This window comes from Amycolatopsis sp. (genome assembly GCF_025464955.1).
Taxonomy (GTDB): domain Bacteria; phylum Actinomycetota; class Actinomycetes; order Mycobacteriales; family Pseudonocardiaceae; genus Amycolatopsis.
Window position 1 is genome coordinate 1 of record NZ_JAODNM010000124.1, and the last position, 54,462, is coordinate 54,462.

Consider the following 54,462-nt stretch of genomic DNA (forward strand, 5'->3'; position numbering starts at 1 on the left):
GCGCATTCGCCATGACCGCCTGGGACCTGGCCTTCGACCCCTCCAGCTCGACCATCAAGCAAACCTGGATCTGGGAACACGCCGGCGGGTTCTTCGGCGTTCCCCTGGTCAACTACCTCGGCTGGACGCTCACCGTCTACCTCTTCATGCAGGTCTTCGCCCTCTACCTGCGCCGACGCGGCCCGCTGCCGGCCGCACAGCCAGACCGGGCCGTGGCCACCGATCTGCAGGCCGTGGTGCTCTACGCGGCGACGACGTTCTCGTTCTTCGTCACGTTCTTCACCGGTGCGCGCAAGACGGTCACCGATGCCGTCGGCACGGTCTGGCAGACCGGGGACATCTACGAGACACAGGTGCTGCTCACCGTCTACGGGATGTTCTTCCTTTCGCTCCGCATCGCCCAGCGACGAACCCGGGAACCCGCGCCGACCGCAGTGCCCGAGGCCGCCGATCTCCAGGCGCCGAGCCTGACGCACCTGCCCGAATAGCCCGAATCCACCAGTGGTTCCCCGTATCGCACCTCGGAGGTTGTCCCAGTGTTCTCCTCACGCTCCCGCCGACTCACCGAGATCGGTACACCGCTGCCCCCGACCGGCACCGAGGTGATCATGCGGCGCGCGGTCGTCTTGGGCGCCAGCGTCGCCGGTTTGCTGGCCGCCCGGGTGCTCAGCGACCACGCCGACGAAGTGGTCATCATCGAACGTGACGAGACGGACGGCACGCTGCCGCGGCCGGGAGTGCCGCAGGGAACGCAGGTCCACGCGGTGCTCAAAGGCGGTGAACTGCAGCTGGTCCGGTGGTTCCCCGGCTTCCTGGACGACGCGGCCGCACTGGGCATGGTGCTGCCCGCCCCGGACACCCCGGTCTCGGTCACCATCAACGGCGTGAAAATGCCCGCCACGGCGATGCGGCCGACGGTGCTGGCCACCCGCCCGTTCCTGGAGTCACTGATCCGCACCAGGACACTGGCGGTGGACAACATCAGGCTGGTCACCGGTCGTGCCGTCGGTTTGGAGTTCGACGGCGACCGGGTCAGCGGTGCGCGCTATGTACCGCACAACGGTGCGGACGCGGTGACCGAACGCGCCGACTTCGTCGTGGACGCGATGGGCCGGTCGAGCAGGCTGGCCGACTGGCTGGCCGACAGCGGCTGGCCACGGCCCGAGCTGGTACGGATGCCCATCAAACTGAACTACGCGACCTGCCTGTTCGAGCAGGACGACCAGGTCAGCGAGGCCGTCATGGCACTCGCCCAGTGCGAGACCGACGGACTCCGCCGCGGCGCGGTGGTCAACCGGGTGGAAGGCAACCGGTGGATCATGATGGTGTCCGGCTACGACCAGGACCGTCCCGGTCGTACCGTCGAGGAGCTCGCCGCCTTCTGCCGGCAGAACTTTCCCCCGGTGTTCGCTGACATCGCCGAGCGCGCGCGGCCGGTCGGCGAGGTCGTCACCTACCGGCAGGCCGACAGCAGGCGGCGCGAGTTCCATGCGGTGGAACGCTTTCCCGCGGGTCTGGCAGCGGCGGGCGACACCGTGGCCTCGTTCAATCCCGTGTACGGGCAGGGCATGACCTCGGCGACGCTGCACGCGTCCTGCCTGTCGTCCTATCTACGGTCCGGACCGGACCTCGACCGGCCGGCGAAAGAGTACTTCGATTTGGTCCGGGTTGTCGTCGACGCCGCGTGGCAAACCTCGACCTTCGCAGACCTGGAACTCCCGCACGTCGACGGCCCCTACCCGAGGGGCTACCACCTCACGAAACGGATGAGCGGCCTGCTGTTCAAAGCGTCGATGTCGGATCGGACGATCAGGGAGCAGCTGAGCCACGTCCGCGGCCTGCTGGCGCACCCTGACTCGCTGTCGCGACCCGGGATGCTCCTTCGAGTGCTGTGGCGCTCACTGGTGACGGCGACCCGCTGAGGGAGGCCGGCGCACTCAGGGCTGACCGAAGGCTTCGACAGACACCGCCTGCCACTTATTCCAGGTTGCGAGTCGTGCCTCGTAGCCCCGGGGTCACCGAGTCCAACTGCGACTCGTTGCCTGTGAGTCATCAGGGCATGCTTGAGCCGGTTGCCTGGAAAGCGGGCATGACCGGTTCGGAGGGGGCGGGGGACGCGGTAACGCGTCCCCCGCTACCCGACGAGGCTCACTTCGGGCCGTTCGAACCAACCGAACCACACGGTCGCGACCCGCGCCCCTGCAGGCCAGCTTGCGATGGCGCAACACCAACGCCCGCCATCCTGATGTTCTTGCTGCCCAGCATCGTGAGCGGGCACGCCACCGCAGCGAACGTCGGCATCGCTGGGGGCGCGCACCTCACGCGGCCATGAAGTAGTTGGGCTGTCTGGGACTATCCGCAATGCTCGCTCCGCGAATTGCGCGCACCGAGGCGCGTCCGCGACTCGGCGTCCCCGCGCCGCGGGTAGCGTCTCCAGACAACCAGTCGAAAGATCGCTCTTCTGGTGGGGGCGTATATCGCAGATCCTGACACGAAGCGGGGACAACTCCGTCGGGCAGCGGCTCGGCTTCCAGGCATGATCGAAAGCCGCTCCGACCTCATCGCGGTCGGAGCGGCTTTCGTCGTCAGTGTGGGCTCCCGGTGCCGTTCAGGTGGCCGTGTCGACGCCGCGACCGACCCGTGCGCCCAGTGTGTCGACTCCAGGACCGCTCAAGCGTGGCAGAACGGCACTTCGGCCCGTCATCGCCATCACGAGTTCGAGGATCGGGCCGGTGACCTCCGGACCGGAGCCGACCGTCCACTCGACGTCGGTCGCGCGCAGGGTCAGGCCGGCGACACGCGACTTCGAACCGATCAGTGCGTTGGACTTCGAGTAGAAATCGGCGATCCGCATGACATCGGCATCGGAGAACCGATGGTCGATCCCCAGTGCCAGGCGGATGTCGCTGCCATGCACGATGATCTCGCCCAGCCAGGAGTCGACCGGCCCGGGCGGCGCGGTCGACGTGTTCGCCTGGCCCCTGAAGTGCTCGAGGGTCTGCTCCGGGGTGGCCGCGGTCTCGTAGGCGACACCTCTGTCCACCATGACGTCGAAGCGGAATCCAGCGCCGGCGAACTTGGCCCCGAACCGGGCAGGAGTCATCTTCGCTGTGGCGACCAGATGCCCGAGCACCTGATGGACCGTCCACTCCGGACACAACGACGGCGACGACCACGAGTCGGACGGCAGGTCGGCAAGATCGTCCGCGAGCGCGGCCCGCTCGCGGTGGATGACCGGCCACGGGCTGTGATTGGACATTTCCTGTCCCCTCGCGTAATTTCCGGAAAATTGTATCCACGATCTGCTGACCGCGTTCTCGCCGAGCATACACCTTGAAGTTCCACTATCGAGCCGAAAAAATAGCTTCCCCGGCGCTATCAATTCCCTTGTCGCCGACTCGGTTCGTCATTCACGTGTGCCGCGTGGGTCCGGTTGTCGCCGTTTCACTACGCGACAAAGATCGAGGAATTCACATCCGCCGGGATCCTTTACGCCCGAACGAATTCCCGCGACCACAGCTCGCCGGTCGCCAGTGTCGCGTGATCGGAGTTCGTCTTACGTTTACCAGAAAACAGAATCACACAACACTAGGTCGCGGAACGACCGGCACGAGGCTTGACCCTTGCGCGGACGTGCTGGTTACGGTTTGTCCTTATTCGCTCCTCAGATGGTTTTTCCACCCGCCCTACGGGCCATCGCAAGAACTCCACGCTGATCGCGCCTTCGCAGTTGATCCAGACGCCCGATCCGCCGGCAGTGCCACCCTGGCGGGGCCGCTGTTTAAGATCGGTGCGGCCCCGCGCACTTACGCGATCACGAACCTCGGGGCGTTCGCGGTGGTGCGCGCTCGCCGACTACCGCTGCCTGATCAGCCGGCAGCCCGCGCTCGCCGTCAGCCTCGTCGGCTGCCTGCTCGGGCTGGTCGGCACCCCGCCAACCGGGGGTCTTCATCGGGAAGCTGACGATCTTCACCGTGGCATTCGACGGCGGTTTCGGCTGGCTCGTCGTGGTCGGCGCGGTCAACACGGTGGCGAGCCGGTTCTACTACCTGCACTGGATCGCACCCGCCCTGCTCCCCAGCTTGGAGCCGCTCACCGAGCTGGAGCCGGGTCGCTCGGCCTACGGCGCCACGTTCCTGTCTTTGGCCATCGGACCGCTGGCAAGCCCGCTACCAGCGACCGTCTCAGGACAGTTCCTCCGCGCCGAACGAGCACAGTTCGCCGCCGCGGGGTAAACGCGTCCCGTGTGGGCTTCGTATCGGCCGGAAATTCAAGCGTCACAAGTAAAGTAGCAACGATTCGTGCCGCGCCTGACCGGGTCTCCCGGGCTCTCGGCCTCTCGGAGGAGGGGCGGCAAGACCGCGAAAAGACCGCAAGCACCTGCAGCTCCAGTGCTGGATCGGCGCTCTCGGGCGTCGATCCAGCGCAGAACCACCGACCATGCTCATTCCGTACTCGGCTTGGACCGGAAGGACGGGGAGCCAAATATTCTCAGATCATGCACGCGCGTGCGACTGCGGTGGTTGGCGGTGCCCTGGCAATGTTGAGTCCTCGCCGCCCGCTTCTCGGGCTAGGAGGCGCCGGCGCTGTTGGCGACCTTGCGGAGACGGAAGGCCAGCACCAGTAACGTGACGCCGTACAGCAGGGCGTAGATGCCGACCAGCAGCGCGATGCCGAACACCCCCGCAATGGGGTTGATCACGATCAGGATCCCGGCCAGGAGCGAGATCGCCCCGGCGACGATGAGGAACGCCTCACCTTCGATCTGCTTACGCAGCCGGATCGCTGCGACGATCTCGGCGATCCCGCTCACGATCGCCCACAGGCCGACCAGTGTCGCCAGCAGGAGCACCGTGATGCCCGGCCAGGCCAGGACGAGGACGCCGAAGACGATGCCGAGCACGCCTAGCAACGCGTAGGCGGCGCGATGTGTGGCGTCGCCGGGACGGAAGGCCTGCATCAGGCCGCCGACGCCGTCGACGATGGCATAGACGCCATACAGGATCGCCAGTACCAGCACCGTCGCGCCAGGCCAGATCAGCGCGAACAGGCCGAGTACCAGTGCCAACCCGCCGCGGATCGCGGCCAGCGGCCAGGCTTGACGGGGTTCGATGGCGGTGAAGCCGAGAACGGACATGCGGCCAGTATCGGAGGTCCGGCGGAAAATGGCGCCCGGAGCCACCCGTTCGGGCCACCGTGCCGCCAGTAGTTCACGGACAGCTCATGCGACAACCCCGCCAGCGCCACACGTCAGCTGAAGTCGCTCAAGGGGCGGGATATTCGTCTTGACCGCTCACCTGGGAGCCATCTCAAGAAAACTCCGATAGACCAAGTCCAGCAACGCAGCCTACGCATGCTGGTTAGATGCAAAATTCCCTGGAGCAATGCGAGCACGTCAACTGGCGCCGGCTCATAGATCCCACGCTCGACAAATCGGATTACCGTCGTAACGTACTCGTCGGCCTCCGCCAGATCGCTATGCGCCGAAATGAGACCCCCACTTGTCCCACCCGGAGGAAACGGTAAGCAGCGCCACAAGGTGTAGGAGTCTATGAAACTCAGTATAAATTGCACTTCCCGTCCCTGGCGCACCGTTCGGGCGCTACGCTCGTCGGCGCTACATGCCTGGCTCCCCTATCGCCAGTCAGGTTCGTCAACGGCGAGAGCGCAGTTATGCTGGCGCGATGAGGAGCACCAGGCGCGGCGCATGGCCAAGGTTACTGCTGACGACCATGTGCGTCGGCCTGCCGGCGGTGGCCGCATTGGTGGGATGCACCGTGTCGGTGTCGGTTCATTCCGTCGACGACAACCAGTACAAGACTACGTGGACGAGCGGTTGGGAGGCAACGATCAATGACGCAGTTCCGTGGAATTCCACCGGGTCGACCACTGGCGTGTGTGACAAAGGTGGCAAGAAACAGGGATGTTTCGACACCGACCAGAAGGTGACACCGGATCTGCAGAGCCTTCTTGACGGTCTCGCGGTAGCCAAGGTGCCGAGCGATTTTTCCGAGGCCACCACAACGCTGAGGCAAGCCATCACCCTCAACATCCAGGGACTGAAAGATCGAGACGCGGCGATCGCCGGCAACGATGACACGCTGTTCTCCCAAGGGGCTGATGAGCTGGCGCGAGCAAGCCGCCTCTTCGCATTGGGATACAGCCAATTCCCGGACTACGATAGGCCGACGCCCCCGCCCTTTGGCGGCGAGGGACACCAGTCAAGCTGACAGGCGCAAGGCGAGCTGCCCAGCAACTGGGGACCTACTTCGCGCTCATGGAAGCCGTCAGCCTGCTCCAGCACGGCGTCGAACAGCAGCTACGCGCCGAAGGCGACATCAGCTACGTGCAATTCCAGCTACTGGCCCGGCTCGCCAACAGCCACGGCCAACTGACCATGACGCAGCTGGCCGACGGCGTCGTCTACAGCCGCAGCGGCCTGACCTACCAGGCCGGCCTGCTGGAAAAGGCCGGCCTCATCACCCGCGTACCCAGTCCCGACGACGATCGCGCCACTCTGGTCACCATCACCGTGGCCGGACTGGCCCTCGTCGACCGTGTCCTGCCCGGCCACGTCCAAGTCGTCCATCACCTGCTGGTCGCTCCTCTGCCCGAAGGCGACCTGCACCGCCTCGGCGACATCATGACCCGCGTCCGCGACCACATGCGCGCCCAGCCGCCCCGCTCCGCCGCCCCCCGCAAACGCCACCCCGGCAGGCGCCAGGAATCGGCCACTGAGAAGGAACCCGAGGACGGACAGCTCAACCCTGGCCGGTCATTCAGACGGGCAAGCCGATCGCGCAGACACTGATCGGCGTCGCGTGCGCCGGGTCCAGTGCGTTGCCGACGAGGTGCCAGACGTTGCGATCGGAAGCCTCGCCGACGTGGCCGACCAGGTCCAGCGGGCACGAGTCCTGGACCCATTCGTTGGTGACCCCGGGTTCGTTCACGAACGACGTCGGACCCGGCGGCGTCACAATTTCGTCGAACCGCGAAGTGATCACGGTATAAGCGATCCCCGGCTGCGCGATCGGGCCGCTGTTGAGCGCGGTCATCGCCGAACCGCCGGGGAGCGTGTCGGCCAGCACCGGCAGCCCGACCGTGGACAGGATCTTGTCCAGTGTGGACCGTCCACCGGGCAGCAGCAGCTCGGCCAGTGTGAAGACGCTGGCACTGTCGGCACCATGGGAGGGCGGGGCGATCGCCACCACGCGGTTGATCTCGCTCGCGATGCCCTGCATCTTCGCGAGATAGAGCGAGAGGAAACCCCCTTCGGAGTGTCCGACGACGTCGACCTTCGCTGCGCCAGTCGCGGCCCGGACCTGCTCGACGAACGCCGCAATCTGCGCGGAAGAGTGCGCTATCGGGCCAAGTCCGCCGATGAGGGGTAGTTCCGGATAGGCGCCGTAGGTCAGGGAAAAGGTGCAATACCCCTGGGTCGCGAGGTCGGCCTGGAGGTGGCTGAGGTCCAACTGGTTGTTGGCGAACGCGCCATGCAGCAGCACCACGGGATCGGGATGTGCCGAGGTCGGGCGGCAGGAGAAGTCATTGTTTCCACCGGCGGTCGCCGGTGCGGCTTGGGCAGGCGCCGCCACCCCCAGCGCGCCAGCCAGCAGTGCCGCCGACAGCATTGTCCGCACGAGCCATCGCTTCATGTCGTCTCCTGTGTGTTGTCGGACGCTTGGCCCAGCATGCACCAAGAAGCCGTGGCGTTACTCGCGCCAGCCGGCGAGTTCGACACCCTTCGCGACGTCTACGCGGAAGGCCAAAGTCACCGTCGCCGCTTTGCCGGCCGGGATGGCGAGTTGCCAGGTTAGCTCACCGAGTTCGTCGGAGTGCGTCGGTTCCGGCGTGGTCCGGACCTCACGGACGACCACGGCGTCGTCGCGGGAAACCGGAACCTGGTCGAGCACGGTGACCGAGGCTTCGCGCGGACTGTGGTTGGTGACCGTGGTGCGGTATTCGGCTTCGCGCCGTTTGGTGCCGGACAGCGTCGCCTTGCCGGCCGTCCTGCGGACCAACTCCCGCTCGACACGGATCCGGTCGTCGACCCCCAGCGCGAGTTCGACCTCTTCGCCCGGTGCCCAGGCTTTCAGCCTGGTGGTCCCGACGAATTCGGCGCCGTGGAACACCGCGGCGTTGCCGGGGCGCAGCATGTGGTCGGAGGCGTTGACGACGGTCGCGCGCAGGTGGGCGTCCTCGGCGAGCACCGGGGCGGTGACGTAGCCGAGCGTCGCCGTCCAGTCGAACTGCGCGAGCGTGGTGCGGTGCCCCTGCGCCCCGGACGGAACCGCGATCGCCCGTCCTGGCCGGTAGGTCGCCGCCGCCGCGCCTTGGTCCATTTCGGCAGGTTTGAACGCGAGGTTCCGCATCGGCTGCGCTGATTCGAAGGAAGCGGCGGCGGGCACGCTTCCCAAGCTGCCTGCCATCATGCGCACGGGAGCGGGCTGCACACGGTCGAGGTACCACGGTTCCAGTTCCGGAATGTCCACAGTGGTCGCCGGACGCGCGGTCGACAGCGCGAGTTCACACTCTGGCCAGTCCTCGCCGGTGTGCTGGGTGACCAACCCGTGCCAGGTCACTTGGACCTGGTCGTCGCGCAGCCGGACGTCGTAACCGGATTCCCACCGCGCTTCGGGGACCACATAGGACAGTTCCAGCTCAAGCTCTGCCTCCGCGGCGGCCCCTGGTAGTGCCTCCACGTCTACGGTCACCGTGGTGCTGTCCTTTTCGGACTGACCTTGGTGTGCCTGGATTTCCCGGTCCAGCGCGGCAAGGTTCTCGGCCAGTCTGACGCGCTCGTTCATCAGCTCGCGCCGGTTCTTGAGCGCGACGGCGAGCTGGACCGAGAGCGCATCTGTCACCTCGGCCACCCTGGCGGGCTCGGCGGTGCCGGCCGCCAGCGCTTTTGCGAAACCGCCTCCGCTGCGCCGCGCCAGGCTGGTGAGCAGATCCACCTTCGTGGTCTCGGCGGTCTCCGTGTCGACGGCCTCGTCGAGCACCGCCTGCTCCGCCCGCCGCCGGTCGACCAGCGCCCGCAGCGCGGGGTCGGCCGGATTCTCGTGCCGCCTGATGACGACGTCGACCCCGGTGATCATCGCGGGCCCGCTGCCGGTGACCCGGACCGAGTCGGTCGCCAGCCTGGCCGGCAGTCCTTCGATGGCGAACCGGGTTCCCGTGCCGAGTGTGGCGCCGCCCCGGCGGGTGATCCTGGCGTGCTGCGGATAGACGGTGACGGCGACGATCGGCGCTTCCATGACCACGACGTTAGTCTCTTGACCGGGGTTCGTGGGGCGACGCGGACACCACTTTCCCATGCCAAGTGCTTCGCCTCCCTGCCCTCGGGATCAGAGCGAGAAAACCGTTACGTACTCGGCATCCCGGACTACGAGTCCTTCCCGAGGTCCTGCACCATCAGCCCGAGGCGCGGGTTCCGCGCGAACCTCCAGGTCGATCGCGTTGCCCGGACCGCGACCAGTCAGCACGTGCCGCCCACGACAGCGTTCACATACCTGCCGCTTGACTAAGCGGAACCTTGTTCCGTATTCTTCCGGAACAAGGTTCCGCTTGATCGACGGTAGCCCGCCCCACCCGGCGCCGCCAGTGCTGAAAGGACCAACGACCTCATGTCGCAACCAACCCGTTTCGGAATCATGACCGCCCCTTCGCAGGTCGACTACCAAGACATCCTGCGGGTCTGGCGCGAGGCGGACACGATCCCGGAAATCGAGCACGCGTGGCTGTTCGACCACCTCATGCCGATCTTCGGCGACCCGAACGGGCCTACCCACGAAGGCTGGACGCTGCTCTCGGCCCTCGCCGCGCAAACCGAACGGCTGCGCCTGGGGCTGCTCGTGACCAGCAACCGCTTCCGGCCGCCGGCGATGCTGGCCAAGATCGCCGCGACGGTCGACATCGTCTCCGGCGGGCGACTCGACTTCGGCATCGGTGCGGGCTCACGCCCCAGTCTCCCGATGGCCCGGCGCGAGTACGACGCACACGGCCTGCCCTACAACGACGCCGCCCACGCCGTCGGTGACCTCGCCGAAGCGTGCACGGTTGTCCGGCGGCTGTGGACCGAGGACGAACCGTTCGACTTCCACGGCACCTACGTCAACCTCACCGGGGCGTTCTGCAGCCCCAAACCCGTCCAACGCCCCGGCCCGCCGATCCTCATCGGCGGACGCGCGGCCGCGACGCTGCGCGTGGTCGCCGAGCACGCCGACCTGTGGAACATCCCCGGCGGCGACATCGCCGACGCCGTCAGTCGCGGCGCACTACTGGACCACTACTGCACCGAGATCGGCCGTGACCCCGCCGCGATCATCAGGTCGATCCACCTGCAAGTCTCCTACGACCAGCCCGGCAGCACCCGGGACACGATCAGCAAAGCGATCGACGCCGGCTTCCGGCACATCGTGCTCGGACTGTCGGCGCCCTATCCCGCCGACGTCGCCCGCTGGGTCACCGACGAACTCATCAGCCCCTCCCAGGGGTGAAAGGGACGCTCCTTGCATCCACCGCAAGTAACGTCCCTTTCGCGCACCCGGCCGCACGGTGGCAATTATCGCCTCGCCAGAAATGGAAGGTCGGGTTAGTTTGCGATTAGGTGATAGCCGCCGACGGCGGCTGGGGTCAGCAGTCCGCCCTCGCATTTCGCCACCGACGGACCGAAGTCGTACGGCACAAAAGTTCCCAAGGAGTACCAGAAAGTGGAGCCGGTGGTGCAATGGGCGACTACTCGATAGCCGACTCCCTCACCGGATCCGCAGCTCACCGCGATTGCCGAACCGAAGACGACGGTATAGGCCTGGGCGAAACATCCTTCCCGGCTTGGCGTCGCGTTCGTCGCGGACGCCGGAGTTATACCCAGGCCGAGCAGAAAAAGAACGGTCGCAGCCAGTATCGCCGTTTTTCGTCGCATGACTACTCCTCAACCGCGGAGAATGGGACATGTTGAGCGTAGAAGCCGTGGAGAATTACTGGCAATTCATCGGGCAAGTGAAATGTCCGCAGCGGAAAGTCACTGCGTTGCTCCATCCAGGCTAGTCCGCAACCCAGGGTGATTACGTAACCGGATCGTGTCGGGCCGCTATATCACGTGAAGAAGATGTCGCCGTTTACGAACGGCTCAGCGCGGTGGCGAACGCCGGGGCGATGGAGGCGAACAGCTTGCTCGTCTGCGCGATACTGCCCTTTTCGGTGCCCCCTTGACTGAAGACGGTGGCCTTGTCTCCACTGGACAGGAGCAGGTAGCAGTGGCTGAGGTTGACGCCGTGGGGAACTTTGCCGCAGAACGCATACTGGTTGTCCGCACCGGCTACCTTGGGCAGCGGCACTTCTCCCGCGAGCGTGAACGACAGGTCGTCCGAGGTCACGGTTCCGCAGCTCAGGGCCTTCTTGATGCCGGTGACCACGTCAGCGCCCGAGATCCCTTCGTAGCGGGCGATGAACTGCTTCGCCCGGTCTCCGTGGCCAGGTAACCAGAACGCGTGGAGCCCCTCCTTCGCCTGAAGGTCCCACGGGTGCTGCCCGTCGCAGGCCATGACCAAGACGAGCGGCGAGTTTTCACTGATGAGGTAGGGAACCGGTGTGCCGTCGGACTGCACGCCCAAAGCCGAAAGCTCCGCGTCGGTGGGCAGCAGGGTGCTCAGGTCCTTCCGCGGCGCAACGCTCGGCACAGCACTCGACGTCGGACTCGGCGGGGCCGCCACAGGCGAGGGAGCAGCGGGCTGTTGGGCAGCCGCGCCGCAGCCGGCGAGCACCAGGACCAGGCCGAACAGCAGGTATTTGCGCACGAACACCTTTCGTCCCCTGACCCGATCTTGTTACACGCCGCCCCTGCCGACCCGATCATGGGCCGGTAAGGTCCGCCACGGTGCGCCGGACATCCGGTGCCGCCACCGCCCGCGCGGAGGAGGAGCGTCGTGTCCAATCGGCAGCAGGTGACGTCGGACGGACCCGCGCCGGGGTCCCCGGCCGGCCACGGCTCGGGCGTGCGCGACTCGGTGCGGCTGGCCGTGGTGATCGGCGCGCTCGGCGTCGTGTTCGGCGATATCGGGACCAGCCCGATCTACACCCTGCAGACGGTGTTCAGCCCGACCGACCCGCATCCCGTCCCGGTCAGCACGGCCAACGTGTTCGGCGTGGTGTCGCTGGTGTTCTGGTCGGTGATGGTCATCGTGACCGTCACCTACGTCTTGCTGGCCATGCGCGCCGACAACGACGGCGAGGGCGGCATCATGGCGCTGATCACGTTGCTCCGGCGGTGGAGCACGCAGCGGGGGCGGCGGGCCGCGGTCGCGCTGGCCTCGCTGGGCATCTTCGGCGCCGCGCTGTTCTTCGGGGACAGCATGATCACCCCGGCGATCTCGGTGCTGTCCGCGGTCGAAGGCCTCAAAGTCGTCCAGCCGTCGCTGGAAAATCTCATCGTCCCGATCACCGTGGTGATCATCGTGGCCCTGTTCCTGGTGCAGCGCCGGGGAACCGCGGCCATCGGCCGGGTGTTCGGCCCGGTGATGATCGCCTGGTTCACGGCTATCGGCGCTTGTGGCGTGGTCGGGATCGCCGGTCACCCGGGGATCCTGAAGGCACTGTCGCCGACCTACGCGCTGGACTTCATGTTCAACCACTTCGGCACCGCGTTCTTCGCGCTGGCCGCGGTGGTACTCGCGGTCACCGGAGCCGAGGCGCTGTACGCCGACATGGGGCACTTCGGCCGCCGGTCGATCACCCGGGGCTGGCTGTTCCTCGTGTTCCCCGCGTGTGTGCTGAGCTATCTCGGCCAGGGTGCGCTGATCCTCGAGAACCCGGACAACGTCAGCAGCCCGTTCTTCCTCCTCGTGCCCGGCTGGGGCCGAATCCCGATGGTGCTGCTGGCCACGGCGGCGACGGTGATCGCGTCGCAGGCCGTGATCACCGGCGCGTACTCGGTCGCGTCGCAGGCCGCCCAGCTCGGTTACTTGCCCAGGCTGCGGGTCGCGCATACCTCGGAATCCAGCGTCGGCCAGATCTACGTCCCCTGGGTCAACTGGCTGCTGTTGGTCTCGGTGCTCACCTTGGTCTTCGCCTTCCGCAGCTCCGCGGCACTGGCCTTCGCGTTCGGCATGGCGGTCACGGGGACGATCACCATCACGACCCTGCTGTTCTTCTACGTCGCCCGCGCGAAATGGGGAACGCCACGGTGGCTCATCGGCATCGGCGGCGGCGTGCTGCTGCTGGTGGACCTGTTGTTCGTCGCGGCCAACATGACCAAGCTGATCCACGGCGCCTGGCTGCCGCTCCTGATCGGCCTCACCGCGTTCACCGTGATGACGACCTGGCAACGGGGCCGGAAGATCGTCACGGCGGAACGCGAACGTCAAGAGGGGTCGCTGCGCGAGTTCATCGGCGAACTGCAGAACAAGACGCCGCCGACCCAAAAGGTCCCGGGGACGGCAGTTTTCCTCAACCGCGGCAACGAGACCGCACCGCTGGCCATGCGCGCCAACGCCAAGCACAACCATGTGCGGCACGAGCACGTCGTGATCGTGTCGATCGAGATCGAGCCGGTGCCCCGCGTTCCGGCGGACGAGCGGATCACCGTCGACGACCTCGGCTACACCAACGACGGAATCACCCACGTCAGCGCCCGGTTCGGCTACATGGAAACGCCTGACGTGCCCAGCGTGCTGGGGATGCTCGACCCGGCCACGACCGAGGGGCAGCTACAGCTCGACCAGGCGTCCTACTTCCTGTCGAAAATCGAGCTGCGGCGCGGGACCGAACCGACGATGGCGGCCTGGCGCAAACGGCTGTTCGTGGCCACCTCCTACATCACCACCGACGCCGCCGAGTACTTCGGACTGCCACGCGACCGCACGGTCATCATGGGCTCACACATCGACGTGTAGCCGGCGCACATTCATACCGCGGCGACCTTCGTGCCCCAGCGAATGGTCCCAGCCGGCAGGGAATCGACCAGGATGCGCTTGAGCGCACTGCGGCCGATCTCCGGACGCGTTCCCCCGGAATTCTCCGTCGTCGAACAGGCCGGCTTCGGTCAGCGCCAGTTGGCCGGACTCCTCTTGCATGTCCAGCGTGCCGCCCTGATCCCGGGCGGTCGACGACGTGTCGAGCTCGTAGATCGTCGATGCGATCCCTCGGGTATGCAGGACCCTGGCGAGCATCAATCCACCGAGGCCACCGCCGACTATTGTCACGTTTTGGTGGCAGACATGGTAGTTCTCCTGATTCTTAGGGTGGCGGGCTCACAGCGATCCCAGCACCCGAATGCGGTCGGCGCGCGCTCACAGACCCAGGTCCGAGTCGTAAGCGAAGGTCTCGAACTCGTGCGGCACCCCGGGACGCAGGTGGAACTCGACGTCCACGCCGCCGCGGCTCAACTGCTTGGCGTAGGCGAGTTCCTCGTCGCGAAAGATGTCGAGCTGGACTGCTTCGAGGTACGTCGTGGGCAGGCCCGCGGTGTCGGTCACCCGGGACGGCGCGGCGTACACGGGGACGTCGGCACCGCCTGCGGCCTCGCCGAGCAACGCGTTCCAGGCGGTGATGTTGTCGTCGTAGGTCCACACCGCGAACGGCGCGAGTTCGGGGTCCACGACGGTGTTGCGGTCGTCGAGCATCGGGTAGATCAGGATCTGGCGGGCCACCGCTGGACCACCGCGATCTCTGGCCAACAGCGCGACCCCGGCCGCGAGTCCCCCACCCGCGCTGTCTCCCATGACGGCGATTCGGGCCGGGTCTACGCCCAACTCGGCCGCGTGCTCGTGAAGCCAGCGCAGTCCGGCGTAGGCATCCTCGACCGGGATGGGATGCGGGTGCTCAGGAGCCAGCCGGTAATCGACCGCCAGCATGGAAACGCCGCTGTCCGAGACATACCGCGCGATCGGACCGTCGTAGAGGTCGACGCTGCCCATGATCATGCCGCCGCCGTGGAGGTAGACCGCGGCGGGCCCGGCCGGGGCGCCTTCCTTGACATACCAACGTAACAGGATCTCCGCGCCGTCCTCGGTGGACAGCGTGAAGTCGGTCATCGTGACGTCGTCAGGCATCGGCTGCAGAGAAGCCGTGTATGCCATGACTTTCTCGGTGACCTCGCGGCGCGCGGCCACATCGCCGACCGGGATCGGCTCCGCGTCGGCCATGGCCGCGGCCATCGGCTCCATAGCCGTGAGGAACTGCGGGTCAAAGGTGAAAGGCAACGAAGACTCCTTGGTACGACTGGAAAACGACCCTCGCCGTCAGCGCGGTGGACCCATGATCACTTGGCCGAACTTGTCGGACGCTTCAGCCAGCCGCTCGGGCAGGATCTCGAACCCGTCCGGCCTCGGCGTCGCCAGATCGCGCCCGGCATAGCGGAACATGCCCTCGATGCCGGCGGGCGTGCAGATCATCAGCAGGTCCGCCTTCTTGGACGTGATCCGGTAGGCGTGCGGAACGTTGCGCGGGAGGTAAACGATCCCGCCTTCCTTGAGCTCGTGCTCCTCTTCGCCGGACCACACCAGCGCGCTTCCCTTGAGCAGCAGGAAGACCTCGTCCTCTCTGGTGTGCAGATGGAACGGCGGCGCTTCGCCCTCGCTGACGTCGAAACGACCGACGGTGAGCTGGCCGTCGGTCGCCGCTCCGTCCAGGAGCATTCCCAGCACTCCGCCGTCGAGCCATTCAAGTTTCTGCTGCTGATCGGGCTGGGCCAGGTAGGCCATGCTCACGACGGTCATCCTCCATCGCATAAGCGGACGAATTCGTCCGGTACGGGCAGCGTAACGCAGGATTGGCGTCCGGCGGTACCCTTAATCGGAGCTTTTTCTCCGCTTAAGGAGGGCGCGTGACCGATCAGGGGCCGGAGCGGGCACATCGTCGTCCCCGCCGCGACGCCGAACTGAACCGTGAGCGCATCCTGGCCGCGGCCGCTTCCGTGATGCTGCGCGACGGCCGACACGCCCCGCTGGCGACCATCGCGGCCGAGGCCGGCGTCGGCGTCGGGACGCTGTATCGCAGCTACGCCGACCGCGAAGCCCTGCTCCACGCCCTCGAATACCGCGCTTACGGCCTGCTCAACCGGATCCTCGACGAGATCGAGGGCAGGGACATGTCCGGGCTGGACGCGATCGGCTGGTTCCTGTCCGGCACGCTGACCGTCGGCGACCAGCTGATCCTGCCCCTGCATGGCGCTCCGCCGCTGGTCACGCCAGAGGCGGTGCAGGCACGGCGGGAGATCAACCGCCGTGTCGACCTCTTCATCGAACGCGGCCACGCCGACCACACCATCCGCGCGGAGATCAACGCGACCGACGTCGTCGTCTTCAGCGCGCTCACCACCCAACCGCTGCTGCATGGCGCCGACTGGGAGCTGATCGCCGTCCGTCAACTGACGCTCTTCCTGAACGGCATCGCCGCCGACGGCCCGCTCGACCTACCAGGTCCCGCACAGACCCGCCAGGACATCGAGACGGCCTTCTCCCGCCGCGCGAGCGCCGGTCAGTAGGCGCTCCTGACCAGTTCGTGATCGCGTCGGGGCAGCAGGAGCGGGGTGGCCAGCATCAGGACACCGGCGATCGCGATCGCCGCGCGGGGGCCGGTGAAGCCGGCCAGCAGGCCCCACAGCGCGGTAAAGGTCGCGATGGAGGCCTTGCCGGCGATCGACCATGCGGACAGGGTGCGCGCGACACGGTCCGTCGGGATCTGGTCGAGCCGGTAGGTCGCGAGCACCGGGTTGAACACACCCATACACGTGATCAGCCCGAGCTCGACGGCCATGACGAGCACCAGCCCGGAAACGCCGGGATGGATGAAGGCCAACCCGATCGACCAGCACGCGCGCAGGACGCCGGTGACGTACATGACCTGGTGCCGGCCGAACCGCGTGACGAGGCCGCGAGCGAGGCGTGAGCCGATAAGACCGCCGACGCAAGGGACCGCGAACGCGAGTCCGTACTGCCAGGGCGCGAACCCGAGACGGCCGAGCATGAGGACGACGAGCAGCGGCGCGGTCGCCATGATCAGGCCGTTGACCAGCAGTGTGTTGAAGAACAGCGGGCGCAGCGCCGGGTGGCCCAGAATGCACCGCCACCCTTCGAGCAGGTCGCCGGCGCGGAGCCACCGGACGTCGGTTCGCGCGGGTCGCGGCTCCTTCCCACCGATCGCGCTGATCCCCGCGGCGGAGAGCAGGTAGCTGACGGCGTCGGCCACCACGGTCACCACCGGGCCGAACAGCCCGATCGCGGCTCCGCCGAGCGGCGGTCCGAGCATGGTGGCGGTCCAGGTCGTGGACTCGAACCGCCCGTTCGCGGCGAGCAGGTCTTCCGGGCGCACGAGCGCTTTCAGGGACGCGCCGCTGGCCGCGGTGAACGTGATGTCGGCCGCGGCGACGATGACCGACACAACCAGGAGCTGGGCGAAGGTCAGCCAGCCGAGCGCGTACACGGCGGGGACGCTCAGCAACATCGCGAACCGGATCAGGTCCATCGCCACCATCACCGGCCGTTTGCGCCGAAACTCGACCCAAGGGCCGAGCGGCACCGCGACGACCGCACCCATGGCGAGCCCCGCGGCGGCGAGGAGGGAAACCTCGGTCGAGCCGGCGTGCAGGACCAGCACCGCGACCAGGGGGAACGCGTCGAACGCGAGCCACGTGCCGAACGTGCTGGCCGCGTACGCCGTCCACAGCCACCTGAACTGCCGCCCCAGTGCCATGTCCAATGTCCCCTCGCCGTCGCGCCTGACCCCGCGAGAGCAAAGCAAGTGACAGACCCGCGAAGCAAACAACCGCACCGTCGGCGAGCCACAACCACCCGTTGTACTCCACGAAAGTGGCTCCTGTGTCGTGTCTGTGGGTCTCTCCCCCGCAACTCGCCGTCGAGTTGCGGTACTTAGCGTCTGCAACGATCGCAACTCGCCGTCGGGTTGCGATCAGGACGGGGCGCTTTTGTACTGGCCTTCGCATCTGCGGAGCGGGCCGATTCGGACGATGATGGCGAGCCCAGGCCGTTGTCCGGACGGCCCGGAAAGGAGGAACCGCCATGAGCACAGTGGAAAGCGGGTCCACGAGCGTTTTGGACGAGCGGCTGCGGCTCGGCACGGGCTTCGGGCTGGACGACCGGCCGTGGGTGGTCAAGGCCCTGGCGGGGCTCGTGCCGCATCTCAGCGGCTGGCGCAGCGAAAAGGTCGACTTGGAGATCTCTGTCAAGGAACGTGATGGCCGCGACCAGCGAATCACCCTCGAAGCGTTCCTCGGCGGCTGGTCGCCGCTGGTCGCGACGGCCTCGGACAACGACCTCGACCACGCGATCGCCGACGTCCGCAAGGAGCTGATCCGGCAGATCGAGGACGAGAAGTCCAGGCGCGATCCCAGTCACCACCGGGCCTCTGTCAAGCATCCGACCCCCTGACCTGCACTGATCGCGCGGCGGCCGCCTCATCGCGGCCGCCGCGCCGGGGCGCTACCCGCGACAACACATGCAGACATGCGCATGTGTTAATGTATCAGTGAACGAACGGAGGGGTGATGGCGAGCGAGGGACACGGGCACGGCACCAAGGGATCCAGCACGGAGGTGCAGAGCGGCCACGGACATGGGGTGGCCACGGACGCCGACAGTCGCTGGCTGGGCATCGCGCTGGGCCTCATCACCGCGTTCATGGCCGTAGAAGTGGTCATCGGGGTGGTGGCCCAGTCGCTGGCATTGATCTCCGACGCCGCGCACATGCTCACCGACGCCGCCTCGATCGTCCTCGCGCTGGTGGCGATGCGGCTGGCCGCGCGTCCCGCGCGAGGGATCTTCACCTACGGGCTCAAACGTACCGAAATCCTTTCCGCGCAAGCAAACGGGCTGACGCTGCTGCTGCTGTCGGTGTGGCTGACCTACGAGGCAATCCGGCGGCTGATCGACCCGCCGGAGGTCGCCGGTGGGCTGGTCGTGATCACCGCCGCGGTCGGCATCGTGGTCAACCTGGTCGCCGCGTGGTCGATCAGCAAAGCGAACCGGTCCAGCCTCAACGTCGAAGGCGCGTTCCAGCACATCCTGACTGACCTGTTCGGCTTCATCGCGACGGCCGTCGCCGGTGTCGTCGTGCTGACCACGGGATTCACCCGCGCCGACTCGATCGCGTCACTGGTGGTGGTCGTGCTGATGGTCAAGGCGGGGACCGGGCTGGTGCGCGACTCCGGCCGCATCTTCCTCGAAGCCGCTCCCGCCGGGGTCGACCCCGACACCCTCGGCGACCGGCTGGTGGCGCTGCCGCGGGTCAACGAGGTCCACGACCTGCACGTCTGGCAGATCACCTCGGGCCAGACCGCGCTGTCCGCGCACGTTCTCGTCGACCCGGGCAGCGACTGTCACCTGCTGCGCCGCGACCTCGAACACGTCCTGACCGAGGACTACGGGATCACGCACACCACGCTCCAGGTCGACCACGCCGACCTAAAAGCTATGTCCCCGGCGGTTTCGCTACCGCTGCTCGCGACACACTGCGACGACACCCACGGCCCGGTCCACCGCCAGGAACCGCACACGCACTAAGCGTCGCGTGGGTGACGACCAACGCTGCAACGGTGGCCTTCTTCGCCTTGAAACGCATGGCGTTCCCACTTCCCTGGAGTCCATTGTGGATAGACGCTCATTCGGCGAGCAGGGCCGCCTTCGCGCGGCCCACGTAGTCCCACAGTTCCTTGGTCAGTCCGGTATCGCGCTGCTCGTTCAGCTCCTCGCGGCGTTCGGTCAGGAGGTTCTGCAGTGATTGCCCGATGCCGGGGTCACCCCCGGTGAACATGTCCACCAATTCGAACCACCGGCGGGTCAGCCCTTGGACTTCTGGGTCGTCGACCGGCGTACCGGCCTGCTGGTGTTCGGTCATCTTCGCGATCAGCGGCGGCCATTCGGCCTCCGCCGCGGCGATGGTTTCCTTACCGAGCTCTTCGGCACGCTTGTCCAGATACGCGAGCTGGTCTTCGGTGTAGTACTCGTTGATCATCGTCATGTTCTCCAATAGCTTGAGGATTTCCTCGGGATTCGGAGCCACGGAACCGTCGAGCCGGTCCAAGATGCGGCTGATCTGGTTGCGGAGCACGTCAAGCCGTCGCGCCTGCTGGTCCAGCTGGCCGAGCTGGTTGGCCAACATGTCGCGCAGCGCGTCGTGGTCCTCGCGGGTGCCCAGTGCCTGGCCGACGTCGGTCAGCGACAACCCCAGCGAACGCAACGTGCGGATCCGGTAGAGCCGCCGCAAATCGGGCTCGGTGTACTTGCGGTGGCCCGAAGACGTGCGCTCACTGGGCCGCAGCAAGCCGATTTCGTCGTAGTGGTGCAACGTCCGGACGGTCAGCCCGGCGGCTTTGGCCAGCGCCCCGACACTCCATCGCGGCTGGTTCGACTCCTCGGTTCCGGGCATGACCACGACGATAGGACCTCCCCCTACGTAAGGTTCAACCCCGATTTCAGCGCGTCTGGGGCGAGTTGGTGCACGCGCTGTCGTAAAGGCCACCTTCACGGCGTCAGGCGCACTCAACTAGGCCTTCACAACGTCCCTCCCCGCAGAAACTGCCTTCAGGAGTCCAAAGCAAACGCCGGCCGCCAGTTACTTCAGGGCCCGGATGACGTCGTGGGCGGTCATGGCTGCGGTGAGGCGGCGGGCGTCGGCGGGGCGGGTGGCGTCGTAGCCGGTCAGGAGTTGGATGCGGCTGAGCCGGTAGGTGAGGGTGTTGCGGTGGATGCTGAGCGCCGTCGCCGCCTCGCCGCGGTTGTACCCGTTGGCGACGAACGAGCGCAGCGCGTCGATGAGGTGCGGGTGGCTTTCCAACGGACTCAGCGTCGCGGCGAGGGCGGCGCGGGCCGGGCTTGGTTGCGCGAGTTGGTACTCGATCGCGAGGTCGGCCAGCCAGTAGACGCCGGGCGGCCGGCCCAGCTGTTCGGCGAGGGTGAGGACATCGGCGGCTTCGTTGTGGGCGTCGGGGATGCCGGCGTGGCCGTTCGCGGTGGCCGCGGCTGCGGTGCACCGGACGTGGGACGCCTTGTCGATACGGGTCAGCAGTTGTGCGACGTGACTACGTGAGTCGCTGCCGGCCGTCGGGACGAGCAGGACCCCGCCGTCGCCTTTGAACGTCGCCAGCACCTCCGGCCGCGAGTCGAGGTCGGCCTGGATCGCGCGGAAAAGGTCCGTCGTCACGCGCGTGCTGGTGTCCGCGGGCGCCGCGGGCAGGTGGAACACGACGACGTCGTAGCGCTCGGCCAGTGTCCGCCCGTAGCGTTCGGCGGCGCGCTGCGCGGGACGTCCGGCCAGGAGGCTGCCTGCCAGGTTCTGCCGGTGTTCGCGCTGCTCCCAGTCGAGGTCCTCGCGTTCACGCAGGTACGCCGCCGCGACCCGGGGCATGACCTCGGCGAGGAAGCTGAGCAGGTGCCCGACCAGCGCGAGCAGGTCGGGAGCGTCCAGGATTTCCACGACCAGCCGCCACGCTTCCTGCGCGGCGACCGGGTAGATCTTGAGCACGGCGGCGAGCGGGAGACCGTCCCGCGCGCGCTCGGCACCCCAGGCGATCGGGAGCGCGAGTTCCTCCTCGGTCGGCGTCCGGCCCTCGGCGACAGTCGTGAGGAAGAGCTCGAAAACGGCCATGCCGTTGGCCACGAGGTCGCCTTCCATCACGCTCGCGGGCAGCAGCCGGTACTCCGGGATCTCCTCCGCGCACCGGGCGATCATGGTCGCGGCGATCTCGCCGACCCGGGGGAACAGCGCCGCCACGGCGGACTCGGCTTCCATCCTCGTATTGTCACCGTGCACAAACGGTCAAGGCAACTTTCTGCGCGTCCTGCCAACAGACATCAAGGTCGCCAAGGGGCAGTCTGATCAGCACCACAGGAAGAAGGAGAGTTCGCATGCGGAATTCGAGGGTGTCGCGAACGAAACGCTGGCTCGCCCGTGCCGGCCTGGCCTTGGCCGTCACAATCAGCGCGGTCGCCGTGGCCGCGCCCGCCCAAGCCGCCACCGGCGGTGGCAACAACGACTTCGCCTGCCGCCCCAGCGCGGCCCATCCCGACCCGGTCGTGCTGCTCCACGGAACCTTCGCGACCTACTACGAGGACCTCAACTTCCTCCAGGCCGACCTCGCGGCCAAGGGTTACTGCACGTTCTCGCTGACCTACGGCGCCTACCCGCAGTTCCCGCTCGTCGGCGGCCTCAAGCCCGTCGCCGAGTCGTCAGTCGAGATCAAGAACTACGTCGAGAAGGTCCGCGCGGCGACCGGCGCGGCGAAGGTCGACGTCGTCGGCCATTCCGAAGGCGGGCTGCAGTCGTTGTACCTCGCCAAAATGCAGGGCATCTCGAGTGAGATCGGCCGGGTCGTCGCGCTCGCGCCGCCGACCAAGGGCACCGACGCCTCCGGGCTCATCACGCTCGCCGACCTGATCCTGCCCGGCGGCCAGGCGACCTTCAACAAGATCGCGTCGACGCTCGGCATCCAGGTCCTCGCCGACGAAGTCCCCGGCGGACCGGCGATCCAGGCGCTGAACAACGGCCCGATCGCGCAGCCCGGGATCGCGTACACGGTCATCACGTCGAAGTTCGACGAGCTCGTCACGCCGACGGCGAGCGCGTTCGTGCGCGAACCGGGCGTCACCAACGAATACGTGCAGGACTTCTGCCCGTTCGATCCGGTGGGCCATATCGGCGAGGCGTACGACCTGAACGTCTGGCACCTTATTGGTAACGCGCTCGACCCGACACACGCGACGCCCATCGCGTTTTGCGCGGTCGGTTCGCCGGGCTGAGCCGTTATCCACTCGACGAGCACGGATCGGAGTCCCCGCCCATGAGCGCGACCACTCGGTTGACGGACTGGCCTGTTTACGACCGCCCGGAAGACCTGCCGGCTGTCGAGGCCGTGCCGCTGAGCGATCGCGACCTCCCGTCGAGCACGTACGAACTGCTCGTCCGGGCCGGTACGCAGTGGCCGGACCGCCGCGCGCTGACGGTGCTGCCGTCGGCCGCGCGGTGGGCCGATCCGGACGAGTGGTCGTTCTCGGACCTGCTGACCAGGGTCCACCGGATCGCCAACGCGCTGACCGGACTGGGCGTGGGACGATCCGACGCGGTGGCGGTGCTTTCGCCGAACACCGGTGACGTGCTGGCGGCGACGCTCGCGGCGGAGACCGTGGGCATCGCCGCGCCGATCAACCCGGGCCTGACCGGGCAGCAGATCGAGGACCTGCTGCGCGCGTCCGACGCGAAGGTGCTCATCGCCGCTGGTCCGAACCTCGCGCCGACAATCTGGGAGACCGCCCGCACGCTGGCCCGGGAACTCGGTCTCGCCGCTGTACTCGCGGTGCGGCCGGACGGCGTCGATGCCGAAAAGCCGGCGCTGGAGCCGATCGACGGGGTGGTCGTCGGCTGGCTCGACGACGTCGCCGCGGCAGCCGAGGCCGACAAACTGCTCTCGACGCCGCCGGCCGCCACGGACACCGCCGGGTACTTCCACACCGGCGGCAGCACCGGCACCCCGAAGATCGCCGTGCACACCCACGCCAACGAAGTCACGATGGCGTGGATCCTGGCCGCGTGCACCTCAGGCGACCTCGTGATGCTCGCCGCGTTGCCGCTGTTCCACGTCAACGCGTTGATGGTCACCGGGATCGCGCCGCTGTTCAAGGGCCAGCACGTGGTGTGGGCGGGCCCGCTCGGCTATCGCGACCCGGACCTGTACCCGGTGTTCTGGAAGATCATCGAGCGCTACCGCGTCGGCGCGATGTCCGCCGTGCCGACGGTGTACGCGGTGCTCGGGCAGGTCCCGATCGACGCCGACATCTCCAGCCTCACCTGGCCGATCGTCGGCGCCGCGCCGCTGCCGGACGCCGTGCGACGGCAGTTCCACGCCCACACCGGCGTCGAGCTGTGCGAGGGCTACGGGCTCACCGAAGGCACCTGCGCGTGCGCGCGGTCGTTCCCCGGGGCCATCCGGCCGGACACGGTCGGCCAGCGGATGCCGTACCAGGGCGTCAAAGCCGTGCACATCGACGAGGTCACCGGGGTGTGGACGGACCTGCCGACCGGGGAGACCGGAGTGCTGGTCATGAGCGGGCCGACGGTGTTCCCCGGGTACCTCCGCCGAGGCGAGGACGGCCTGGTGCCGGATCCGAGCGGGAAGATCGTCGACGGCTGGCTGGACACCGGCGACCTCGGCAGCATCGACGCCGACGAGTTCGTGCACCTCACCGGCCGGGCGAAGGACCTGATCATCCGGGGCGGCCACAACATCGACCCCGCGGGCATCGAGGACACGTTGCTGGCCCACCCGGCGGTTTCCGGTGCCGCGGCCGTCGGACGGCCCGACCGGCACGCCGGTGAGGTCCCGGTCGTTTACGTGACCCTGCGGCCCGGCACCAGGGCGGACAACCTCGTCGAGTGGGCGGCCGAACGGGTTCCCGAACGCGCCGCCGCGCCGAAAGACGTCTACGTCATCGATGAGATCCCGCTGACGCTGGTCGGCAAGGTGTACAAGCCCGCATTGCGGCAGGACGCGCTGCGCCGGGTGGTCGACGACGAGATCGCCGCGCGGGGCCTCGACGGCGTCAGCGCGTCCGTCACCCTGGAGCTGGACCAGCCGATCGTCGAGGTCTCCCCCGGCGGGCGGTCGGACCTCGACGACCTCACCGCTGCCCTCGACGCCTACGCCTTCCGCTGGCGCTACACGTCCTAGCGGCGTCACCCTAGCAGCGCTAGTTCCGCTGTCGTTGCTCGTTCCGTTGTCAAGCCAGTTCGACGAGGACAGTGCCCCGGTGGGTACCGGCGAGCAGGGCGTCGAGGGTGGCTGCTGCGACGTCGAGTCCGCCAGGGACCAGCGTGTGCGGGTAAACGACAGAGCCGTCCGCCAGCCAGTGGCTGTAGTGGCTGCTCCACGCCTCCAGCTGCTCAGGCGTGTGCATCGTGCGGAACGGCTTGAGCACGATCTCGGCGTTGATCGCGGTCATGATGTCGAGCCGCGGATGCGCCCCCACGCTGTCGTCCAGCTGACCGGCCAGCGCACCGCACAGCGCGAAGCGGGCACCCTCCGCGGCGACCTGGACGGCCGCCTCGAACTGCGTCCCGCCGACGGTGTCGAAGAAGACGTCGATGCCGTCGGGCGCAACGGTTTTGAGCGCGGCGACCAGGTCGCCGTCGCGGTAGTCGAGCGCGGCGTCGTAGCCGAGTTCCTCGGTCAGGTAAACGAGTTTCGCGGCGCTGCCGGCGGACCCGATCACCTTCTTCGCGCCACGAGCCTTGGCGATCTGACCCGCCAGCGAACCGACACCGCCGGCCGCGCCGGACACGAACACGACGTCGCCTTCGGACACCTCCGCAACGTCGACCATGCCGTGGTACGCCGTCACGCCCTGGTTCAGCGCGAAGTACGGCTCGGGCAGCGCCGGGTCGACCGGGAACGCTTCCCACGGGCCCGCGATGACGTGGGACTGCAGGCCTTTCCGGTGCGCGACAGCGGTTCCGACGGCCAGGCCGCCTTCACCGGCCGCGATGACTTCGCCGACCGCGCCGGCCCACAACGGCTCACCGGGCTTGTAGCCGGCCATGGGCAGGTTCGGGTTCTCCCGCATCAGGTCGGCCAGGACGGCGGCGAGCTGGACGTGGGTCGTGCGGATCAGGACCTCGCCGGGGCCGGGGTCGGGCAGCGTGATCTCGTCGAGCGCGACGAGCTTGGCCGCGGCCTCGGTGCCGGTGCGGTACTGGTCCAGGATCACGCGGCGTGCGGTGGTCATGTGCGCCTCCTCGGGTTCGGTATGAGACAGACGTTAGGCAGCATTGCGGCCAGAACTTGTCCGCATCTTGTGCGAGGATCGAGTGATGTGGGACACGCCAGGACGGCTCCTTCGAGTACTCGAGCTGTTCCAGCTCCGACGCGACTGGGGCTCGGCCGAGCTCGCCGAACGGCTCGGCGTCTCCACCCGGACCGTGCGCCGCGACGTCGACAGGCTGCGCGCGATCGGCTACCCCGTGGACGCCCGCCCCGGCATCGACGGCGGTTACCGCCTCGCGCCGGGGACCAGCCTGCCGCCGCTGATGTTCGACGCCGAGGAGGCCGTCGCAGCCGTATTGGCGCTACAGACCGGCAGCCTCACCGGAAACGAGCTGGTCTCGGGCAGTGCGCTGCGGGCGTTGACGAAGCTCACCACGGTCATGCCGACGCGGCTCCGAAGGCAGGTGGACGCGCTGACGTCCAGCACAAGCCACACTCCGCACGGGACGATCAAGGGCCAACTGCCGACAGCGGTGGACGTGAACATCCTCATCGCCGGCGCGCTGGCCTGCCGGGAGCACCTCCAGGTCGACGCCGAGTACAAGGCGACGGAACGCACCCTCGAACCGCTGCACCTCGTCCAGGCCGGCGGCCGGTGGTACCTGGTCGCTTGGGACCTGACCCGGCACGACTGGCGCACCTTCCGCGTCGACCGGTTCACCCGCTTCGAGCTCACGACCAAGGCCGCCACGCAGCGCACCCCGCCGAGCGAGGACCCCGAGGCTTACGTCATCGCGCATGTCGGCGTCGGTATCCAGCAGCAGCGCGCGATCGTACGGGTGCACGCGCCACGCGCCTCGATCCAGCACTGGATCGACCCCGCCTGGGGCCACATCGAGGACGACGGCGACGAATGTGTGCTCCACGTCGGCGCCGACACCCTGGCCGGCGTCGCCCGCTGGCTCCTGCTGCTGGACGCCGAACTGACCGTCGTCGAACCGCCCGCCCTCTCGGACGAGTTCGCCGCGCTGGCCGCACGAGCGAATCGGACAGCAAGCAGTAAGAACGCGTAGGCTCGACCTTCTACCCAGCCGCGGTGAAGGGCAAAGCCATGCACTGGTCGGCCGATGGCTGAGGTCGAGGTGTTGCGCGCGGGCGTGCAGGCCGCGCTCGACCAGGGCGGAGCCGACGCCGGGGTCGACGCGGTGGGGCGGGTCTGCCGGGCGTGCGTGCGGTTGCTTCCAGTGGGCGGGGCGGCGGTGTCGATCATGACCGACCAGGGGCACCGGGAAATCGTCTACGCCAGCGACCCGGTGAGCATGGCGCTGGCAGAACTGCAGTTTTCACTGGGCGAAGGCCCGTGCTTCGAGGCTCACACCACCGGCGGCCCGGTGCTGGTGCCGGACCTCGCGGTCGGTCTCGCACCGGCGTGGCCGATATTCGCCACGCAGGCCGCCGAGTACACGGTGGCCGCGCTGTTCACGTTCCCGGTACAGATCAGCGCGATCCGGGTCGCAACGCTGGACACCTACCGCTCGACACCGGGATCCTTGACCTCGTCGGAGTTGGCGCTCGCGCTGCAGGTGGCCGACATCGCCGCGCTGGCGCTGTCGGGACTGATGGCTTGGGACGGCTCCTGGCTGGACAGCGACGGCTGGCTCGAAGGCTCGGCGACACGACACCGCGAGGTACACCAGGCCACCGGCATGCTGGTGGTGCAGCTGGCCGTAGGCGCCGCCGCGGCGCTGGCGACGATGCGGGCGTACGCGTTCAGCAGCGGACGTCCGCTGGTCGACGTCGCGGCCGACATCGTGGCCCGGCGGTTGCTGCTGGGCGAGGACGACAAGTGAACAACCACTCAGGAGGTGACGAGATGGTCGCACGTGAACGTCAGGTGACCCACGCGTTCGTCGCGCTGGCCGACACCCTGGTCGACGACTACGACGTCGCGGATCTGCTGCACACGCTCGTGCAGCAGTGCGTCGAGCTGCTGGATGTCGCCGCGGCGGGCCTGACGCTGGGCGACCAGCGCGGCAGCCTGCAGGTGCTGGCGTCGTCGACCGAGCAGACGCGCCTGCTGGAGCTGTTCCAGCTCGACACCGACGAAGGCCCCTGCGTCGAATGTTTCACCACCGGCACCCCGGTACTGGTGGCCGACATCGCCGCGCAGGCGGAACGGTGGCCGCGGTTCGCCGACAAAGCCGCCGACCACGGGTTCGTGTCGGTGCACGCGCTGCCCATGCGGCTGCGCAAACAGACCATCGGCGCGCTGAACCTGTTCGGGCACAAGACCGGTGAGCTGTCGGATGACGACTTGCGGCTGGCTCAGGCGCTGGCCGACACCGCCACCATCGGCATCCTGCAGGAGCGCGCGATCCGCAGCCGCGACACGCTCGCCGAGCAGCTGCAGATCGCGCTGAACAGCCGCGTGATCATCGAACAGGCGAAAGGGGTGCTCGCCGAACACGGCCGGATCGACATGAACGAGGCTTTTGTCGCCCTGCGCAGCTACGCCCGCAGCACCAACGCACGGCTCAGCGACGTCGCTCGCGAACTGGTCGAACGTGCGCTCAACGCCGCGACCGTGCTGGCGTGGACGGCCGACAAGCGGAGCTGAACTGTCCTTAGTGGACTGCGTCAGGCACCAACCCGGCCCCCTGCCGGTTTATTCCCGTCCCCGTGAGAAGTGATCAATTCCACCTGATCCGCCGGCTGGGAAGCAAAACGACGGCGGCGGGGTTGCATCGGGAGACTGCAAAAGTCGTGACAGCGTTCATCTTCAGGCTCGCGAGGAAAGACATCGTGAGCGCCTGCTCCGGATAGGAGTGTACAAAATGACTCAAGGAACCGTGACCAGGTTCAAGCCCATGGCCCGCGCCTCGGCGGCGGACCGCGAAACCCAGCTGGTGATGGGCCATGCGCGAGCATTCCGCGTGATCCACAGCCCGCTTCCCGCTCCCCGGCAGTCGTCCGGCGAGTTCCACGCCCAGGCCGCGCGAGTCCCACAGACAGCCGCCTGAGTTCCCCGTTCACGAATGAGTCCGGCCTTCCGGTGAGCCCACCGGGAGGCCGGAGGTGTATCCGGGGTCCTAGGGTCGTGACATGAGTCCGACCGTGCAGCTCGTCAACGTCTTCGCCGCAGGTCCGGGCGGGGGTAACCCGGCACCGACAGTCGTCGACGCAGCGGGGATGTCCGACGCCGACATGCAGGACATCGCACGTTCATCCGGGCATGAAAGCGGGTTCGTGCTCCCGGCACCCGAAGGCTCCGGCTGCGACTACGCGCTGCGCTTCTGGGTCCCCAACCACGAGATGTCGATGTGTGGACATGCGACGGTCGGGGCGGTCTGGCTGCTCGACAGCCTCGGGAAACTCGACGGCGACAGTGCGTCGCTGTGGACGAAGAGCGGTGTGGTCGACGCGCGGATCGCCGACTCGGCCACCGGCGAGCGACTGGTGGAGATCACCCAGCCGCCAGGCCGCGTAGAGCCCGTACCGGACGACGCCGTGCCGGAAATCCTATCGGTCCTCGGCATCACGGCCGCCGACCTGGCGCCGCTGCCGATCCAGAACGCGGCCACCAGCCGCGTCAAAACGCTGGTGCCGATCGCGAACGTGGACGTGCTCGACACGCTGGGCCCGGACTTCACCCGGATGGAGCAGGTAAACGACCGGATCGGGTCGACCGGCCTCTACCCGTACGCCCCTTCTGACCGCGACAACCAGGTCTTCGACGCGCGCCAGTTCCCCCGGTCCTCGGGCTACCCCGAAGACGCCGCCACCGGCATCGCCGCCGCGGCCCTGTCCTTCGGCCTCCTGGCGAACGGCCTCGTCGAGCCCACCGACCGCCCACTCCGCATCCGCCAGGGCCGCGCCATGGGCCGCCCGTCGGCGATCTCGGTCCGCTTCGCCCTCGCCGACAGCCAGGTCACCGGCTGCTGGCTCGGCGGGAGCGCCTTCCTGGAGGCCGCGGACTCGTGAGTGTTCCGGCACGCCCGGGTGCTGGTGTCCCGCAGGGCACAGTAACCGGCCGGAACACTCACGAGCCACTCTACAAAGGATCGATCTCCTCCAGTTCGGTTTCCAGGCGCAGCCATCTCGTCGGCTCGATCGTCCGGAGGAACGCCGGATCGTGGCTGGCGACGACAAGCGCGCCTGAGTACGAACGCAGGGCCTGTGCCAGTTGCCGCACGCTGGCCAGGTCCAGGTTGTTCGTCGGCTCGTCGAGCAGCAGGAGTCGCGGCGCGGGTTCCGCCAGCAGCAGCGTCGCCAGCGTCGCGCGGAACCGTTCACCGCCGGAAAGTTGCCCGGCGGGCTGGTCCGCTTGACGGCCCCGCAACAGGAAGCGCGCCAGTCGCGCGCGGATGGCGTTGCCCGAAGCCGAAGGTGCGGCACGGGCGACGTTCTCCGCGGCGGACAGTTCGTCGTCCAGGACGTCGAGACGCTGGGGCAGCCATCGTGCGGTGACCCGGACATCGACCTCGCCGGAGCGGGGTTCGAGGTCGCCCATGATGGTCCGCAGCAACGTGGTCTTCCCGGCACCGTTGGGCCCGACCAGCGCGATCCGTTCCGGGCCACGCACGTCCAGGCTCACCACCGGGCCGTTACGAAGCTCCACTTCGGACAGCCGGAGTATCTCTTTTTCCGAAGGTACCGACGTTTCCGGAAGTTCGATGCGGATCTCGTCGTCGTCGCGGATGGCCTCCTCGGCTACCTTCAATCGATCTTGCGACTCCTTCAGCCGATCGATGTGCAGGTTCCGGAGCTTCCCAGCCGAGACCTCGGCTTCCCTCTTGCGCAGCCGCATCCGACTCCTGGGTTCCCTCTTGGTGTCGAACATCTTCTGGCCGTAACGCTGGCGACGGTCGAGTTTGATCCGCGCCTCACCCAGCTCGCGTTTCTGCCGCTTGAAATCCGACTCGGCGGCGCGCACCATCCGTTGCGCTGCCTCCTGTTCGACGGCCAGAGCCTGCTCGTACGAGCTGAGGTTCCCACCGTGAAAGGTGATCTCGCCGTCGCGGAGGTCACCGATGCGATCCATCAGCTCGAGGACCGCGCGATCGTGGGAAATCACCACCAGCACGCCCTTCCACGTCCGGATCATTTCGTAGACCAGCTCACGAGCCCGCGTATCGAGATTGTTGGTGGGCTCGTCGAGCAGCAGGACGTCCGGGTTCGCCAACAGCCGTGCGGCCAGGCCGAGCAGGACGACCTCGCCGCCGGACAACTCGCCGACCCGGCTGTCCAAAGCGACCTTTTCCAGCCCGAGCTGGACAAGGGTCGCCCGAGTGCGCTTCTCGATGTCCCACTGGTCACCGATGATGGCGAAGTGCCGCTCATCGACGTCACCGCTTTCGATCGCGGCGATCGCCGACCTGACCTCGACCAGTCCGAGCACGTCATCGACGCGCCGATCCGAGGCGAGGATGAGGTTCTGCGGCAGGTAACCGAGTTCGCCAGTGACGTTGATCAACCCCGACGCAGGCCGCAGCTCACCCGCGATCAGCCGCAGGAGAGTGGACTTGCCGGAGCCGTTGACGCCGATCAGGCCGGTGCGGCCGGTGCCGATGACCATGGCGAACCGGTCGAACAGCGCGCCGCCGTCCGGCCAGGTGAAGGAAACGTCGGAAAGTACGAGCGAAGAAGACATGAAGGACTCCTCGAAGGTCTGAAGATCGCGCGGGGAAACCCCCGGCCGCGGTGTCTCTAGAACCTCAGAAGATCAATGTCCTTCTCCGATCGACGGCAGCAGATGCGGAAGTGACAGTACCTACGCCGAAAACCCGACGCAATCGATTAAAAGAGCCCGGACGCCTCGACGGATGGACGCGCGACGGGTTTCACGTCGCCCGCGTCGCGGATCGCGTCCGCCATGCCCTGCGCGGCCAGCCTGTCGGCGCGCTCGTTGCCGGGGTCGCCCGCGTGGCCCTTGACCCAGTGCCACTCGACGTCGTGGCGGCTCACCGCGGCCACCAGCTGCTGCCACAGGTCGACGTTCTTGACCGGCTGTTTCGCGCTGGTCATCCAGCCGTTGCGCGCCCAGTTGATCACCCATTTGGTGATGCCATCGCGGACGTACCGGCTGTCGGTGTACAGGTTGACCGTCACCCGGTGCTTGAGGCTGTCCAGTGCCTGGATCGGCGCCGTCAGCTCCATCCGGTTGTTCGTGGTCCCGACCGCCTCACCACCGCAAAGGGTCTTCTCGCGGTCGCCGTACCGCAGCAGGGCGCCCCATCCGCCTGGTCCGGGATTGCCCGAGCACGCGCCGTCGGTATAGATGTCCACAACCTGGTCCACCGCGACAACATACAGCGACCTTGCGCGAGCGGCCCGGGGCGATCAAAACTGGTAGACAGGGTTATGAGCGCGCGTCCGTATGTCCTGCTGTCGGTGGCGGCGTCTCTCGACGGCTACATCGACGACACCAGCGACGTCCGCCTGCTGCTGTCCACTGAGGACGACTTCGACCGGGTCGACCAGGTGCGGGCCGGGGTGGACGCGATCCTCGTCGGGGCGAACACGCTGCGGACGGACAACCCGCGGCTGCTGGTGCGCTCGGCGGACAGGCGCAAGCGGCGGGTCAACGCGGGCCTGCCGGAGAACCCGGTCAAGGTGACGTTCACGCGCAGTGACAGCCTCGACCCCGCTGCGGCGTTCTTCACCACCGGCGACGACGTGAAGCTGGTCTACGCGCCGGCAGAGGTCGTTCCCGCGCTCACGGCCGTGCTCGGCAGCGTGGCCACCGTCGTCGAGGCCGCAGACGTCCACGCGCTGCTGGCCGACCTGGCGGGTCGCGGCATCGGACGGGTGCTGGTCGAGGGCGGCGGGACGATGCACACGCTGTTCCTCTCCGCCGGCGTCGTCGACGAGCTGCACCTGGTGTTCGCGCCGTTCTTCATCGGCGACGCGGACGCGCCGCGGTTCGTGAACCCGGCGTTGTTCCCGCAGAGCCCGTCACGGCGGATGACCCTCGTCGAGACCCGGCAGCTGGGCGACGTCGTGCTGCTGCGCTACCTGACCGGAAGCGAGTCATGAACGAGAACGATCGCGGTCTGCTGATCGAGTCGATCCAGCTCGCCGAGAACTGCCCGCCGTCCCCGACTTTCTCCGTCGGCGCGATCATCGCGGACGCCGGGGGCAACGTCCTCGCGACCGGCTACTCCGGTGAGACGGCCCCGCACGACCACGCCGAAGAGGCCGCGCTCGCAAAGCTCGACAACGACGACCCGCGCCTCGTCGGCGCCACGCTGTACACGTCGCTGGAGCCGTGCAGCAAGCGGTCGTCGCGGCCGAAGTCCTGCACCCAGCTCATCCTCGAAACCGCGATCCCCCGCGTCGTGTTCGCCTGGCGCGAGCCGAACATCTTCGTCGACTGCATCGGTGCCGAACTGCTCCGCGACGCCGGCCGCGAGGTCGTCGAGGTCCCCGACCTGGCCTACCTCGTGCGCAAGACGAACTCATACATGCCGGGCGTGGCCGAGTAACTCGCCGAGCGCGACTGTCACGCCGGGCTCCTAGAATCGAGCACATGGAGACTCGTGAGATCAGCCGGTTGGGACGTCGTGTCAGCGCTATCGGGCTCGGGTGCTGGCAGCTCGGAGCGGACTGGGGCGACGTCGAGGAGTCCGACGCGCTGGCGGTGCTGAACACCGCCGCCGACGCCGGAGTCACCTTCTTCGACACCGCCGACGTCTATGGCGACGGACGCAGCGAGAAGCTCGTCGGCCGGTTCCGCGCCGAGCGCGGCGACGAAAACCTGTTCGTAGCGACCAAGATGGGCCGCCGCGAGGCGCAGGTGCCGGAGAACTTCATCGCGGCGAAGTTCGACGCGTGGAACGACCGGTCGCGCCGGAACCTCGGCATGGACCGGCTCGACCTCGTCCAGCTGCATTGCCCGCCGACCTCGGTCTACTCGACGGACGCGGTGTACGACGCGCTGGACTCGCTCGTCGAGCGCGGCCGCATCGGCGCGTACGGCGTCAGCGTCGAGACGTGCGAAGAGGCGTTGACTGCGTTGGCCCGGCCGCACATCGCTAGCGTGCAGATCATCCTCAACTGCCTCCGCCTCAAGCCGCTGGAGCAGGTGCTACCGGCCGCGGCGGAAGCGGGCGCCGGGATCATCGTGCGTGTGCCGCTGGCGTCGGGGCTGCTCAGCGGCAAGTACACCGCCGCCACCACCTTCGGCGAGAACGACCACCGCAACTTCAACCGCGACGGCGGCGCCTTCGACGTCGGCGAGACGTTCTCGGGTGTGCCGTTCGACGTCGGGCTCGAGGCTGTCGAGCGCCTTCGGGGCGTGCTGCCGGCGGACCAGACCTTGGCCCAGTTCGCGCTGCGGTGGATCCTCGACCAGCCCGGGGTCAGCGTGGTCATCCCGGGCGCGCGCAACCCTGAGCAGGCGCGCGCCAACACCGTCGCCGCCGGGCTGCCGCCGCTGGACGCCAAAGCCGCCGAGACCGTCCGCGAGGTGTACGACGAGCTGATCCGGCCGCTCGTCCACGACCGCTGGTGACGGCGCGCCGCGAGCGTTGGCCGAGTTGCCGGATTGGCTGGCATGATGGCGAGAATGACGCCTGAAGAGCTCCTCACGACCACCCGGACAGTGCGCAAGCGGCTCGACCTGACCAGGTCGGTACCGCTCGACCTGGTCAAAAAGGCGCTCGAAATCGCGTTGCAGGCACCGAGCGGCTCCAACCGCCAGCAGTGGCAGTGGCTCGTCGTCACGGACAAGGACCAGCGCGCGGCGATCGGCGAGCTGTACCGCCGCGCGACCACGTCGTACCTCGAGTCCGAGGGCGCCGCGAGCAAGCTGTTCGCCGACGACCCGGAGCGCTCGAAGGTGCAGACGCGCGTCGGCACCAGTATCGAGTACCTCGCGGACAAGATGGGCGACGTCCCGGTGCTGGTCATCCCCTGCCTGCAGACGGTGACGGCCGACCTGCCGTCCGGCAACCAGGCGGGCATGTGGGCGTCACTCCTGCCCGCGGCGTGGAGCTACATGCTGGCCGCGCGGGCGTTCACCCTCGGCACCGCGTGGACCACGCTGCACCTGGAGTACGAGAAGGAGGCGGCGGAGATCCTCGACCTGCCGCCGAACGTCCACCAGGCCGCGCTGATCCCGACTGCGTTCTACACCGGCGACACCTTCAAGCCGGCCGTCCGCCAGCCGCTCGACGAGGTCCTGCACCTCGACCGCTGGTAGCGGCCTCTACTCGACCACCAGGTTCAGGCGCTGGATGCCCCAGTTGTCGGCTTGGGTGCCGGGCAGCCAGACGTCGACGATGTCGTCCTTGATCCAGCTGCCGATGTCGGCGGCGTAGCAGTGGCCGTAGCCCGGGACGTAGAACCTGGTGCCCCAGGGGACGTTGCGGGCGTCGACGGCGCAGTAGCCCGAGCCGGCGAGGTAGCCCATCGCGGTCTGGCCGGTGTCGTTGTAGGACGTCACCTTGTAGTTGAGCACCGTGCCTTTCGCGAGGGCGAACGGCGCGAGCTTATTCGACGCGTTGACGTGGTACGACGTCGAGATCTGGCCGATGGACGCCGGGGTGTTGTCCTCGGCCGACATCGCGTAGAGCTGGTAGTTCGCGTTCTGGCACGGCGTCGCGTCGGTGACCAGGAAACTGGCCTGGCCCCAGTCGCTGATCCACTGCAGCGCCTGGCCGTTGCGGAACGCCCGGTATGCGACGGCGCCCGGCACGCGGCTGAACGTGAAGGTGACCTTGCCGTCCGACCCGAGGCCGCCGGAAACGCCGCCGGGAACAGGCAGCCGGTTGCTCACGCTGACCTGCCCGACTTCGGTGCCCGGTCCGTGGCCACCGGTGACCGGCCGATCGGGGATCGTGCCGGTGTAGAAGTGCTGGCAGGCGGGCAAAGCGGCGGGTGCGGCCGAAGCCGTGACCGGCACGGTGACCACCGCGGCGAGACTGGTGAGGCCGGCGAACGCGAGAACCGCGGCGCGCCGGAAACGGTTGACAGGCATGGCGACGAAACCTCCAGGTGGGGACCGTGGGGAGGATCAGCCCGCCGTGGGCCAGCGGTATGGCGACCGTAAGTCGCTTCGGCCATTAGGGTCAAGAGGTCTAGACCTCTTGGTGTTCAAGAACGGCAGGAAAGACCCGCCTGGCCCAATCGGCATAGCGGTAAGGCTGCCTGCAGATGACCTCTTCGGCCGCGGCGGTGACCACCGCTCGGCCGTTCGAGTTCGCCAGGTGCCCGAAAATCACTTCGGCGGCTGGTCCCGGTAGCGTCGTTCGCCATGAACGGCCCCAGCCCGGAGCCGACCATGGCCCGCTCGCAGGCCTGGTGCAACTGCCCGCTGAAGTCCAGGTCCGTTCCGTCGCAACTCGCCGTCGAGTTGCGATCGTTGCGGACGCTAACTACCGCAACTCGACGGCGAGTTGCGGGGGCGGGGCGCCCAGGGCGGGCACTTTGCGGTTTTGTGCCCTGGATGAAAGTTCAACGAAGGCGCTCTTGAACAAGAGTGCCGTCCGTGGGCGTGCTAGGCGGCTGGGGCGGGGCAGGTGTTGAGCATCTGGGCGAGGGCGGCGCGTTCGTCCTGGTCGACGGTCAGGTGGTAGCGGACCTTCACGGTGGCGTAGTGCGTCGCGTACTGGCACCAGTACGCGCGCGTCGGCCGCCAGTGCGCCGGGTCCGAGTCGCCCTTGCTGCGGTTCGACGAAAACGACACCGCGACGAGGTTCTCGGGGTCGTTGTAGAACGTCGAACGCTGCTCGGCGGTCCAGTTCCGGGCGCCCGAGATGTTGGCTTCCTTGACCGGGACGATGTGGTCGATGTCGAGGTTCTTCGCGTCGGTCACGACGACCCCGTCGTACGGACTCGTCCACTTGCCGGCGTTGATCTTGCACCGCGTACCGGCCTGGACGCCGGGATCCTGCTGTTTCAGCACGATCGCGCGGGTGTCACAGGAGTTGCCCTGCCCGACCCAGTCGCCCCACTGGGCGCGGTCGTAGTGCGCGCCGGTGTCCGGGACAGCCACCGTGAGCTGGGAAAGCAACTCCGGAGAGGCGCCGGGCGCGGCGTCCGGGGTGTCGCTCGGCGCCGACCGATGCTGGACCAGCCACACCACCAGCAGTACGGCCACCACGACGGCCGAGGACACGCTGGTGAGAATCTTCTTACGGCTCAACGGTTTCCTGCCTTGCACTAGGAGAGGATCAGGCGCGCAGGGCCCGCAGCAACGTGCCCGGCTTCAGCAGGGTGCTCGGGTGCGCCCGCATGTGAGTCACCCAGCCGAACCGGCGGCTGACCTCGACGTCGGTCATCGCCGCGCGCATGATCCGGCCGGTCACCCAGCTCGCCGCGCGGTACCCGCGCGGGTAGGGGCCGTCGATGTGCGGCAGCGACAGGTCCGCCGACGTCGAAGACTGCCACGCCGCGTCGACGACGACCCGGAGCTTCGCGAAGAAGTCGCGCGCTGGTTCACGCAGATCGGGGCGCGAGCGCAGGTACGACGACAGGCAGGAAGCGTGCAGGGCCGCCGAAGACATGCCCTGCCCGTAGATCGGGTTGAACGACGCCACCGCGTCACCCACCGCGACGAGCCCGGCCGGAAGCCGGTCGACACGGTGGAAGTCCCGCCGGCGGCTGTCAGCCTGGTGATATGTGGCGACCTCGCCGACCGGTTCGCAGGAGGACACGTCTTCGAAGATCTCCGGCAGCCCCACTCGGCAGCGTTCACGGAACTCGGCCAGGTCGCGTCCGGGCTTGTCGTCGGCGAACCCGGCGATCAAGATCATCCAGGAATCATCCTCGATCGCGTTCAGCGCGGCCACGCCGCGGCGCGGCACCATCATCTGGGCCAGCACCGCGCCGACGTCGTCCCGGCCGGATCGGCGGAAGCACGCTGTCGCGTAGTTGAGCGCGATCGCCATCCGGACCATCGGCGGCCGCGGGAACCCGCCCGCTTCCAGCCACTCGCCGAGCCGGCTGGACCGGCCCATCGCGTCGACGACCAGGTCCGCGGTTTCCTCGCCGGACTCGAAACGCACACCCGCGACGCGGTCGCCGTCGAAGGTGAGACCCTCCGCGCGGGCGTGGACGACGCGGACGCCGGGTAGCGCGAGCACCCTCGCGCGGATCTGGTCCTCCAGGAACGGCCGGCTGCAGGTCAGCAGCTCTTCCTCGGGGACGATCACCTTCTGCAGGGTGTGGACGTAGAACCGGGCGGAGTTGCCGCTGGAGAGGATGGCCCCGGCCTCGACGGCGTTCGCGGAGAACCCCGGGAACCAGCGGTCGAGCTGGACACGCCCACCCGGCAGCAGCGTGTGGACCTGCTCGCCCTGCGGCACACCCTGGCGCACGGAATCGTCGAAGTCGTCACGCTCGAGGATCACGACCTCTTCGGCGTGGTCGCTGAGCACCCGCGCCGCGAGCAGCCCGGCCAAGCTCCCGCCGAGCACGATCGCGCGCCCCAGCACGACGTCCCGGCCGTTCGGCGCCTCGGCCGCACCGAGCTGCTCGAAGATCCTGGCCGCACGCCCTGCCATGTCGCCTCCCCCAAGGTGTTCCAGGCTCGACTCTGCCGGAACGATGTGCCTAGGCTACGGAAAAGCTGTCCGATCAACCGGGAGACGCTCCGTGGACATCAAGATCAACGCGGCCGCCGAACGAAACCGCTACGAGATCACCGTCGACGGCAAGGCCGCCGGGTTCACCCAGTACGAACGGCGCGGCGAGGTCATCGCCTTCCTGCACACCGAGATCGATCCGGAGTTCAGCGGGAAGGGGCTCGCCGGGAAGCTGATCCGCTACGCCCTCGACGACGTGCGCGACCAGGAGCTGTCAGTACTGCCGCTGTGCCCGTTCGTCCGGGCGTTCATCACCAAGCACGAGGAGTACGTCGACCTCGTCCCCGCCGCCGATCGACCCCAGTTCGACCTGAGGTGAGCATCATCGCGGCGGCCCCCCGCACAGCATGTCACGCGGTGAAGGGGGCGTTCGCGGAAAACTAGTTCTCGGGGTCGACGGGACGCAGGTAAGCGGTCCCACCGACGGGCATGCGCCGGAAGAAGTCGACCCGGGTGACCGGGCGACCGACCGGACCGAAACCGGGTTGCGGCTGCGGAACGGGAACCTCGCCGGGGGTGCGGTGGGACGGCGACGCGGGCGGGGCGAACGGGCTCGCGTTCGGCTGGCGACGGTGTGTCCACCGGGCTTCCATCGGGTTCCTTTCGATCTGGCGTAGCTATCTGGCTGTCCCATGTGGACAGTTATGGACCCGGTCGGGCCATTGTCGCAGCGACCGGACGGATCAGCAAAGCCCCCGAAAGGCTGTTAATGGACCTTGTCAGCGAGCTGTCAGTGCTGGTGGGGAGCTGTTCGAGGGACACGGCTGTGGCGTCGCCCAATGCGGCGAAGACAGTGGCGGCGTCCCCTTCGAGCCACCGAAGGTCGATCGGCGGACCTGGACGCCCGACCAGCACACGGCCGGTCTCGGGCACGTCCTGCACGCACAGCCCCTGTTCGCGAACGAAAGAGCTACCCACGGCCGGTTCGTCCGCTGTGAGCGGCGTGCTCGTCCCGGCGTCTTCGCCGGATAACGCGAGCACGAGCCAACGCGCGTCGGCACCCAGCCTGCTCTGCTCCGCCAGCAGCCAGGCTCCGATCTCAGTAGAGCGGCGCCGGGCGAAGGGCAATAGCGAACCAGGTCCATAGGGAAGCGAAATACCGGCTGCGTGGGCGCTCTCATCGAACTGGGCCATGCACGCGTAGGCGTGGAACGCGGCGACGACTTGTTCGATCGGCCAATTCGCCCCGGACCACGACGGCTGGAACCACGCACCGTGATCGTCTTCGGCACCCAGGAAGTCGCGGGTGAAGGCAAGGTCGAAGAATTTCTGATGGGCACCTTCGTGCAGCAGCGCCTCGGCGACTTCGAGCGGTGACGACGGCATGTCGATGATCACCAGCCCTGGGAACAGCCGCGAGGACGCCGAAACGAGGCCGGTTCGACTACCCGGGTCGAGCACCGCGACCTGCGCGACGTGCGCCAACAGGTCGTCGGCCAGCGTGGGGTTCACCTCGCGCGCGAGCCGCAGGCCGGCTTCAACCACGCTTGCGAAGTCGTCGGACTCGGTCCACAGGCCCAGTGCCGGCCCGCTGAGCCCGGCTTGCCGATAAACGACACCCAGCGCCCTGGCCAGCGGCTTGCGAGCGGCGGCCGAGGTGGCCAAGAGCAGCTTCGACGTTCCGGCGCTCAGCTCGGTCGAGGCCTCGATGAGAGCGATCGCCTCGGCGAGATCGTCAGGTTCGAACGTGGTGCGCTCGGCGATGGCCTCACCGAGGGAGTGGCGTACCAGCGGACTGTCCACCGTGGACGGCGAAAGTTCGTCAGCGGAAGAGCAGAGGAAACCGTGGATCATCCGGTAGAGCGCACGTCTTTCCGCCAGGACCCCCGCTGCGGGGGCAAGGGCCGCGTGGACGGCAAAGGCGTCCACAGTCAGCGGCCGGCGCAATCGGACAGTCATCCGGCGGCTCACCAGATCTTGAGAAGTAGCGATACGGAGTTGGGTCAAGCCTAAAGCCTGAATACTGGGGCAGACGCTAGACCCGCGGTGAATCGCACACGCGACCGGCCTCGCCGACACTGGGCCAATCAAGTATCACTTGTCTGACAACAGACTTTCCAGCGAGCGGATGGCGGCGTGCCGTGTCCGGTACGCCGCCGCCTGCCGGACTTGAGTCAGAGCGAAAGGATCTGGACCAGACCGACGACGGCCAGTGCGATGCCGGCCGCCAACGTCATCGCGACCACCCGTCGCCACCCGATCATCGCCACCGCCACCACGCTGAAAAAGACCACCACCAGGGTATTTTGTGAGTTCAACATGAGCTTCTCCTGCCTTCCCGAGCCAAGGTGCGACAACCGGATTCGCCAGTCCGCCATCTCACCAAGTCCAGATTGACCCTCTTGTAGGTTGTCTGTCAAGAGTCAACGGCTGACGGACAACTTGCGTCTGCTGTCCGCCCGTGTTAGCTTGAATCAATGCTTTGGCGCGCTCGAAGAACCGCGGGAACCAGCACCGGGGTGGCGGCGTTTCGTCGCTTCGGCGCGACCCAGTCCGCCACCACGACCGCCGGGCAATCGGAAGGTCGATGATGGATTACGCACGTTCTGCCGGCACTCGCGAGCCAGAGGACCGCTGGTCGTTGTCGTCGGACGTCCGCAAGCCCTTGCCCGAGCTCATCGAGGACAAGCTGCGGTCGCTGATCGACGACGGCACCTTCACCGAAGGCGACCGACTCCCCACCGAACCCGAGCTCGCGGCCCGCATGGAGGTCGCCCGCAGTTCCCTGCGCACCGCCTTGCAGCGGCTGCAGATCCAGGGCGTCGTGGAGGTCATGCGCGGCCGCGGCTGGTACGTCCGCTCGGCGGACCTGGCCAATCGTGACGAGGCGTTGGCCGCTGGGCTGCTCGACTTGCGCGTCAGCGACTCCGACCTGTTCGAAGTCCGGATCGCGCTCGAGTCCACGGCGGCCAGCCTCGCGGCGCTGCGCGCGGAGGACGGTGAACTCGACGATATCGAGAAGCTGAGCCGCGCGCATGCCGCGGCCACGTTCACCGACAAGGACCAGCTGCTGCAGACCGACGAGGAGTTCCACGCCGCCGTCGTGCGCGCGAGCCACAACGAACTCCTCGAACAGCTGTACCAATCACTGGTGCCGCAGCTGCGCAGCTTCCGGCGCAACAGCTACGGCTCACCCGTGGTGCACAACCGGTCCGGCAACGACCACGACCAGGTCGTCTGGTTCCTCAAGCGCCGAGACGAAGGGGGCGCCAGGGCCGCGATGAGCACCCACCTGCTTGGTCTGTACCACGGGCTTCCCGCGCAGGTCGCCACTCCGGCCGGCGAGCGCGCGGGGCTGACCACCTATGCCGGGCAGGATGAACCCAGCTGGCAAAAAGACGCAGACTGACCAGCGGCGGCTCAGTACCAGAGGATGCAGACACCCTGCCCCTGGACCACCCAGCCGTTCACCTCGATCCTCACCACGCCACTGTCCCCTTCGGGGTACATGTCAGGCCGGTCGAGGGCACCCAGAAAAGGTACCGGGATGACCTTGAGCCCATGCTCGGAAACGGCGGAAAGATCCCGGCCGTCGAAATAGATACTGCGCAGGTAGACGGTTCTATCAGCCGACCAGTAGGCATATTTTTCGCTGGCCGAGGTGGAAAACGTCAAGCTGAGTCGAAAGGTCGAGCGACTGGGCAGGGAAATGGGCACGGTCGGCCGGAGAAGGGCAATGTCCTCGTGTCGAATTCCCAGTGGAAGTTCGATGAGCTCCCGTTTCTCGCGCAAGTTCACTATCTTCAGCGGTATCGGCTGGTAACCACCATGAGATTCCTTGATCGAAAGCGTACTGCGTTTCACATACCCGGCGGCCCGCTCCCGCATCTCACCCATCCGGTTTCCCACTGAAATGACTTCCAGCAATTTAGGGTACTTCACGGAGATTGCGCTCGCACTGACTGGATCGGCTGTCAGCGCGATCATGATCTCGTCGATCTGTGCGACGAGAACGGTCTCAAAGGTCAGCTTGATCTCGACCACCGAGACTGGCTCCACTCTGATGTAGACGTCGACCGTCCGACCTTCATCCACGGTGAGCAGTTTGTCAGCTATTTGCGACAATCCCGGCGAAGCCTTGGGGAGCAGCTTGCCGAGACCTGCCATGATCAGATCCCGGGCACTGAGCGAATCAATCAGCGTCGACCGGGATATCCTGCTCGCCGATTCGTCGAAATCCTTCCGTATTACCGTCAACCGGTTTCGCATGTCTTGCAGGAGCTCCAGGTTCTCCCGGGACTTCGCCCACTCGAAGTAGAGCGAAACGAGGAGCAGCAGGAAGAGATCTCGCGTTGACGAGCGCAAGCCGCCGGCCAACGACTCCCCCGCCGCGCCACCGAACAGGGCGGAAAGGATGAACCGGGGGAACGGCGTATTGGCGACGGCGATAAGCGCTATGATCGACAGGAAATATAACAGTACCCGGCGTGTCGCGGACTTTCGCTGATCGAACTCCTCATCATCGGCCATAACCGAGTGTCTCGTCGACACACCTCTGCGTCACAGGCCTCTGTCCAGAGACCGCCCGAATGGCCCTGTCCGGACCAGGACCCGCTCGCCCACCATGAGCGGAAGGCGGAGGGAGTACCTACTGGTGTGACTGGGCGGCCTGGCGTTCAGCCGCGACCTGGGGGCTTCAGACGTACGCTGCTCAAGGTCGCGGGTGGCTCAGTGCTGTCCGGACTCGGATCCCTCGCTGCGATCCTCTCCTGGCAGCCATCACCGCGATCAACCTGGCAGAACGCGCTCCACCAGTTCCTCTCCGAGGCGTGGCCGGTGCTTGTGCTCGCCGGAGTGGCACTCGCCGGGTACGAAATCTTCGTGCATCGGCGGCTGCTGGCCGAGTTCACCGCGATAGCCGGCCCACGCATCGTCGAAGCGCTTCTCCCCCAGCAGGTGCTTGAGACCTTCCTTCGCTCGATCTACGGTGCGAACGACGCCAACCGCGACGTCGTTGTCGGCGTGCTCGGCGGTGAAGGGCTCCGGCCGCAGGGTGGGGATCTGACGATCAGCACGCATACCGCGGTGAGTTTCGAACTCCGTGCCGTCGACTACGAGCAATACCACCTGACCTCATCGGTCACGTACAGCTTCAAGAAGAACGTCACAGTCAACCGATTTGTCATCTTCGCGACTTGTAACGCACTGCTGCGCGACTCGATCAGCTCCGGCTGCCGGCTACCTCTGTTCGAACTGTGGTTCATTCCGGACAGCTCACTGTTCGGTACCTCCGTGGACGACATGCTGCCGTCAGTACTGCTCGACCTCGACTACATAGACCAGAACGGCGTCCGTCACCTCGGTGCGTCCAGCAGGATTCCTCCGCAGCCGGTCAAGTTCGACCGCTGGGCCGACTACCTGACGTTCTTCCGGGAGGGCACCGAGACAAACCGGAGACTGAAGCCCCGCGACCATCTGTCCGACCTCCGGATCTTCGACTGCGACCTCAGCGACATCGCCGAGGCCGAAAACTCCGTCAGCTCGGTCGAGCGCCTGAAGCTGACGTCGACGACCCTGCAGCGCATCGACGACGGCTACTGCTACTGGCAGCCGCCGTATCCCTGCTACGTCGACCGCATCACCATCGATGTCAAGGAGCTCGACCTCGACAGCGCGAATTCGTGGGAGTTCCGGGTGGTGTCGTTCACCTTCCGGTCGAATACAGCGTCGGCCCGGTGGTTGAAGGCCGACGACCTAACCGACCTCGAAGTGCGCTCCTGGCTGCTCCCCGGCCACGGCGTCGCACTGCTCTGGCGCGCCGTCAACCCCTCCTGAGCCAGCCGGGTGCAGTACGTTTCGGGGAGAGGGAGAAGGGAGGGGCGATGCCCATCGTGTCACCGGGGTTTCGCGGGCGGCCGCGGGAGGACCGGCCGGCGTTGCCGCCTGGGCAGTACCTGGTCGAGGACTTCCCGGTGCTCTCGGTCGGGCCGACCCCGCGGATCAGGACCGAGACCTGGGAATTCGTCATCACCACCGAGTCTGGCGAAAAGCACATCTGGAGCTGGCCCGAGCTGCTGGCGCTGCCGACCGAGCGGCCGACGGTCGACATCCACTGCGTGACCAAGTGGTCGAAGTTCGCCACGAAATGGCGCGGGGTCTCGCTCGACACCCTGCTGTCCGGGGTGGACACCGCGGCGGAATACGTGATGGTCCACTCGTATGACGGGTACACGACGAACCTGCCGCTGGCCGACCTGCTCGACGGGCAGGCGTGGATCGTCCACCACTTCGGCGGCCAGTCGCTGGTGCCCGAACACGGTGGACCGGCGCGGCTGCTGGTGCCGCATCTGTACCTCTGGAAGTCCGCGAAGTGGGTGCAGGGGCTCACATTGATGCTCGAAGACGAGCCAGGTTTCTGGGAGAACGCCGGCTATCACGACTACGGAGACCCATGGCGGGAACAGCGATATCAGGGCGACTAGCGTGGCGAGTGGCGACGCTGGTCGAGTCGCGGGATGAGACGCCGACGGCGCGGACGCTGGTTTTCGACGTTCCGGGGTGGCCCGGACACCTTGCCGGGCAACACGTCGACATCCGGCTCACGGCGGAGGACGGATACTCGGCGCAGCGAAGTTACTCGCTCTCGACACCGTCGCAAGTGGACCGCGTCGAGGTGACCGTCCAGCTCGTATCGGACGGCGAGGTGTCGTCGTACCTGCACGACATCTACTCCGTCGGCGACCCGCTGGAGTTGCGCGGGCCGATCGGCGGCTGGTTCGTGTGGCGGCCCGACGAGCTCGAACCGGTGCTGCTGGTGGCCGGTGGGTCGGGGATCGTGCCGTTGATGGCGATGATCCGGGCACGCCGCGAAGCGGGAAGCCGTGTTCCGTTCAAGCTCATCTACTCAGTGCGTTCGCCCGACGAGCTGTACTACGCCGAGGAGCTGCGCAAACCGCAGGCAGGGCTCGACATCACGTACGTCTACACGCGCGAGACGCCTGATGGCTGGCCCCAACCGCCTGGACGTCTTGGTGTCGCGACGGTCAACTCGGCGGCCTGGCCGGCGGACTTCGCGCCGCGGTGCTTCGTCTGCGGGCCGACCGGGTTCGTCGAGACCGTCGCGAACATCCTCGTCGCGCTGGACCACGACCCCCGCCGGATCAAGACCGAGCGCTTCGGGCCGACCGGCGCCTGATCAACCCCGCGCTCACCACCCCGATCACGACCCCGACCACGGCGGGTAGCAGGGCGCCGGAGCGGGGCGGCGCCGCGACCCGGACGACCACTGGTTCCGGTTCGGGCAGGTCACGAGCCGGGGCGTCACGCGCTGTCGACGTCCATGCGGTGATGAACACGAGCAGCCGCGAAACCAGCGAGATGAACACGAGCAGGCCGATCACCGAGCCGAACGCCGCGCCCGTCGGCGAATCGCTGATCAGTCCGATGTAGACGGTACCGGCCTGCTTGAGCAGCTCGAACCCGATCGCGGCCACCAGCGCGCCCCACATGGCGCTGCGAGTGCCCACGGGCTTGCGCGGCAGTTTCGTGAGCACCCACAGGAACACCAGCCAGTCGGCGAGTAACGCCAGCGGTATCGAACCGACGGACACCGCGGTGTGCGTCCAGCTCTCGTCGTCGACGTGCGCCAGCCGGAGCAAGTAGCTACCCAGCGCGCCGCCGACGGCGGTCAGCGAAAACGAGATCAGCAACGCGACGGCGAGGCTGACCAACGCGAGGAGGTCCTTGAAGACCACCCGCCAGAGCCTTTGCTCGACGCGCTGCTGGTCCCACATCGCGGTGAGGGAGTCGCGCAGGGCGTTCATCCAGTTCCAGCCGGAGTAGAGCGCGACCACCAGCCCCAGCGTACCGACCTTGATGCGCTGGGAGATCAGGTTGTCGAGCAGGGCCCGCACGTTCTTGCCGAGCGGACCCGGCACGGCGTCGGTGATCCCATCCCGCAGCTGCTCGAGCAGGTGCGGCTGCCCGACCAGGACGTACCCCGCCACCGCGAACGCCACCATCAGCATCGGGATCAGCGACAACAGGCTGAAATAGCTGATCGAGGCGACGTATTGGTAACCGCTGTGCTCGATGTAGCGGTCGACCGCACGCACGATGTGGTCGAACCACCGGTACCGCAGACGGAGGCGGCGCCAACCGGCCACGGCGGCGGACGGGGTCGCTTCGGGACTGTTCACAGTGCATGTCTATCAACACCGGGTGAAGAGCCGCAGGGTCAGCCGAGTGTCGCGTGCATTTCCCACACCAGGATCTCGGCGGGCGAAGTCGCGGTGACCCGCTGGCCGCCGGTCGAGGTGAACCGCACGGCGTCGCCGGTCGCCAACGCGCCCGAACCTTCGAGGACGACGTCACCCCGCGGGACGAACAGGTGGAGCAACGGCGCGTCGGGCAATTCGACGCTCTGACCGGGCTGCAGCCTCGCGGCGTGCAGCGCGGCGAACTTGTTGTTGATCCGGATGGCCGACGCGTCCTCGTGCGCGGACATTCCCGACGCGACGGGCACGAGCCCGCCGGCGAGCAGTTCGTTCTCGATCTCGAGCTGCTCGTAACCCGGCTTGATCCCGGATTCGTCGGGAACGACCCACATCTGCACGAAATGCACCGGCTCGTCGTGCGAGTCGCCGCCGTCGAGGCGCCACGAATCGTTCTTCTCGGAGTGCATGATCCCGCTGCCGGCACTCATCCGCTGGGCCAGGCCCTGGTAGATGACGCCGGAGTGCCCGGTCGAGTCCTGGTGGACCAGCGAGCCCTGCAGGACCCACGTGACGATCTCCATGTCCTGGTGCGGGTGGGTGTCGAAGCCCATCCCGGGGCGGACGGTGTCGTCGTTGTTGACCAGCAGCAGCCCGTGGTGGGTGTTGGCGGGGTCGTACTCGCCGCCGAAGGAGAACGAGTGCTTCGAGTCCAGCCAGTCGATCTTGGTGGCGGACCGGTCGACGGCCCGGCGGATGTCGATCTTGGGACGCAGTGCGGTGCTCACGATGTGATCCTCCGGGTCGCCGACGGGTTCGGTGTGTTCGGTTGCCTCGACTCAGGCGGCCTTGATCGCGGAGACCTCGAACTCGAGGACGACCTTGTCGCCGACGAGCACGCCGCCGGTGTCGAGCGCGGCGTTCCAGGTGATGCCGAAGTCCTTGCGGCTGATCGTCGCGGAGCCTTCGAAGCCGATCCGGGTGTTGCCGTACGGGTCCTTCGCGGTGCCTTCGTAGTCGAATTCGACGGTGACAGACTTGGTGACGCCCGTGATGGTCAGGTCGCCGGTCACGTCGAACGCCGTGTCGCTGGTCTGGTTGACGCCGGTGGAGACGAAGTTGATCTCGGGGAACTCGTCGAGCTGCAGGAAGTCGCCGCTGCGCAGGTGGGCGTCACGGTCGGCGTTGCGGGTGTCGATGCTGCCGGTCTTGATGGTCAGCTTCGCGGTCGAGGCGGCGGGGTTGTCGCCGTCGATGTCGAAGCTGCCGGTGAACTCGTTGAAGCCGCCGCGGACCTTGGTCACCATCGCGTGGCGGGCGACGAAGCCGATACGGGTGTGCGCGGGGTCGATGTCGTAGTGACCGGTCAGCTCGGTCAACGCGGTGGTGGTGCTGGTCATGGCGGGCTCCTCGGTTCGTCGACACATCTAGTTGACGTGTCATCCAATACTGAACTGAACCTGGGTGACGTGTCAACTATTCCCGTACACTCGGAGGCATGAAAGATCCACGATGGCTCGACGACGACGAGCAGCGCATTTGGCGCGACTATCTGGCGATGCACGTACAGCTCACCGCCCGGCTGAACCGCCAGCTGCAGGCCGACTCCGAGCTCTCGCTGACCGACTTCGCAGTCCTCGTGCACCTGACGGAGGCGCCGGAGAACCGCATGCGCGCGTTCGAGCTGGCGCGCGTGTTGGAGTGGGAGAAGAGCCGGCTCTCACACCATCTCGCGCGCATGCAGAAGCGCGGCCTCGTGGACCGTACGGAGTGCCCGTCCGATGGCAGGGGGGCGTTCATCACCATCACGCCCGCGGGTCGGAAGACCATCGAGGACGCCGCGCCGAAACACGTCGAGACCGTGCGTCAGCTGCTGTTCGACACCCTCAGCGCGGACCAGTTCCGCACCCTCGACACCATCTCCAGCCAGGTCCTGGCCCGGCTGGAGGAATAGCGGTCGACTAGACCCGTGCGGGGCGGCGGGCGGTGCGGAGTGGAGCGCCGACGTCGTACAGGTGCTGCAGGACGTAGCCGTACGAACGGACGAGACCGCACTCGGCGTAGGCAATGTCGCGCTGCGCGCAGAACCGGCTGACGGTGAGCTGGGCATGCCGCAGGTTCGGCCGCGGCATGCTGGGGAACAGGTGGTGTTCGATCTGGTAGTTCAACCCACCGAGGGCGAAGTCGACCCAGAACCCGCCGCGCACGTTGCGCGACGTGAGGACCTGCTTGCGCAGGAAGTCCAGCGTGTGGCCTTCGGACAGGGTCTCCATGCCCTTGTGGTTCGGCGCGAAGGAGCACCCCATATAGACGCCCCACAGCCCCTGGTGCACGGCGATGAACACGAGCGCCGTCCCGGGTGAGAGCACCAGGAACACCGCGCCGAGGTAGACGGCCGTGTGGGCGAACAGCAGGCCCGCTTCCAGCCGTCGCGATTTGAGGCCCGGCTTCCAGATGGCTTCACCGCTGGCGAAGTGCAGGTTCAGCCCTTCGAGCAGCAGCAGCGGGAAGAACAGCGCCGCCTGGTTCCTGGCCATCCAGTGCAGGAACCCGGTTTTCGTCGTCGCCTGGCGCGCGGTGAACGCGAGCGCCGGGATGTCGAGGTCCGGGTCCTTGTCCTCGTGGTTCGGGTTGGCGTGGTGAGCGCTGTGCTTGGCGATCCACCAGCCGTACGAGATGCCGACGAGGCCGGCGTGCGCGTAGCCCGTGACGTCGTTGGCCAGCCGGGTACGGAAGATCTGCTTGTGCCCGGCGTCGTGGCCGATGAACGCGAACTGCGTGAAGATCAGCGCCAGCGCGACGCCGATGAACAGCGTCCACCAGGAGTTTCCGATGAAAACGAACCCGACGCAAGCACCGGCCAGCGCGAGGAAGTTGAGTGACATCCGGACGGCGTAGTAACCGCGACGGCGGTTGAGCAGGCCGTCACCGACGATCGTGCGGGACAGCTCGGCGAAATCGCTACCCCTTCGCGCCGCGGGCGCGGTCACGCGGTCAGGTCAAGAAATAGTGGGCGCATCCCAGGCCTCTCGAAGTACCAGGGCCGGGGTCCGGGGCGCTGTGGTGATATTCGGACGAACTCCCAGCATACCGACTCGAAGCCCCAGTAGACGCCCGTTCCCTTACGGCTCCGTGAACACCGGTCAGCGCGGGAGCTTCACCACGGTGACGAAGAAGTCGTCGATCTGGCGGACGACTTCGACGAACCGCTCGAAGTCCACCGGTTTGGTGACATAGGCGTTGGCGTGCAGGTCGTAGCTGCGGAGGATGTCCTCCTCGGCTTCGGAGGTGGTGAGCACGACCACTGGAATGGCCAGCAGCTCCGGGTCGGCCTTGATCTCCGCGAGTACTTCGCGGCCGTCCTTCTTGGGCAGGTTGAGGTCCAGCAGGATCAGGCCCGGCCGCGGGACGTCGGTGTGCGGTCCCTGGCGACGCAGGAACTGCAGCGCCTCGACGCCGTCGCTGACCACGAACAGGGCGTTGTGGATCTTGTGGTGCTCGAACGCTTCCCGCGTCATGAGCACGTCGCCTGGGTCGTCTTCGACCAGGAGGATGTCGATCGGGCTCACTGGGACACTCATGCTTCCTCGACCTCGTTCGTCTCGACGGTCAACTCGGGTTGCGGCCCAGCCAGAACCGGCAGCGTGAAACAGAACGTCGTACGACCCAGATCCTGGGTATCCAACCAGATCTGGCCGCCATGATGCTCGACTATCTTGCGGCACACCGCCAATCCGATCCCGGTGCCCGGGTAGGCGCTCTTGGGGTGCAGCCGCTGGAAGATCGCGAAAATCCGCTCCGCGTACTCGGGCTCGATACCGATCCCGTTGTCGGACACCGAAAACGTCCACGTGTCGTCATCGCGAACAGCCTCGACGCGCACCTCGGGCGCCTGCTCCCCGTGGAACTTGATCGCGTTGTTGACGAGGTTCTGGAACACCGCGGTCAGGAGCGACGCCTCGCCGCGCACCTCCGGCAGCTCGCCGTGCGTGATCACGGCACCGGTCTCGGCGATCGACGTCTCGAGGTTGTCGACAGCCTGGCCTAGCAACGCGCCGGTGTCGAGGACAACTGGCTCGCCGACGCGGCGGCCGACGCGGGAGAACGAAAGCAGGTCGTTGATCAGGATCTGCATCCGCTTGGCGCCATCGACGGCGAACTCGATGTACTGGTCGGCGCGGTCATCGAGCTGGCCTTGGTACCGCCGCTGGAGCAGCTGGGTGAAGCTGGCCACCTTGCGCAGCGGCTCCTGCAGGTCGTGCGACGCCACGTACGCGAATTGCTCCAAGTCCGAATTGGACCGTTCCAGCTCCTCGGTGCGCTTGTCGAGCAGGCTGTGGGCGCGGTGGAGCTCGCCGACCTCGTCGACGATCCGCTGCCGCATGGTCTCGATGTCGGCCCCGAGCTCGATGAGCTCCCGTGGTCCGCTGCCTTCGACGTGGCGATGGATGTCCTCTTCGGACACCAGCCGGACCTCGGCCGCGAGCCGGAAGATCGGCCGCGCGACGACGTAGCGGAAGCCCAGGTACAGCAAGCCGAACAGGACCAGCAGCAACGCCCCGACGGTGATCAGCATCGCGGTCAGGAAGTTGCTCGCGCCGTTCAGGCTGGTTCGCGCGGACCGGGAGGCGTTGACGAGGTCGGCCCGCTGGGTGGCGAAGGAGGTGCGCACCGCGTCGAAGAGCGTCTTGCTCTGATCGAGTTGGGCGGTGGTGGCCGTGGGATGCGCCGAATCGGTCCAGGTCGTGGCCAGCGCCTGCCACCGAGCGGCGGCGGCCAGCACCTCGGTCAGATCGGCACCGGCTTGAGTGCCGTCGACCGCGCCGAGCCGCCGCAACGACGCTACAGCCTGATCCTGCTGCTGCCGCCCGGTTGTGTAGGGCTCGAGGAAGTCGTTCTGCCCGCTGATCAGGTAACCGCGGGCGCCGGTTTCCTGGTTGACCAGCGCGGTGGACAACGTGTTCGCCTGGATCAGCTGGGGATCGGCCCGGTCGACCAGGCGGCCGCGCGCGTCCCCGAGATTGCTGAGACCGACGGCCCCGCCGGTGATGGCCGCGATCAGGAGGACCGCCTCGACCGCCGCGAGCAGCGCGGCCCAGCGCCGGACGGGCCACCGGGTCGCGGTCCGGCGGCGGGCTTCGGTCGTCTCGGTCACCGGGCGGGCTCCCGCGTGCTGTGGGTCAGCAAGGCAATCGCGACGTCGTCGTCGAGCGGGCCCCGGTTCAGCTTCATGACTTCCGCGATCAGCTGGTCCAGTGCGTCGCCGGAGTTCGCCCGCCAGTCCGGGGCGTCGTGCAGGATGCGCAGGAACAGTGCTGCCATGTTCTCGTGGCCGAGCCGTTCGGAGCCGTCAGCGACTCTCCCTTCGAACACGCCGTCGGTGTACAGCAGGAGCGACCAACCAGGGTCCAGCGCTACCTCACGCGGTGTCCAGCTGACGTCCGGAGCAACCCCGAGCGGCACACCGAGTTCGTCGTCCGGCAGAAGGAAACCGCGTGCGCCACTGATCAGCAAGGGCGGCGGATGTCCGGCCAGGCACATCCGCAGCGACCGCCGGTCGGCGGCAATGTCCACAGTGCACAGAGTCGCGAAGATCGGCTTGATGCGCTCGTGCACCAGAACCTGCTCCACAGTCCGCAGCACTTCCGCGGTCGGCAGGCCGGCCAGCACCAGCGACCGCCACGCGATGCGCAGCGCCACCCCGAGAGCCGCTTCGTCAGGCCCGTGCCCGCAGACGTCGCCGATCACCACCTGGACCCGTCCGTCGGGAAGCTCGACGGCGTCATAGAAGTCCCCGCCGAGCAGTGAACCGTCACGGCCGGGCCGATAGCGCGTCGCGAGGCTCAGGTTCGGGTCGGAGAGCAACGGCGTCGGGAGCAGGCCGCGTTCCAGCCTGCTGTTCTCGGCGGCGATCATCTGCTGCTGCAGGAACTGCTGCTCGACCTGCTCGGCGCGCTTGCGCTCCCAGGCATACCGCAACGCCCTGACCAGCAACGGGCCGTCTACCTGGCCCTTGATCAGGTAGTCCTGGGCGCCCGAGGCCACCGCGGCCATGCCGGTCTGCTCGCCACGCTGGCCGGTCAGCACGACGACGGCGGTGTTCGGCGTGTGCGCCCTGAGCCTGTCCAGCCCGGCGAGCCCGATCGCGTCGGGAAGCTGCAGGTCCAGCAGGACGCAATCGGCGAGCACCGGGGTCATCGACACGACGTCCGCCATCGTCGACACCCTTTCGAGTGACACCGGGGAGTCGACGTCGGCCAGCATCTCTTCGACGAGCAACGCATCACCGTCGTCGTCCTCGACGAGCAGAACCCGCAGGCGGTATTCGGGAGACAGCCGCTGCGACATGGCGCTGATGTCGGCTACTTCGACCACACCGGCTCGTTCATGATGTTGCTTCCTCTGATTCGGATACACAAGCGAGGCGGCTGTGGGCTCAACCGCGCTAACCCTAGCGCGCCCACCTGCTGAATCATTGCTAACAAAAAAATGATAAGAGTGCTACGTCACAACCGTAGCGATGATGACGTTCACGTGTTAACGTTGCTCCCATGAGCACGAGGACACGGATACTGGAAGCGGCGGCCAAGCTGCTCGCCGACTCGCCGGTGGCGGACGTTTCGACCCGCGCGGTGTGTGAAGCCGCCGGAGTGGGCGCACCCGCGCTGTACCGGCAGTTCGGCGACAAGGAAGGCCTCCTCTCCGCGGTGGTCGACTACGGCTTCGACCAGTACCTGTCCGGTAAGCGGGCGGCCAAACCGTCGGCGAACCCGGTCCAGGACCTGCGTGACGGCTGGGACAGCCACGTCGCCTTCGCCGTCGGTCACCCGAGTTACTACCGGCTCATGTACTCCCCCGCCGTCAGCGCCCCACCCGAAGCCGCCGCCGAAGCACAGCGGCTGCTGGTGGAGGTCCTGGAGCGCTGCGCGGCTGCCGGCAAGCTCCGCGTCTCCCCGGAAACGGCAGGTCAGATGATCATGTCGGCGAACGTCGGCGTCGCGCTGATGCTCGTCAGCCGGGCCGACGCGTACACCCCCGACGTCTCCACCCGGGTCCGCGACGCCGTGCACGCCGCGGTGCTCGTCGCCCCGGACGGTCCCGCCCACGAGGGTGACACCGCGACGACGGCTTCGTCGCTCGGCGCGCTCCTCCGGCAGCAACCGCCGGCGCAGCTGACCGACGCGGAGACCGTGCTGCTCCACGAGTGGCTGAACAGGCTCTCCGACACGGAGTAACTCCGCAGTAACCAAACGGTTGACGCATCCCGCGTCATCCGGCGATACCCCACACCCAAAAACAGGAAAAGAGACTGGAAAATGAGCACCGACACCCGCGTAGCGATCATTACCGGCGGCTCCCGCGGAATCGGCCGCCAGAGCGCCGAACGCCTCGCCGCCGACGGTTTCGCCGTCGTCATCAACTACGCCGGCAATGAGGTACAGGCCGCGGAGGCCGTCGCCGCGATCACCGACAAGGGCGGGCAGGCCATCGCCGTCCGCGGTGACGTCGCCGAACTCGACGACATGACCGCCGTTTTCGACGCCGCGGAAAGCACCTTCGGCGGAGTCGACGTCGTCGTCCACGCCGGCGGCACGATGTACCTGTCGCCGCTCGCCGAGCTGGACCTCGACCGGCTGGACCGGATGCACCGCACCAACATCCGCGGCACGTTCGTCGTCGACCAGCAGGCCGCGAAGCGCGTCCGGTCCGGCGGCGCGATCATCAACTTCTCCACTTCGGTGCTGGGGCTCGCCATCCCCGGCTACTCGGCCTACGCCGCCACCAAGGGCGCCGTCGAGGCGATGACGCTGATCCTGGCGCGCGAACTGCGCGGCCGCGACATCACCGTCAACGCCGTTGCCCCCGGCCCGACCGCGACCGCCTTGTTCTTCGACGGCAAGGACGAGGAGACCATCGCGCGGATGGCCGCGCAGCCGCCACTGGAGCGCCTCGGCACCCCGGACGACATTGCCGAGGTCATCTCGTTCCTCGCCGGCCCGTCCCGCTGGGTGAAC

The 54,462-nt window shown here is 67.4% G+C and carries 59 protein-coding genes (1 of these 59 only partly in view); 29 read left to right on the plus strand and 30 right to left on the minus strand.

The window, feature by feature from the left end; genetic code table 11:
- Both JWQ81_RS30215 and JWQ81_RS30220 read left to right on the plus strand, forming a co-directional pair.
- A partial coding sequence (locus JWQ81_RS30215) for a carotenoid biosynthesis protein (RefSeq protein WP_297546948.1) occupies positions 1-488 on the plus strand: 488 nt, incomplete at its 5' end.
- Between the two features lie 48 nt (positions 489-536).
- The gene (locus JWQ81_RS30220; RefSeq protein WP_297546950.1) at positions 537-1,922 is read left to right on the plus strand and encodes an FAD-dependent monooxygenase; all 1,386 of its coding nucleotides are present in this window, start codon (positions 537-539) and stop codon (positions 1,920-1,922) included.
- Positions 1,923-2,608: 686 nt separating this feature from the next.
- Here JWQ81_RS30220 and JWQ81_RS30225 read toward each other — a convergent pair.
- Entirely contained in the window at positions 2,609-3,259 is a 651-nt protein-coding gene (locus JWQ81_RS30225) for a maleylpyruvate isomerase family mycothiol-dependent enzyme (RefSeq protein ID WP_297546953.1), read from the minus strand.
- A 555-nt stretch (positions 3,260-3,814) separates the two neighbouring features.
- Complete coding sequence (locus tag JWQ81_RS30230) at positions 3,815-3,973, minus strand: hypothetical protein (RefSeq protein WP_297546955.1); 159 nt, start codon at positions 3,971-3,973, stop codon at positions 3,815-3,817.
- Between the two features lies 1 nt (position 3,974).
- Here JWQ81_RS30230 and JWQ81_RS30235 point away from each other — a divergent pair, with 1 nt between their 5' ends.
- Entirely contained in the window at positions 3,975-4,235 is a 261-nt protein-coding gene (locus JWQ81_RS30235; RefSeq protein ID WP_297546957.1) for a hypothetical protein, read from the plus strand.
- A 335-nt stretch (positions 4,236-4,570) separates the two neighbouring features.
- Here JWQ81_RS30235 and JWQ81_RS30240 read toward each other — a convergent pair whose 3' ends face one another.
- Complete coding sequence (locus JWQ81_RS30240; protein ID WP_297546959.1) at positions 4,571-5,137, minus strand: HdeD family acid-resistance protein; 567 nt, start codon at positions 5,135-5,137, stop codon at positions 4,571-4,573.
- A 547-nt stretch (positions 5,138-5,684) separates the two neighbouring features.
- Here JWQ81_RS30240 and JWQ81_RS30245 point away from each other — a divergent pair.
- On the plus strand, positions 5,685-6,230 hold the full coding sequence (locus tag JWQ81_RS30245; RefSeq protein WP_297546961.1) for a hypothetical protein: 546 nt from the start codon (positions 5,685-5,687) through the stop codon (positions 6,228-6,230).
- Between the two features lie 47 nt (positions 6,231-6,277).
- Positions 6,278-6,811: a MarR family transcriptional regulator gene (locus tag JWQ81_RS30250; RefSeq protein WP_366942354.1), complete on the plus strand. Its 534-nt coding sequence runs from the start codon at positions 6,278-6,280 to the stop codon at positions 6,809-6,811.
- On the opposite strand, the gene JWQ81_RS30255 is transcribed toward JWQ81_RS30250, so the two are convergent.
- A complete protein-coding gene (locus JWQ81_RS30255) occupies positions 6,780-7,655 on the minus strand; it encodes an alpha/beta fold hydrolase (protein WP_297546963.1) in 876 nt (291 codons plus the stop codon). The genes JWQ81_RS30250 and JWQ81_RS30255 overlap by 32 nt on opposite strands.
- Positions 7,656-7,712: 57 nt before the next feature.
- The gene (locus JWQ81_RS30260) at positions 7,713-9,257 is read right to left on the minus strand and encodes a DUF4139 domain-containing protein (RefSeq protein ID WP_297546965.1); all 1,545 of its coding nucleotides are present in this window, start codon (positions 9,255-9,257) and stop codon (positions 7,713-7,715) included.
- Between the two features lie 369 nt (positions 9,258-9,626).
- Here JWQ81_RS30260 and JWQ81_RS30265 point away from each other — a divergent pair, with 369 nt between their 5' ends.
- The gene (locus JWQ81_RS30265) at positions 9,627-10,499 is read left to right on the plus strand and encodes an LLM class flavin-dependent oxidoreductase (protein WP_297546967.1); all 873 of its coding nucleotides are present in this window, start codon (positions 9,627-9,629) and stop codon (positions 10,497-10,499) included.
- Between the two features lie 95 nt (positions 10,500-10,594).
- On the opposite strand, the gene JWQ81_RS30270 is transcribed toward JWQ81_RS30265, so the two are convergent.
- Positions 10,595-10,924, minus strand: coding sequence for a hypothetical protein (locus JWQ81_RS30270; protein ID WP_297546968.1), 330 nt, complete (start codon positions 10,922-10,924; stop codon positions 10,595-10,597).
- Between the two features lie 196 nt (positions 10,925-11,120).
- Positions 11,121-11,804 (minus strand): hypothetical protein, encoded by a 684-nt coding sequence (locus JWQ81_RS30275; RefSeq protein ID WP_297546969.1) that lies wholly within the window; start codon positions 11,802-11,804, stop codon positions 11,121-11,123.
- 123 nt (positions 11,805-11,927) lie between these two features.
- On the opposite strand from JWQ81_RS30275, the gene JWQ81_RS30280 reads away from it, so the two are divergent.
- The gene (locus tag JWQ81_RS30280; RefSeq protein ID WP_297546970.1) at positions 11,928-13,892 is read left to right on the plus strand and encodes a KUP/HAK/KT family potassium transporter; all 1,965 of its coding nucleotides are present in this window, start codon (positions 11,928-11,930) and stop codon (positions 13,890-13,892) included.
- Here JWQ81_RS30280 and JWQ81_RS30285 read toward each other — a convergent pair.
- The 3 genes from JWQ81_RS30285 to JWQ81_RS30295 all read right to left on the minus strand — a co-directional run bounded on the left by JWQ81_RS30285 (position 13,875) and on the right by JWQ81_RS30295 (position 15,716).
- Positions 13,875-14,168, minus strand: a complete 294-nt coding sequence (locus JWQ81_RS30285; protein ID WP_297546971.1) for a hypothetical protein — start codon at positions 14,166-14,168, stop codon at positions 13,875-13,877. The genes JWQ81_RS30280 and JWQ81_RS30285 overlap by 18 nt on opposite strands.
- 120 nt (positions 14,169-14,288) lie before the next feature.
- A complete protein-coding gene (locus JWQ81_RS30290; RefSeq protein ID WP_297546972.1) occupies positions 14,289-15,200 on the minus strand; it encodes an alpha/beta hydrolase in 912 nt (303 codons plus the stop codon).
- 39 nt (positions 15,201-15,239) lie between these two features.
- Positions 15,240-15,716, minus strand: a complete 477-nt coding sequence (locus JWQ81_RS30295) for a cupin domain-containing protein (protein ID WP_297546973.1) — start codon at positions 15,714-15,716, stop codon at positions 15,240-15,242.
- Positions 15,717-15,823: 107 nt separating this feature from the next.
- Between JWQ81_RS30295 and JWQ81_RS30300 the strand changes: the two genes are divergently transcribed.
- Positions 15,824-16,483 carry a TetR/AcrR family transcriptional regulator gene (locus tag JWQ81_RS30300; protein WP_297546974.1) on the plus strand — a complete coding sequence of 220 codons (660 nt, stop codon included), beginning with the start codon at positions 15,824-15,826 and terminating at the stop codon, positions 16,481-16,483.
- Here the strand turns inward: JWQ81_RS30300 and JWQ81_RS30305 are convergent.
- Positions 16,477-17,691: an MFS transporter gene (locus tag JWQ81_RS30305; protein WP_297546975.1), complete on the minus strand. Its 1,215-nt coding sequence runs from the start codon at positions 17,689-17,691 to the stop codon at positions 16,477-16,479. The two genes, JWQ81_RS30300 and JWQ81_RS30305, sit on opposite strands and share 7 nt — an antisense overlap.
- 326 nt (positions 17,692-18,017) lie before the next feature.
- On the opposite strand from JWQ81_RS30305, the gene JWQ81_RS30310 reads away from it, so the two are divergent.
- Positions 18,018-18,386 (plus strand): HPF/RaiA family ribosome-associated protein, encoded by a 369-nt coding sequence (locus tag JWQ81_RS30310; protein ID WP_297546976.1) that lies wholly within the window; start codon positions 18,018-18,020, stop codon positions 18,384-18,386.
- Between the two features lie 116 nt (positions 18,387-18,502).
- Positions 18,503-19,516, plus strand: a complete 1,014-nt coding sequence (locus JWQ81_RS30315) for a cation diffusion facilitator family transporter (protein ID WP_297546977.1) — start codon at positions 18,503-18,505, stop codon at positions 19,514-19,516.
- Positions 19,517-19,613: 97 nt separating this feature from the next.
- On the opposite strand, the gene JWQ81_RS30320 is transcribed toward JWQ81_RS30315, so the two are convergent.
- Together JWQ81_RS30320 and JWQ81_RS30325 are read right to left on the minus strand one after the other, a co-directional pair.
- Entirely contained in the window at positions 19,614-20,381 is a 768-nt protein-coding gene (locus JWQ81_RS30320) for a MerR family transcriptional regulator (RefSeq protein ID WP_297546978.1), read from the minus strand.
- Positions 20,382-20,567: 186 nt separating this feature from the next.
- Positions 20,568-21,743, minus strand: a complete 1,176-nt coding sequence (locus JWQ81_RS30325; RefSeq protein WP_297546979.1) for a CdaR family transcriptional regulator — start codon at positions 21,741-21,743, stop codon at positions 20,568-20,570.
- Positions 21,744-21,859: 116 nt separating this feature from the next.
- On the opposite strand from JWQ81_RS30325, the gene JWQ81_RS30330 reads away from it, so the two are divergent.
- Both JWQ81_RS30330 and JWQ81_RS30335 read left to right on the plus strand, forming a co-directional pair.
- A complete protein-coding gene (locus tag JWQ81_RS30330) occupies positions 21,860-22,750 on the plus strand; it encodes an alpha/beta fold hydrolase (RefSeq protein ID WP_297546981.1) in 891 nt (296 codons plus the stop codon).
- Between the two features lie 41 nt (positions 22,751-22,791).
- Entirely contained in the window at positions 22,792-24,675 is a 1,884-nt protein-coding gene (locus JWQ81_RS30335; RefSeq protein ID WP_297546983.1) for an acyl-CoA synthetase, read from the plus strand.
- 49 nt (positions 24,676-24,724) lie between these two features.
- Here the strand turns inward: JWQ81_RS30335 and JWQ81_RS30340 are convergent, their stop codons facing one another.
- Positions 24,725-25,729, minus strand: coding sequence for an NADP-dependent oxidoreductase (locus JWQ81_RS30340; RefSeq protein ID WP_297546985.1), 1,005 nt, complete (start codon positions 25,727-25,729; stop codon positions 24,725-24,727).
- Positions 25,730-25,814: 85 nt separating this feature from the next.
- Between JWQ81_RS30340 and JWQ81_RS30345 the strand changes: the two genes are divergently transcribed.
- The 5 genes from JWQ81_RS30345 (at position 25,815) to JWQ81_RS30365 (ending at position 29,688) form a co-directional block, all read left to right on the plus strand.
- Positions 25,815-26,780: a WYL domain-containing protein gene (locus JWQ81_RS30345; RefSeq protein WP_297546986.1), complete on the plus strand. Its 966-nt coding sequence runs from the start codon at positions 25,815-25,817 to the stop codon at positions 26,778-26,780.
- Between the two features lie 54 nt (positions 26,781-26,834).
- A complete protein-coding gene (locus tag JWQ81_RS30350; RefSeq protein ID WP_297546988.1) occupies positions 26,835-27,557 on the plus strand; it encodes a GAF domain-containing protein in 723 nt (240 codons plus the stop codon).
- Between the two features lie 23 nt (positions 27,558-27,580).
- Positions 27,581-28,324 (plus strand): GAF and ANTAR domain-containing protein, encoded by a 744-nt coding sequence (locus JWQ81_RS30355; RefSeq protein WP_297546990.1) that lies wholly within the window; start codon positions 27,581-27,583, stop codon positions 28,322-28,324.
- A 217-nt stretch (positions 28,325-28,541) separates the two neighbouring features.
- Positions 28,542-28,727: a hypothetical protein gene (locus JWQ81_RS30360; protein ID WP_297546992.1), complete on the plus strand. Its 186-nt coding sequence runs from the start codon at positions 28,542-28,544 to the stop codon at positions 28,725-28,727.
- A gap of 82 nt (positions 28,728-28,809) precedes the next feature.
- Complete coding sequence (locus JWQ81_RS30365) at positions 28,810-29,688, plus strand: PhzF family phenazine biosynthesis protein (protein ID WP_297546995.1); 879 nt, start codon at positions 28,810-28,812, stop codon at positions 29,686-29,688.
- Between the two features lie 70 nt (positions 29,689-29,758).
- Here the strand turns inward: JWQ81_RS30365 and JWQ81_RS30370 are convergent, their stop codons facing one another.
- Together JWQ81_RS30370 and rnhA are read right to left on the minus strand one after the other, a co-directional pair.
- A complete protein-coding gene (locus JWQ81_RS30370; protein WP_297546996.1) occupies positions 29,759-31,357 on the minus strand; it encodes an ATP-binding cassette domain-containing protein in 1,599 nt (532 codons plus the stop codon).
- 146 nt (positions 31,358-31,503) lie between these two features.
- Positions 31,504-32,004, minus strand: a complete 501-nt coding sequence (rnhA, locus tag JWQ81_RS30375) for a ribonuclease HI (RefSeq protein WP_297546998.1) — start codon at positions 32,002-32,004, stop codon at positions 31,504-31,506.
- Between the two features lie 63 nt (positions 32,005-32,067).
- Here rnhA and JWQ81_RS45120 point away from each other — a divergent pair, with 63 nt between their 5' ends.
- The 4 genes from JWQ81_RS45120 to JWQ81_RS30390 are packed head-to-tail and all read left to right on the plus strand — an operon-like array spanning position 32,068 to position 34,909.
- Complete coding sequence (locus JWQ81_RS45120; protein ID WP_366942355.1) at positions 32,068-32,742, plus strand: dihydrofolate reductase family protein; 675 nt, start codon at positions 32,068-32,070, stop codon at positions 32,740-32,742.
- Positions 32,739-33,191 (plus strand): deaminase, encoded by a 453-nt coding sequence (locus JWQ81_RS45125; RefSeq protein WP_366942356.1) that lies wholly within the window; start codon positions 32,739-32,741, stop codon positions 33,189-33,191. The genes JWQ81_RS45120 and JWQ81_RS45125 overlap by 4 nt, the downstream gene beginning before the upstream one ends.
- Before the next feature lie 44 nt (positions 33,192-33,235).
- Positions 33,236-34,219 (plus strand): aldo/keto reductase, encoded by a 984-nt coding sequence (locus JWQ81_RS30385; protein WP_297546999.1) that lies wholly within the window; start codon positions 33,236-33,238, stop codon positions 34,217-34,219.
- A 54-nt stretch (positions 34,220-34,273) separates the two neighbouring features.
- A complete protein-coding gene (locus JWQ81_RS30390; RefSeq protein WP_297547000.1) occupies positions 34,274-34,909 on the plus strand; it encodes a nitroreductase family protein in 636 nt (211 codons plus the stop codon).
- A 6-nt stretch (positions 34,910-34,915) separates the two neighbouring features.
- Here JWQ81_RS30390 and JWQ81_RS30395 read toward each other — a convergent pair whose 3' ends face one another.
- From JWQ81_RS30395 to JWQ81_RS30405, 3 genes are all read right to left on the minus strand, one after another.
- The gene (locus tag JWQ81_RS30395) at positions 34,916-35,686 is read right to left on the minus strand and encodes a 3D domain-containing protein (RefSeq protein WP_297547001.1); all 771 of its coding nucleotides are present in this window, start codon (positions 35,684-35,686) and stop codon (positions 34,916-34,918) included.
- A gap of 519 nt (positions 35,687-36,205) precedes the next feature.
- On the minus strand, positions 36,206-36,853 hold the full coding sequence (locus tag JWQ81_RS30400) for an HNH endonuclease family protein (protein ID WP_297547002.1): 648 nt from the start codon (positions 36,851-36,853) through the stop codon (positions 36,206-36,208).
- 28 nt (positions 36,854-36,881) lie between these two features.
- Positions 36,882-38,213, minus strand: a complete 1,332-nt coding sequence (locus JWQ81_RS30405) for a hypothetical protein (protein ID WP_297547003.1) — start codon at positions 38,211-38,213, stop codon at positions 36,882-36,884.
- A 91-nt stretch (positions 38,214-38,304) separates the two neighbouring features.
- Between JWQ81_RS30405 and JWQ81_RS30410 the strand changes: the two genes are divergently transcribed.
- The gene (locus JWQ81_RS30410) at positions 38,305-38,613 is read left to right on the plus strand and encodes a GNAT family N-acetyltransferase (protein WP_297547005.1); all 309 of its coding nucleotides are present in this window, start codon (positions 38,305-38,307) and stop codon (positions 38,611-38,613) included.
- Positions 38,614-38,674: 61 nt separating this feature from the next.
- Here the strand turns inward: JWQ81_RS30410 and JWQ81_RS30415 are convergent, their stop codons facing one another.
- The 3 genes from JWQ81_RS30415 to JWQ81_RS30425 form a co-directional block, all read right to left on the minus strand.
- The gene (locus JWQ81_RS30415; protein WP_297547007.1) at positions 38,675-38,887 is read right to left on the minus strand and encodes a hypothetical protein; all 213 of its coding nucleotides are present in this window, start codon (positions 38,885-38,887) and stop codon (positions 38,675-38,677) included.
- A 49-nt stretch (positions 38,888-38,936) separates the two neighbouring features.
- Positions 38,937-40,193, minus strand: a complete 1,257-nt coding sequence (locus JWQ81_RS30420; RefSeq protein ID WP_297547009.1) for an HEXXH motif-containing putative peptide modification protein — start codon at positions 40,191-40,193, stop codon at positions 38,937-38,939.
- A gap of 215 nt (positions 40,194-40,408) precedes the next feature.
- Entirely contained in the window at positions 40,409-40,555 is a 147-nt protein-coding gene (locus tag JWQ81_RS30425) for a hypothetical protein (protein WP_297547011.1), read from the minus strand.
- A gap of 266 nt (positions 40,556-40,821) precedes the next feature.
- Between JWQ81_RS30425 and JWQ81_RS30430 the strand changes: the two genes are divergently transcribed.
- Entirely contained in the window at positions 40,822-41,643 is an 822-nt protein-coding gene (locus JWQ81_RS30430; RefSeq protein WP_297547013.1) for an FCD domain-containing protein, read from the plus strand.
- 11 nt (positions 41,644-41,654) lie between these two features.
- On the opposite strand, the gene JWQ81_RS30435 is transcribed toward JWQ81_RS30430, so the two are convergent.
- The gene (locus JWQ81_RS30435) at positions 41,655-42,764 is read right to left on the minus strand and encodes a hypothetical protein (protein ID WP_297547015.1); all 1,110 of its coding nucleotides are present in this window, start codon (positions 42,762-42,764) and stop codon (positions 41,655-41,657) included.
- 201 nt (positions 42,765-42,965) lie between these two features.
- Here JWQ81_RS30435 and JWQ81_RS30440 point away from each other — a divergent pair, with 201 nt between their 5' ends.
- The 3 genes from JWQ81_RS30440 to JWQ81_RS30450 are packed head-to-tail and all read left to right on the plus strand — an operon-like array spanning position 42,966 to position 45,429.
- Positions 42,966-44,069 carry a hypothetical protein gene (locus tag JWQ81_RS30440; protein WP_297547016.1) on the plus strand — a complete coding sequence of 368 codons (1,104 nt, stop codon included), beginning with the start codon at positions 42,966-42,968 and terminating at the stop codon, positions 44,067-44,069.
- Between the two features lie 47 nt (positions 44,070-44,116).
- Positions 44,117-44,716: a sulfite oxidase-like oxidoreductase gene (locus JWQ81_RS30445; RefSeq protein ID WP_297547018.1), complete on the plus strand. Its 600-nt coding sequence runs from the start codon at positions 44,117-44,119 to the stop codon at positions 44,714-44,716.
- Complete coding sequence (locus JWQ81_RS30450; protein ID WP_297547020.1) at positions 44,686-45,429, plus strand: ferredoxin reductase; 744 nt, start codon at positions 44,686-44,688, stop codon at positions 45,427-45,429. Before JWQ81_RS30445 ends, JWQ81_RS30450 begins: the two co-directional genes overlap by 31 nt.
- On the opposite strand, the gene yhjD is transcribed toward JWQ81_RS30450, so the two are convergent.
- Genes yhjD through JWQ81_RS30465 form a run of 3 tightly spaced genes read right to left on the minus strand, consistent with a single transcriptional unit; the run spans position 45,395 to position 47,847 of the window.
- Entirely contained in the window at positions 45,395-46,432 is a 1,038-nt protein-coding gene (gene yhjD, locus JWQ81_RS30455; protein WP_297547021.1) for an inner membrane protein YhjD, read from the minus strand. The genes JWQ81_RS30450 and yhjD overlap by 35 nt on opposite strands.
- A gap of 38 nt (positions 46,433-46,470) precedes the next feature.
- Entirely contained in the window at positions 46,471-47,235 is a 765-nt protein-coding gene (locus JWQ81_RS30460; RefSeq protein WP_297547023.1) for a pirin-like bicupin family protein, read from the minus strand.
- Between the two features lie 51 nt (positions 47,236-47,286).
- Positions 47,287-47,847, minus strand: a complete 561-nt coding sequence (locus JWQ81_RS30465; protein ID WP_297547024.1) for a YceI family protein — start codon at positions 47,845-47,847, stop codon at positions 47,287-47,289.
- Between the two features lie 98 nt (positions 47,848-47,945).
- Here JWQ81_RS30465 and JWQ81_RS30470 point away from each other — a divergent pair, with 98 nt between their 5' ends.
- Entirely contained in the window at positions 47,946-48,401 is a 456-nt protein-coding gene (locus JWQ81_RS30470; protein ID WP_297547026.1) for a MarR family transcriptional regulator, read from the plus strand.
- 7 nt (positions 48,402-48,408) lie between these two features.
- Here JWQ81_RS30470 and JWQ81_RS30475 read toward each other — a convergent pair whose 3' ends face one another.
- The 4 genes from JWQ81_RS30475 to JWQ81_RS30490 all read right to left on the minus strand — a co-directional run bounded on the left by JWQ81_RS30475 (position 48,409) and on the right by JWQ81_RS30490 (position 52,795).
- Complete coding sequence (locus tag JWQ81_RS30475; protein WP_297547028.1) at positions 48,409-49,437, minus strand: acyl-CoA desaturase; 1,029 nt, start codon at positions 49,435-49,437, stop codon at positions 48,409-48,411.
- Positions 49,438-49,590: 153 nt separating this feature from the next.
- A complete protein-coding gene (locus JWQ81_RS30480; protein WP_297547030.1) occupies positions 49,591-50,028 on the minus strand; it encodes a response regulator in 438 nt (145 codons plus the stop codon).
- Complete coding sequence (locus tag JWQ81_RS30485; RefSeq protein ID WP_297547032.1) at positions 50,025-51,602, minus strand: ATP-binding protein; 1,578 nt, start codon at positions 51,600-51,602, stop codon at positions 50,025-50,027. Before JWQ81_RS30485 ends, JWQ81_RS30480 begins: the two co-directional genes overlap by 4 nt.
- Complete coding sequence (locus JWQ81_RS30490) at positions 51,599-52,795, minus strand: SpoIIE family protein phosphatase (protein ID WP_297547633.1); 1,197 nt, start codon at positions 52,793-52,795, stop codon at positions 51,599-51,601. Before JWQ81_RS30490 ends, JWQ81_RS30485 begins: the two co-directional genes overlap by 4 nt.
- Positions 52,796-52,998: 203 nt before the next feature.
- On the opposite strand from JWQ81_RS30490, the gene JWQ81_RS30495 reads away from it, so the two are divergent.
- Both JWQ81_RS30495 and JWQ81_RS30500 read left to right on the plus strand, forming a co-directional pair.
- Positions 52,999-53,682 (plus strand): TetR/AcrR family transcriptional regulator, encoded by a 684-nt coding sequence (locus JWQ81_RS30495; protein ID WP_297547034.1) that lies wholly within the window; start codon positions 52,999-53,001, stop codon positions 53,680-53,682.
- Positions 53,683-53,763: 81 nt separating this feature from the next.
- Positions 53,764-54,462, plus strand: the 5' portion of a protein-coding gene (locus JWQ81_RS30500) for an SDR family oxidoreductase (RefSeq protein WP_297547036.1). 36 nt of this gene lie beyond the right edge of the window; only the first 699 of its 735 coding nucleotides appear in the window; its start codon is at positions 53,764-53,766; the stop codon falls past the right edge of the window.

Coding starts and splice junctions, on each gene's coding strand:
- JWQ81_RS30225 (WP_297546953.1), bottom strand. CDS start 3,259: ATGTCCAATCACAGCCCGTGGCCGGTCATCCACCGCGAGCGGGCCGCG.
- JWQ81_RS30240 (WP_297546959.1), bottom strand. CDS start 5,137: ATGTCCGTTCTCGGCTTCACCGCCATCGAACCCCGTCAAGCCTGGCCG.
- JWQ81_RS30245 (WP_297546961.1), top strand. CDS start 5,685: ATGAGGAGCACCAGGCGCGGCGCATGGCCAAGGTTACTGCTGACGACC.
- JWQ81_RS30250 (WP_366942354.1), top strand. CDS start 6,278: ATGGAAGCCGTCAGCCTGCTCCAGCACGGCGTCGAACAGCAGCTACGC.
- JWQ81_RS30255 (WP_297546963.1), bottom strand. CDS start 7,655: ATGAAGCGATGGCTCGTGCGGACAATGCTGTCGGCGGCACTGCTGGCT.
- JWQ81_RS30260 (WP_297546965.1), bottom strand. CDS start 9,257: ATGGAAGCGCCGATCGTCGCCGTCACCGTCTATCCGCAGCACGCCAGG.
- JWQ81_RS30265 (WP_297546967.1), top strand. CDS start 9,627: ATGTCGCAACCAACCCGTTTCGGAATCATGACCGCCCCTTCGCAGGTC.
- JWQ81_RS30270 (WP_297546968.1), bottom strand. CDS start 10,924: ATGCGACGAAAAACGGCGATACTGGCTGCGACCGTTCTTTTTCTGCTC.
- JWQ81_RS30285 (WP_297546971.1), bottom strand. CDS start 14,168: ATGCTCGCCAGGGTCCTGCATACCCGAGGGATCGCATCGACGATCTAC.
- JWQ81_RS30295 (WP_297546973.1), bottom strand. CDS start 15,716: ATGACCGTCGTGAGCATGGCCTACCTGGCCCAGCCCGATCAGCAGCAG.
- JWQ81_RS30305 (WP_297546975.1), bottom strand. CDS start 17,691: ATGGCACTGGGGCGGCAGTTCAGGTGGCTGTGGACGGCGTACGCGGCC.
- JWQ81_RS30310 (WP_297546976.1), top strand. CDS start 18,018: ATGAGCACAGTGGAAAGCGGGTCCACGAGCGTTTTGGACGAGCGGCTG.
- JWQ81_RS30315 (WP_297546977.1), top strand. CDS start 18,503: ATGGCGAGCGAGGGACACGGGCACGGCACCAAGGGATCCAGCACGGAG.
- JWQ81_RS30320 (WP_297546978.1), bottom strand. CDS start 20,381: ATGCCCGGAACCGAGGAGTCGAACCAGCCGCGATGGAGTGTCGGGGCG.
- JWQ81_RS30325 (WP_297546979.1), bottom strand. CDS start 21,743: ATGGAAGCCGAGTCCGCCGTGGCGGCGCTGTTCCCCCGGGTCGGCGAG.
- JWQ81_RS30330 (WP_297546981.1), top strand. CDS start 21,860: ATGCGGAATTCGAGGGTGTCGCGAACGAAACGCTGGCTCGCCCGTGCC.
- JWQ81_RS30335 (WP_297546983.1), top strand. CDS start 22,792: ATGAGCGCGACCACTCGGTTGACGGACTGGCCTGTTTACGACCGCCCG.
- JWQ81_RS30340 (WP_297546985.1), bottom strand. CDS start 25,729: ATGACCACCGCACGCCGCGTGATCCTGGACCAGTACCGCACCGGCACC.
- JWQ81_RS30345 (WP_297546986.1), top strand. CDS start 25,815: ATGTGGGACACGCCAGGACGGCTCCTTCGAGTACTCGAGCTGTTCCAG.
- JWQ81_RS30350 (WP_297546988.1), top strand. CDS start 26,835: ATGGCTGAGGTCGAGGTGTTGCGCGCGGGCGTGCAGGCCGCGCTCGAC.
- JWQ81_RS30355 (WP_297546990.1), top strand. CDS start 27,581: ATGGTCGCACGTGAACGTCAGGTGACCCACGCGTTCGTCGCGCTGGCC.
- JWQ81_RS30360 (WP_297546992.1), top strand. CDS start 28,542: ATGACTCAAGGAACCGTGACCAGGTTCAAGCCCATGGCCCGCGCCTCG.
- JWQ81_RS30365 (WP_297546995.1), top strand. CDS start 28,810: ATGAGTCCGACCGTGCAGCTCGTCAACGTCTTCGCCGCAGGTCCGGGC.
- JWQ81_RS30370 (WP_297546996.1), bottom strand. CDS start 31,357: ATGTCTTCTTCGCTCGTACTTTCCGACGTTTCCTTCACCTGGCCGGAC.
- JWQ81_RS45120 (WP_366942355.1), top strand. CDS start 32,068: ATGAGCGCGCGTCCGTATGTCCTGCTGTCGGTGGCGGCGTCTCTCGAC.
- JWQ81_RS45125 (WP_366942356.1), top strand. CDS start 32,739: ATGAACGAGAACGATCGCGGTCTGCTGATCGAGTCGATCCAGCTCGCC.
- JWQ81_RS30385 (WP_297546999.1), top strand. CDS start 33,236: ATGGAGACTCGTGAGATCAGCCGGTTGGGACGTCGTGTCAGCGCTATC.
- JWQ81_RS30390 (WP_297547000.1), top strand. CDS start 34,274: ATGACGCCTGAAGAGCTCCTCACGACCACCCGGACAGTGCGCAAGCGG.
- JWQ81_RS30395 (WP_297547001.1), bottom strand. CDS start 35,686: ATGCCTGTCAACCGTTTCCGGCGCGCCGCGGTTCTCGCGTTCGCCGGC.
- JWQ81_RS30405 (WP_297547003.1), bottom strand. CDS start 38,213: ATGGCAGGGCGTGCGGCCAGGATCTTCGAGCAGCTCGGTGCGGCCGAG.
- JWQ81_RS30415 (WP_297547007.1), bottom strand. CDS start 38,887: ATGGAAGCCCGGTGGACACACCGTCGCCAGCCGAACGCGAGCCCGTTC.
- JWQ81_RS30420 (WP_297547009.1), bottom strand. CDS start 40,193: ATGACTGTCCGATTGCGCCGGCCGCTGACTGTGGACGCCTTTGCCGTC.
- JWQ81_RS30425 (WP_297547011.1), bottom strand. CDS start 40,555: ATGTTGAACTCACAAAATACCCTGGTGGTGGTCTTTTTCAGCGTGGTG.
- JWQ81_RS30430 (WP_297547013.1), top strand. CDS start 40,822: ATGATGGATTACGCACGTTCTGCCGGCACTCGCGAGCCAGAGGACCGC.
- JWQ81_RS30435 (WP_297547015.1), bottom strand. CDS start 42,764: ATGGCCGATGATGAGGAGTTCGATCAGCGAAAGTCCGCGACACGCCGG.
- JWQ81_RS30445 (WP_297547018.1), top strand. CDS start 44,117: ATGCCCATCGTGTCACCGGGGTTTCGCGGGCGGCCGCGGGAGGACCGG.
- JWQ81_RS30450 (WP_297547020.1), top strand. CDS start 44,686: ATGGCGGGAACAGCGATATCAGGGCGACTAGCGTGGCGAGTGGCGACG.
- JWQ81_RS30465 (WP_297547024.1), bottom strand. CDS start 47,847: ATGACCAGCACCACCACCGCGTTGACCGAGCTGACCGGTCACTACGAC.
- JWQ81_RS30470 (WP_297547026.1), top strand. CDS start 47,946: ATGAAAGATCCACGATGGCTCGACGACGACGAGCAGCGCATTTGGCGC.
- JWQ81_RS30480 (WP_297547030.1), bottom strand. CDS start 50,028: ATGAGTGTCCCAGTGAGCCCGATCGACATCCTCCTGGTCGAAGACGAC.
- JWQ81_RS30490 (WP_297547633.1), bottom strand. CDS start 52,795: ATGTCGCAGCGGCTGTCTCCCGAATACCGCCTGCGGGTTCTGCTCGTC.
- JWQ81_RS30495 (WP_297547034.1), top strand. CDS start 52,999: ATGAGCACGAGGACACGGATACTGGAAGCGGCGGCCAAGCTGCTCGCC.